The organism is Bacillus sp. ISL-35 (assembly GCF_018613355.1).
Taxonomy (GTDB): domain Bacteria; phylum Bacillota; class Bacilli; order Bacillales; family Cytobacillaceae; genus Mesobacillus.
On record NZ_JAGGQK010000002.1, the window covers coordinates 248,455 to 305,921 of the forward strand.

The window sequence follows — 57,467 nt, forward strand, 5'->3', positions numbered from 1 at the left end:
CCGGTTTTAATGGACATTTTTACGCAAGAGCACGGCCGAAATGTCTAAGAAACCTGTTTTAATGGACATTTTAATGTCCGAGCAAGGCTGAAATGTCTAAGAAACCTGTTTTAATGGACATTTTTACGCAAGAGCACGGCCAGAATGTCTAAGCAACCCATCTTAATGAACATTTCAACGCTCGAGCATGCTCAAAATGTCTAAGAAACCCGTTTTAATGGACGTTTTCAACTTTGAGGATGACTGAAATGTCTAAGAAACCGGATTTAATTTTAACCATGGGACATAATGACACAACATAAACGAAACAACGAAGACAGGAGCCGTTGATATGGCGAAAAACTTCACATTGGACTTTACTGCCGGGATTTCTGACGAGGGAAAGATGCTCAGGGATTTTCTCAAACAGATGGAAATCTCTAAATCGGCTCTGACTGATATTAAGTTTAAGGGCGGATTAATTTCCGTAAATGACCAGGAAGTGAATGTCAGGTACATAATGAAGGCTGATGATCGAGTCAGAATTGACTTCCCTCCTGAAATTCCGTCTGAGGGGATGAAGGGAGAAAAGATTTCTCTTTCAATTATCTATGAGGATGAATATTTACTGGTGGTCAATAAGCCTTCTGGCATGAATACGATCCCTTCAAGGGAGCATCCTTTTGGCAGTCTGGCGAACGGGCTGATCGGGTATTATGAAGATCACGAAATATCTGCGACTACCCATATTGTTACCAGGCTTGACAGGGATACTTCAGGGCTGGTCCTGATTGCAAAACATAGTCATGTCCATCATTTACTCAGCAAGCAGCAGCGTTCTGGCGGTGTTAATCGGAGCTATGAGGCATTTGCCGAAGGAATCGTCGAAAAGGATGAGGGAACAATTGAAGCCCCGATTGCTAGGAAACCCGACAGCATCATCGAACGAGAAGTGCATCCCAATGGTCAATACGCTTGTACTCTCTACAAGGTTGGAGAACGTTATCGTGCCTTCACTCATCTACACCTCAGGCTAAAGACCGGGAGAACCCATCAAATCCGAGTACACATGAGCTTTATTGGCCATCCGCTGCTCGGGGATACTTTATATGGGGGCAATAAAAGTAAAATAACGAGACAAGCATTGCACTGCCGGGAACTCCTTTTCACCCACCCTTTTTTACATAAAGAAATGCATTTTACCGCAAGTCTCCCCAAGGATATGCAGGAAGTGCTGAAAGAAGGCAAATCGTTATAAAAGCGATTTGCCTTTTTACATTTCTCTCAAATATTTCATCAGATAATTCCACGCAAAAAATCAAAGGATATAGAAGTAATAAATGAAAGATGAAGGAGGAAGCAGCACTTGAACATCTATAAACACGGAAAAATTATGGCAGTATCTGCTGTCATGGTATTAGGCCTTGCAGCATGCAACAATAACAATGAAGCGATGGATACGCGTGACAACAGGGTGACCACCCTGGGGAAAGACCAGGCAAGTTATTGGGATAATGATGCGAACAGAATGAAGCAGCAAAGAAGAAGAGCTGAAATAAATGCTGCTAAAGGAAATACAAAAGGACCTAAGATTAACCAAAATGGCATGAATGGAACAAGTGAAATCATGCAAATGCCTGATGGGTATATTACAGTCGACCCTAACTCATACAGTACTGGGATTCCAAGTTCAAAATATCCTCATACAGAAATGATGCAAGGTAGATTGACACTTACAGAAGGACAGCAGGCCGATCTGGATAAAATGCTTGCAGATCTGCAGCGCCGCACCGACGTTGAACTTCCTGATTTTCAAAGGGGAGGGATTCCTGCACCAACGGAAGGAACCGCTCCTGCGCCACAGCAAGAAGCACCAGCACCTGAACAGGGAGCACCAGCACCTCAGCAAGGAGCTGCACCTGCGCCAGCGCCTGTACCTGAGCAAGGAGCAGCCCCAGCACCAGCACCACAAGAACGACAGGCACCTGAACAGGAAGCTGCACCAGCACCACAAGAAAAACAGGCACCTGAACAGGAAGCTGCACCAGCACCACAAGAAAGACCAGCACCACAGCAGGAGGCTGCCCCAGCTCCAGAGCAAAAGGCAGCGCCAAGTGGGACCGAGATCAGTGATTTTGAATCAAAAGTCATTGACCTGACGAATGAACAGCGTCGTAAAAATGGTCTGCCAAACCTGCAGCCCGATACAGCTTTAAGTAATGTTGCACAGGAAAAATCAAATGATATGCAGGCGAAGAATTATTTCTCGCATACAAGCCCTACCTATGGATCACCATTCGATATGATGAGGGACTTCGGCGTTTCTTATAATTCAGCTGGAGAGAACATCGCAATGGGACAGCAAAGTGCTGAAGAAGTCGTCAATGCATGGATGAACAGCGAAGGACACCGAAAAAACATCTTAAGCCCGAATTACACCCATATCGGTGTAGGCCATACAACACAAGGTAATTATTGGACACAAATGTTTATTGGAAAATAAAGAACAAAGCTAACCACCATTCCCGTGGTTAGCTCGTTTTTTATTTGGGTAATTATTATATCTCCCTGAATTTTTCGGGTACAAAAGGCATGGTGGATGGAACGCACATTAATTCCATTTCAGGATAACGAAGAGCTGACAGTTTACCGCCAAAAACAGCGCCTGTATCTATATTATAGGTATTATTCAGGATTCTCGGCTCCTTTACAGGTGTATGGCCATAAACGATGACCGCCTTCCCTTGATAATTCTTCGCCCAATCACGCCGTACGGGAGTCCCGTCTTGATTGTTCTGGCCGGTGATATCACCATAAAGGACAAACGTTTTAACTTTTGAATTGTTTTTCCCTATGTAATCTTCGCGGATTCCTGCATGGGCGATGACAAGACGTCCTTCATTTAGTACATGGTACAAAGGCGCTGAGTCATATAAACTCAAAAATTTATCCCGGAATGAATTTTTCTGTCCAGTACTCAGTGACAGAAATTCAGCAACCGTAGTCTCAAGCCCGTGAGTAGTCTGTACTTTATTGCCCAAAAGATATCGATACAGCTTATTGCAATGGTTTCCAGGAACATAATAAGCGGCCTTTTTTTTCACGACAAGTTCCCAAACCAGCTCAGCGGTTTTCAGCGATTCCGGTCCCCGGTCTGTCAGGTCGCCGACAAAAGCAAGCTTCCGGCCATCGGGGTGGATCGGTAGACCAGAATCCCAGTCATATCCAAGCTGTTGGGTAAGCTTTTCAAATTCAGCATAACAGCCGTGAATATCGCCAATAATGTCTAGTTTCATGGAGCAATCCTCCTTTTATCTTTTATCATTCCCGCTGCCGAAAAAAAGACAAGTTTAAATTTAAAAAAGGGAATGTTATAGAAAAGGCAAATTTATATTACCCATTTTAATTTCACATGAAAAAGAGAAGATAAAAGACAAAGATTTCAATAAATGCTAGTATAATGAAATGTACTAAAGGAAAGGGGGTAAGGTGGATGTCTGAAGAACGTCAAGAATCAGCATCCAGGCAGCAAATTAATTCTGAATTGCTGTTGGAAGCACTTTACTCTGAAAAAATTGATGATTTTCGTGAGGAATTTTTAGACCTGCATCCATATGACCAGGCTGAATTTTTCAGTGAACTTGATGACGAAGATCGTGCGAAAGTTTATAATTTTCTCTCACCTGAAGAGATGGCTGATCTGTTCGAGAACCTGGAAGCGGATGAAGAGGATTTTAAGGATGTATTGGCGCAGATGAATCCGAATTACGCGGCCGACATGCTGTCAAATATGTATGCCGATGACGCGGTGGATGTCTTGAATGAGCTTGACAAAGACCAGGTTGCCAGTTATTTGACAATCATGGATGAGGAAGCAGCACAGGAAATCAAGGACTTGCTGCATTATGAAGAATACACAGCAGGAAGTATCATGACGACAGAATTCATTGCGATTTCTGCCAACCAGACGGTCAGATCGGCCATGTATATCCTGAAAAAAGAAGCACCCAGGGCTGAGACGATTTATTATATTTTTGTTGTCGATGAGGAGAAGAGACTGGCTGGGGTCATTTCCTTGAGAGATTTGATCGTGGCGGATGACGAGACGATGATCGGTGAAGTGATGAATGATCGGGTAGTCTCCGTTTCAGTAGGAGAGGACCAGGAAGAAGTAGCGCGGATGATGCGTGATTACAACTTCCTTGCCCTTCCTGTCATTGATTTTCAAAACCATCTCCTTGGAATCATAACGGTCGATGACATCATTGACGTTATGGAAGAAGAAGCGTCGGATGACTACTCTAAGCTGGCGGGTATTGCAGATCTTGACACGGTCGACCGAAATCCATTTACTGCCGCCAAGAAGCGGCTGCCTTGGCTGATCATTTTACTGTTTTTAGGGATGTTCACAGCGAGTCTGATTGGAAGGTTTGAGGATACATTGGATAAGGTTGCAATTTTGGCTGTATTTATTCCTTTGATTGCCGGGATGGCTGGCAACACCGGAACACAGGCCCTGGCAGTAGCAGTCAGGGGAATTGCTACTGGAGACCTTGAAAAAGAAAACAAATGGAGCATTATCATTAGGGAAGCTGGTACAGGTTTGATAACCGGTGCTGTATGCGGGATCCTGGTTGCATTTGTCGTTTATTTTTGGAAAGGCGAATTTTTTCTTGGGGTTTTAGTCGGCATATCGATCTTTGTTACACTGATTTTCGCGACACTGGCCGGTTCGCTTGTTCCGCTGCTGATGCACAGGTTGAAAATTGACCCTGCAGTTGCATCAGGCCCCTTTATCACAACCATCAATGATATTATTAGTATTTTGATTTATTTTGGAATTGCTACAGCTTTTATGAGTTATCTTACTTAGTGATTAGTCGAACTTTGTGTAATGCAAAAAATCTTTGTTTTACGTCATTCTTTTATAAAAAGGAGGGAGCGGATGGAACAGCATGCTTCGATTACATCACTGGTAATCGTCATTATTGTTGCATTTTTAACACCTATTATATTGCACCGCTTAAAATTGAGTTTCATACCCGTCGTTGTAGCTGAAATCATCATGGGTTTGCTTATCGGTAAAAGCGGCTTCAACATTGTCCATGAGGATGCATGGCTCAGCACACTTTCCACCCTGGGATTCTTGTTCCTGATGTTTTTGAGTGGGTTGGAGATTGACTTCACTGCATTCTCCAGCGGGAAAAATAAAGGCAGAGCAAAATCCAACAGCAAAAAAGAACCAAATACGTTTGTCGTCGCTTCTGTCATATTTGTCGGGATATTCATTGCCTCTCTTGGATTGTCGTATTTATTCGTGCTTGCAGGTTTCATTGAGAATGTATTTTTGATGACCTTGATCATCTCGACAATCTCTCTTGGAGTGGTAGTTCCTACTCTAAAGGACGCGCATTTAATGAAAACGAATATAGGGCAGATCATCTTATTGGTTGCTGTCATTGCAGACCTTGCCACCATGATCCTGCTTGCTGTCTTTGTATCCCTTTATGATACTGGCGGTGGCAATACATGGCTGCTGCTCGTGCTTTTTGCTGCTGGTGTAGCACTTTATTTCATCGGCAGATCCTTCAAAAATAGGACATTCATTAATGCATTGTCTACAGGTACCACACAAATTGGCACCCGTGCGGTTTTTGCCTTGATCATTTTACTGGTTGCCATCTCAGAAACGGTTGGCGCGGAAAATATCCTGGGAGCATTCCTTGCAGGTGTCCTTGTTTCCCTGCTGGCACCGGACCAGGAAATGGTCCATAAACTTGATTCATTTGGTTATGGCTTCCTGATTCCCATCTTTTTCGTAATGGTGGGTGTCGAACTCGATTTATGGTCCCTGTTCACTGAAAAAAAGCTCTTATTATTGATACCGCTATTACTTTTGGCTTTGTTTTTGTCAAAAATGGTTCCAGTATATCTTTTGAAAAAATGGTACGACACAAAGACGGTTCTCGCGGCTGGCTTCCTGTTGACCTCCACATTGTCACTCGTCATTGCTGCAGCAACGATTGGTGAAAGAATGGAAATGATCTCGCCTCAGATGAGCGGAACACTGATTCTGGTGGCAGTCATCTCCAGTGTTTTGACGCCAATTTTATTCAAAAAGTTGTTCCCTGAAGAAAAAGCAGAGGAAATTAAAGTAAAGGTGGCGTTTATTGGCGCCAACCAGATGACACTTCCCGTATCAAGAGCACTTCAATCTTCTTTATACGAACCGGTTATTTATCATACGAAACAGGATAAAGCGGAAAAATTAGCTGACACTGTTTTTGAAATCGTTGAAATTGAGAATTATGATATTGATACACTCGATAAGGTTGAAGTGTATGATGCGGATATCATTGTAATCTCTACGGGAGATCCCGATCTCAATGCGACCATCGCGGTCAGCGCAAAAGAACGTGGAGTTGAACGGGTCATCGCGAGGATTGAAAGTCCAGACCTTGCTGAGCAAGCCCAAGAAGAGGGAATTGAAGTATTCTCTGTCCTCCGTTCAACTGAGTCGCTGCTGCGTGCAATGATTGAATCACCAGGAGTCATGACCATTTTGACGCATCAGGAAAATTCCCTGCATGAAATCAGAATGCTCAATGATCACTTTGACGGTATGACACTAAGGCGTTTTCCATTCACCGGAGATGTCATCTTTGTCAGGATCCTTCGTGAAAATGAATCGATCGTGCCTCATGGAGATACCGAGCTGAGGCTGAATGACCGTTTGATTGTTACAGGATCAAAGGAATATGTCGATGAACTGAAAAGGGAACTCGAATTCTGTTTTTGGTGCTGATTTGAAACTAAACCCGCCTTCCCGGCGGGTTTTCCTTTTCAAATGAAAAAATATGGTGTAGAATTAGCACTAGGTACTAATAACTTGTATTAACAGGGGGATATTTTAAAAATGACTCTTTCATTGAACGGTAAAACATATGTAGTAATGGGTGTAGCCAATAAAAGGAGCATCGCCTGGGGTATTGCTCAATCTCTCCACAATGCCGGGGCGAATTTAATTTTCACTTATGCCGGTGAGCGTCTGGAGAAAAGTGTCCGCGAACTTGCCGAATCACTTGATCAAAACTATTTAGTTTTGCCATGTGACGTTACAAGTGACGAAGATGTAGCGAAATGCTTTAAAGAAATTAAGGAGGCAGCAGGTTCGATTTACGGTGTTGCCCACTGTATCGCATTCGCGAACAAGGAAGAACTGCAGGGGGACTATTTGAATGTAACACGCGATGGTTTCCTTCTGGCTCATAACATCAGTGCATACTCACTGACTGCTGTTGCCAAGGAAGCGAAGGAACTGATGGCAGAAGGCGGAAGCATCGTGACCTTGACTTATCTGGGCGGAGAGCGTGCGATCCAGAATTACAATGTCATGGGAGTGGCAAAAGCATCACTTGATGCAAGTGTCCGCTATCTTGCTGCCGATTTAGGAAAACACAATATCCGTGTTAACTCGATTTCAGCAGGCCCTATCCGCACACTATCTGCTAAAGGCGTAAGTGATTTCAACTCGATTTTGAAGGAAATTGAAGAGAAAGCTCCGCTTCGACGCAATACGACTCCAGAAGAAGTCGGCGATACAGCTGTATTCCTTTTCAGTGATATGTCCAGAGGAATCACTGGCGAAAACATCCACGTTGATTCTGGATTCCATATCTTATAGAAACATCTGGCCCGCCACATGAGCGGGCCTTATTTATTTTCTCGATTTATAATTTCTTTCAACCAATTCCATAGACGATTCCGGCACCTATCCTGGGCGGCCGCATACATATAGGGTGAGCGAAGTTATGGAGGTGCCGTAAATGGGAAGGAAGCGAAGTCGTAAGCAATCTCCTTTGTTTTACATCAATCAGCCTGTTATTGATCTGCCACAACCCGAAATGCAAAATAAATATAGTATTAAAAATGAACCCGATACGTCTGAAATTCTGGAAGACCACGATGATAGCCCAGTAACTGATGAAATAAATCTTGACGCAAAAGAATCATCTGAAGAGGAAGTCAATCACCAAGCAGAAGAGGAAGAAGACATCCAATCTGACCAGTCCAAGAACCGAGGGAAGAGAAGTTTCAATGATTATACACTAGAGGAAAAAATTAAACATTTAAAGCTTGTCCCCGCATCTGTAGCTAAGGTGAAATACGAATTCATTACCATGGGAAGGTCATATAAAGGTTATTTTATCGAATTGAAGGGGGAAGTATTGTTCATCCAATCTGTAACTCCGAGGAAGAAAAGTGTCAGCATCCCGAAAGAGGATTTAATCGATATCAAGAGGGTTGGGTTATAAAAATAGGCTTACCATTTAGGTAAGCCTGATTTTCCAGCCTTTGTTATTTTGTATTGCCAGGAAGGCTTGAAAGTGGTAAAGCTGCAACCGGGTCAAGGCATGTGACTGCACAGAAGCAATCCAAGTCTACAGTGAGGCAGATTCCTGTTCTGAAGAATTCATTTCTAGATCCGCCAGTTGTGATTTGCTCGCAAGGAGTGCTATCTTCAGGATTTCCTCCCCGTGTAGCCAGCAACTCAAGCTTTGCGCAGCAGTTATCATCCACGGAAGTTACACGGAAGAAGAAAGAGTTGAAGCAGTCAAGCATTTGTGGACCATTACCATTTGTTGTGCGGATGCGAGTTCCAAATCCTTCGAATGGTTGGCAGTCACCGCAATATAAAATTAACGGGATTGTATCCAAATCTGTCGTAGGAGTTTGTGCACCTGCAAGCAATTCCTGGATAGATTTATGACAGCTTACATCACAATCATTGTCTACATCCACTTCGTCCTGTGCATCTGCTACTGCTCTGAGGACTTCGCATACACAGCTATCGCCATCATGTTTCTTATTTCTGCAACCCATAATAAGTTCATCTCCTTTTTGTTGATATGACCTATTGTCCTTAATAGAATATGAATCGCCCTCCTAATGGTGTGGGTGTTTGTCTAATTTTCAACACGTTGCAACAAAAATTTATGACAGAAGCGGACAGGCTCGTGCCTATCCATAGGAAATTGCCCAGCATAAGCTGTATTGAATCCAATAATACAGGTGGGTGAGAATATGGGTAATTGGCTGGATTTATTTCTTCTGGGGATGGCGAGCTTTCGCCTGACGAGACTCATTGTATACGACGTGATTACTGAATTTCTCCGTCAGCCATTCCACGAAACAGTGGTGGAAACGCTTGAGGATGGTAGCACGGAAACCTATATAGAAATTAAAGGTGCAGGTTTGAGGTATTGGATCGGTGAGCTGTTAAGCTGCCATTGGTGCACCGGCATTTGGGCAGCAGCATTTTTGTATTTTGGATATTTGTTGTATCCTCTGCTTGCGATGCCGGTTATCACCATACTGGCTATTGCCGGGATGGCCTCCATTATACAACATGTCCTGATTAAGGATTAACCAGCAGGAATTAGTGAGACCGTCCAGAACCCCTGATGAGACTTGTTCATAGACTATCATATGGACTCTTAATGAAGGGGTTGTCATCATGGAGGAAAAGCAAAAACCAAATAGCAGCAATCCAAACGAAGAAAGCACTAAAAGCAAAACAGCCTCAACCCGCCGCCGGGTACGCAGAAAAGGCGGATGTGGCTGCGGCAAAAAGAGAAAGAAAGCATAAATTCATCGTCTGCCAAACAACTGGCAGGCGATTTTTGTATTCAGGGTGTGAAAGCTGGGGGATATTAAACTTGTCCTTACAATGATATGGAAATAAAACCCGCAATAAAAAATTCATAAATTAGGTTTTGGACGTGGAAAATAATTTTAACCAATCAGATGAATCATAGAAGGGGATTAAGGATGAATATAAAACAGACAATCAAAATTATCGCAGTACTGACGATGCTTGTAACCGGTATTGCTGGATGTTCCTTCGGAAAGACATCCCCGGAGAGCAGGGCGTCCATGATCCAGTCGGTCAATCCTGATCCGGGAGCGACAAATGATCTTGAGGAAAAGGATCTCGAGCTTGCTGCGAGGGTGAAAAAAGATATTGCTGGACTTGATGAGATTTTCGATGTCGCCGTTATCGCTGGTAAAAAAGATACGCTGGTTGCATACAAAGTAAAGCATATGAAGCGGTTTAACATGAAAGCGATCGAAAAGGAAATTAATAAGAAGCTGGAAAAAAATTATCCTGGCGAGAATTTCATTGTTTCTAGTGATTTCAAGATCTTTATTGAAGCGGTCGAGCTGCGTGAAAGAATGAAAGATCCGGCCTATCCTGATAAGAAAGCAGAAAAAGAATTGCAGCGGATTATTTCATTGAAAAAAGAAATGACTTAAGAAAGGATGGGTGAGATGGGGGATAAAAAGAAGCAAAAGATGACTCCAGAACAGCAGCAGTATCAGCAGCTTGAACAAAAGCACGAACTCAAGCGGCCTGTATTGAAAAATTGTATAAAGGCATTTTTGGTTGGCGGACTGATTTGCACAATTGGACAAGCGATCACTTATTTTTATATATACTTCTTTGATTTTACCGAACAGACAGCCGGGAACCCGACTGTAGCGACGATGATTTTCCTTTCAATGCTGTTGACAGGTTTCGGAGTGTATGACCATATCGGCCAATTTGCCGGGGCAGGCAGTGCTGTGCCGGTGACTGGATTCGGGAATTCGGTCATCTCGGCAGCGATTGAACACAGGACGGAAGGCTTTGTCCTCGGAGTTGGGGGAAATATGTTCAAGCTGGCCGGGAGCGTCATATTGTTTGGCGTCTTTGCAGCTTTTGTCGTTGCGCTGATTAAGACTTTATTGACAATGATGGGGGTGCTTTAAATGTTGACTGGAAAGCAGTCATGGCAATTCAACAATAGCCCGGTCATTGAATCCTGGGGTTCATCTGGAGGTCCCTTTGAGGCGGAAGGGAAGCTTGCGGCAGATTTCGATGTCCTCCATGACGATCTTTGGATGGGGGAAGAATCGTATGAGAAAGCTCATCGAGTCTTGCTTGAAGAGGCAATCAATTCGGCATTGCAAAAAGGGGAATTCCAAAAGGAAGATATGCAATTCATGCTGGCTGGCGATCTGATTAATCAAATCACACCTACCAGCTTTACTGCAAGGACAATGGCAATTCCTTATTTCGGACTTTTTGGCGCATGCTCCACATCAATGGAGGGACTTGCGCTTGCATCCTTTATCATCAACTATCAAGGAGCAAAAAAGGTGGTAACGGGCGCATCCAGCCACAACTCTGCAGCGGAAAAACAGTTCAGATACCCGACAGAATATGGCGGGCAAAAGCCTCCGACGGCACAATGGACAGTGACAGGAGCAGGGGCGGCAGTGCTGACAGATAACTCGGATAAGCGGGGGAAGATCGTCACGACATCGGCTACCATTGGGAAGGTGGTCGATATGGGGATATCGGATCCGTTTAATATGGGGGGAGCGATGGCTCCAGCAGCAGCTGATACAATCATCGCCCACTTTAAAGATTTAAATCGTCAGCCGTCCTATTATGATTTAATAGTTACGGGAGACCTCGGAAGGATTGGCCAGGCTACTACATACGACCTACTGCAGCAGGCTGGACTTGAAATTGCGAGAGAGAAGTTTCAGGATTGCGGACTGTTGATCTATAAGGAGGATCAGCCGGTTCAGTCTGGCGGCAGCGGTGCCGGCTGTTCGGCTTCTGTCTTGTATGGCCACTTATTGAACCAAATGAAAAATGGCATTTATAGGAAGATACTTGTTGTCGCAACAGGAGCATTGCTTTCACCGCTTTCATTCCAGCAGAAGGAAACCATACCTTGTATTGCGCATGCTGTTGCGATTGAAATGAAATAGAAAGGAGGAAACGAAATGCTGCCAATGTTTTTCTGGGCCTTTGTTGTCGGAGGTTTGATTTGTGTATTTGGCCAGCTGCTGTTCGATATCGCAAAATTGACACCTGGCCATACGATGAGCTTGCTTGTAGTAATCGGAGCAATCCTTGATGGCTTTGGACTTTATGAGCCTTTAATTGACTTTGCAGGAGCCGGTGCAACTATTCCAATTACCAGCTTTGGAAACTCGCTGGTCCACGGTGCGTTACAGGAAGCCGAGCAGCATGGGCTGGTAGGCGTCTTGACTGGGATGTTCGAAATTACAAGTTCTGGTATATCGGCTGCTGTCATTTTCGGTTTTATCGGGGCACTGATTTTTAAACCTAAAGGCTAATTCTATAAGGGATGATCCAATGTCGGATATCTTTAGAACTATCATAAGGTCCATCTTATTGATTATTGGTTTATTCGTCATTACAAAGCTTCTTGGCAAAAAGCAGTTATCAAGCCTGTCATTTTTTGAATATATCGTTGGAATCACTGTCGGTGATATTGCTGGAACATTGTCAATGGATCCAGACTTGAGTCTTGGGGACGGAATTGCCAGCTTGATTATCTGGTCATTCGTCCCGTTCGCCATTTCATTAATTTCATTAAAAAACAGGGCCTTTCGGACGATCGTTGAAGGAAAGTCCACAACCTTTATTGAACACGGCAATATCATTGAAAAAAATATGCGCAACGAAAAATATAGTCTTGATGAACTCCTTGAGCAGCTCCGCAAAAAAAGTGTTTTCAAGGTAGCAGATGTAGAATTTGCATCGCTTGATTCGAACGGAGAACTGAGTGTTCTTTTAAAAAAGGAAAAACAGCCAGTAAAGTATGAGGACATCAGTCACATTACAGTGGATAACAATGTTCCGGTCACCTTGATTATGGACGGGGAATTGGTCGAGGAGAATCTACAAAAGGCAAAAATGGATAAAGTACAGTTTTTAAAACTTATTAAAGATAAAGGCTATGAACAAGATAATGTTTTTTATGCAGAAATCGACAAAAACGGGGATATAAGCATCGATCTATATGATGAGTATTTAAGGTCCCATTTTCCGGACTTTGACGAAATTTAATCCTGTTCTTCAAATTGGGTAGGGGCTCGCCCATACAAATCCCAAACACCTCTCATATATTGTTAATGAGTAATCAAAAGTGAGGTGAAGAAGAATGGGCTACGGTTGGTGTGGCGGCGGCTACGGCTACGGTGGTGGCGGATATTACGGCTCCACTTTCGTATTGATCGTCGTATTGTTCATTTTGTTGATTATTGTAGGAGCAAGTTTCTACAACTAATTGAAAACACTGGCGAAAGCTGTTCCGCGTCCGGAGCAGCTTTTGCTGCGTCACGAGTGAATAATAAATCATCCAGGCACTGTCTTTCACCATTTTCGTCTTCCTTCATACTATAGAGTAGTTAAAGAAGGAGGCGTGATTTATATGGATAATAATTTTTTCAAGAATATAGAGAAAAAGACTGGCGTCAATATGAAAGATGTATTTGAGCTGGCTAATTCATTACAAAATGCGAACTTTAAAGATGAGAAAACTGTAAGAGGGGTAATCCGCCGTGTTTCCCAATTGGCCAACAAGCCGGTGAACAAAGAAATGGAAGACAAGATTGTCGAATCCATCGTAAAGGATGGAAAGCAGCTTGATTTCGGCCAGATTTCCAAAATGATCAACAAGAAATAATCACATTCTTGAATGCCAAATCAGGACCCGAGTTTCGGTACCCGGGTCCTGATTTGGCATTTTTATTTGACTATGTGTACAAAGCTGTTGTTCTCATGTTCCAGTTGCCTGGTTGAAATAGTCCAAGTTCAAATTCTTCCTAGGAAACGGGAAGGGTTGGCTTTCCGACCTCTTCTCCGTTGCGGGACGGAAATGAACAGCCTTTTTTCTGCCCTTGTTACCGCTACATAAAGCAGTCGCCGTTCTTCTTCAAGTGGCTGGCGGTCGCCATTCCGGTAGGCATCCAAAGCATAGTCATGCGGAATGCTTCCATCCACTGTTCCGATTATATAGACATTCCCGAATTCAAGACCCTTGGATCGGTGGATGGTACTCAGTGTTATGGCATCAGAAATTGTTTTACTTGTCCGCTTGATTTCGGAGTTCATTGCAATCATATGGTCAACATGCTCAATGAATTCTGCAACCGATTTAAAGTTTCGGGCTGCCACTTTCAGGTCACGGACATCATCAGAGCCTTTTTCCAGCTGATTGCCTTCATTGCCGCGTTTTTTAATGAAATCCTGATAGCCCAGGTCTTTTTCCACAATGTCAATGGCAGCGACAGGGGACAGGGATGACAGGGACCTGACTATTGGGATTAGCCTCTTCAATTTTTGTTCCTGGAAGGCGAAGCCTGTTTTAACGTAAGTAAGTGCTTCAAGCATGGAACAATCATTCAGGATACTGTTCGCTTGTAAATCCCTGAAGGCCGACTGTTTCAAGAACAGCGATGGCAGGATATTCCTGATCGCATCTGAATCATCAGGATTTAAACTAAGCCGCAAGAAGGAGAGCATTCCTTTTACCATGAATCGTTCATAGAAGGATTCGATGTCCTGGTCAAGCCGGAATGGAAGGCTTGAATTCGCCAGCCTCTCGAATACCGCCCGGCTTGCTGCGTTGGTCCTGAACAAAATAGCAAAATCACCGGGACGTTCTCCTTGTTCAATCCGCTCTTTGATGTCTGTCAGGATCATCGTCGCTTCCTCTTCTTCATCATAAGGGTGGAAGATGACTGGCGGGCACTCACCTGAATACTGGGCGCGCATTTCTTTTTCATGGCGAATCTGATTAGCTGAAATCAAAGTGTTAGCCGTTTCAACAATTTCATGAGGCGATCGATAATTTTGGTTAAGAATGATCACTTCGGTATTTTTAAAATCCGCTTTGAAGTTGAACAGGTAGGCAGGGTCGCTTCCCCGGAAAGAGTAGATTGACTGATCATCATCGCCCACTGCGCAAACATTTCCGTGTTTTCTTGAAAGCATCTTCACGAGTTCATACTGCACTTTATTAATATCCTGAAACTCATCGATCAATAGATATTGAAAACGGTTCTGGTAGATTTCCAGTATAGAAGGCTGATCTATAAAAAGCTTAAAACATCCAATGAGCATATCATCAAAATCAAATAATCCCTGTCTGTCCTTAGCAGACTCATAGTCTTTGTAAAGCAATGCAACCTTCTCTTCCCATGGTGATTCAGGCTTAACCTCATGGGGCATGATCAATGTATTCTTCCATAAACCGATCTGCTGGAGAGCGAGATCATAGGCAAACTCTTTTTCGTCCAGCTGAAGCTTTCTCCCGGCTTCCTTCAGAATCTGTTCCCGTTGCCATTCTTTTTTCATCAGCTTGTCCGATGTCCATTTTTCACGTTCGTGAAAACAAAGAATCCGGTAGAAAATGCTGTGGAACGTACCGGAAATCAGCCTGTTGACTTTAGAAGGCGACATGTTTGGATAATGGGAAATCCTTTTTTTCATCTCAGCGGCAGCCTTTGCCGTAAAGGTAACAAGCATGATTGAACCTGGATCTATTTTCTGTTCTTCAAGCATGAACGCAGTCCTCGCGGTAAGAACCCTTGTCTTCCCGCTTCCCGCTCCTGCTAAAATCAATAACGGGCCGTCGGTCGACACAACCGCTTTTTCCTGGTTTCCGTCAAAATGGATGCCGGCCTGCTTAAGCTGTTTTATGTAATCCAACTTGACTCCCGGCGTAACCGGAGGATGCGAAGTGAAGGGGGAGGGGACCTTAACTTCCCGCGGAAATATGAATGTATCTTCTTTTACTGCCTCAGCTGTGATCGAACGCGATTTGGGGATTTTGAACCCATTTCGCTCAATATATTCCGTTTTTTCAGAAGGCGGAGACGATGGCGTTGGCAAACTCTCTTCCTGACAATCTTCTTTTCCGGAAAGATGATGATAGAAATGCGGCTGTTCCTGTATGCCAAGGTAAAGACGAACAGGATTTCCGCATACTGTACAGGCAAGCATTCCTTTCTTCCCGTCATCATAAAGCTTTTGATAGTCACTGCGATCATATTGGTCAAGGTTTATTATCTGCTGGTTATACTTAGCTGTTTTCATGTTTTCCCTCATCTCCGGCCAAAAAATAGCACAATCTTTATCATACCAGAATAGAATTTCTAACAAAAGATGTTTTCAGATAAGGAAAGGCAGCTGATACAGTTTTATTCATGGTTTCCGCAGCAGATAAAATTTTAAAAATAGCAGTTTACTACGGTCATAAACAGGGAAGAAGAATAGAAGATTATAGTGAGAAATTCACTAAACGTGAATTGGGGGATATCAAAAATGGGATACATTCTTCCAGTGACAAATTATCAATATATACAATATGCTGAGCGGGAAATCGGATTGGATTATGACCCGTTTATGATTAATAGCGTGAATAGGATTCGAAAAGAAGACCCGGTGCTGAAGGGACACGAACAACAAGAGCAAGCAACAGCGCCTATGCAGAAGCAGAAGGAGCATCAGCCTCTGTCACGCATGCAGCTCGCAGCATCAGAATCAAGTTTTCCTGGAATGGATCGGGTTTATAAGAAAAAGGTAAATCCATCGGTTGTCAGCCAGGCGTATGCTGAAATCACGGGTAAGGGAAGGCACTACAGCGAGTCAATTTAAACTAGCTGCAGTGCTTTTTTCTTTGCTGTTATTCGCAGGGGATGTTGCTATACGAACACTTACATTAATGAAAAAAACAGAGTCAATAGGGTGTGAAAACATCGTTAACGGAAAGAGTCTTACATACAAAACCCCCCATTCAACTTAGAATGGGGGGTTTGAGCTTCATATTGATTTTTTCATTGTCTTATGTGGGATACCGGCATCCATGAATTCCTCTGAAACTGTTTCATATCCTAGCCTGCTGTAAAAGGGGATGGCGTGTGTCTGTGCATTCAATTTCAAGGTTGAGATGCCCTGGGACTTTGCATATTCCTCGATTTTATTCATGACGGCGACACCCGCTCCGGTTTTGCGGTTTTCTTTTAGTACACAAATCCGCTCAACCTTGCCGACACTTTCCAGGACACGGAACCTGCCGGCACCTGCTGCTTTTTTGTGGTCATCATATAATACGAAGTGAACAGAGTCTGATTCGTATTGGTCAATTTCTTCTTCTTCCGGAACGTTTTGTTCATGAATGAAAACGGTCTTACGTACTTCAAATGCGTCTGCTAATTCTTGTTCGCTATTTACAATTTTTACTTCCACGATTATTTATTCCTTTCCAAGCCTGAATGTTTCATATACAGTCCATGAACCGTTGTCCAGCTGGTACAGCAAATGAATGCGGTCGGCAGTATCTTCGAATTCAACTTTTGTCATCCCTAATGAACCATAGACATCCGAGTGCTCATCGTCGGACATTTTTTGCCCAATAGTGATATGCGGTACAAAGTTATATTCCTGATTTCCATCGAATGCTGAATTTAGTTCATTATGGAGTGAGCCTAAATCTTCAGGTGATTCAACCTTCAGGTATATGACATTATTTACGGGTTTAAAAGAACCAATCTTCTTGATGTTCAGTTTGACTGGTTTGAAATTCCTGGCAATCGAATCGATCTTATTGGCGATATCCTTAATCTCCTCTTCTGTCGCTTCAAATGGAGATTTTAAAGTGATGTGTGGCGGGATTAATGCATAATGTGGGTCATAGCGCCTTCTCATCGAATTAGCATAATCCTGGATCTTCTTTGATGGAAAAATGACAATACCGAATTTCATCTAAATACCCCCGTTTCATTATAGTGTTGCTTCTCGTTCAGTTAAGAAAACTGAAAATTATGATTTACCATTCATTATAACAAATTTTTGAAATATATAATATAAAGAAGCATTCATTAGGAAAACATTCTTTTCATTGCCCGCTTAAGGTTGGGCTGCCAATGAGTCCATGTATGGTCTCCACTAAATTCTTCATAAAAATAGCCAAAGCTTTTTTCCTTGAACATCTTTGAAAGCTCCCTGTTTGGTGTAAGGAAATCTTTGTTTTTGGATGATGTCGTCTTAACAACTGTCTCCTGTTCGCCGACACTGTGGTATATATTCAGCAACTCAGGTTGATTGAAGTTCTTAACCGCCGAAAATACTTCCTCATTCACATAAGGTGATTGAAGCAGAACTTTTCCAAAAGTATGAGGATACTGGATAGCTGCAAGCAGTGAAACGGTTGCTGCAAGCGAATCACCGACCAAAGCGCGTCCCATCCCCATTTGGTAGGTTGGATAGCGTTCATCGAGATAAGGGACAAGCTCATGGGCCAAAAAGCGAATATAGGCTTGGTGCTGCTCTCCTTTCGGATGGTATTTTTGGCGTCGGTCTTCGACAGAATCATATGGGATTCCAACGATGATGACGTTTTCAATTTCTTTTTTTGCAAGGAATTCATCCGCAACCCTGCCTATCCGCCCCAATTGGAAATAATCGCGTCCATCCTGTGCGATCAGCAAGGAGTATTTATACAATGGGGAATAATTGGCAGGCAGGTATACCAGCATCGTTATTTCTTCGCCCAGCTCCTTGCTTTGGAGTGTGATTTCTTCAATTTTGCCCATTGGAAAATCCATTTATTTACCTCCAAAACCTTAGATTTGCTATTTTACATTTTTGCCGTCAAGACGATTTTAGCATATGTATTTTCAAAAAGCTTTTCAGGTAATGTATTATAAGCCGGCATGAAATTAGTAAGCAAGTAACATGTTTGACAATTGTGTGAAGTCTTATGGTAGAATTATGGTGAACAATTATATATCAAAGGGGGAAATCTGATGAAAAAAAGAAAGTTTCTTTTGTTCACTGCACTTGTGCTAGTACTTTCGATGGTGCTATCAGCTTGTGGCAGCAGCTCTGACGAAAAGGGCGGAGAAGGAAAATCACAAGAAAAACCTAAATTCATGAGCATCCTTACTGGCGGTACGGGTGGTACATACTTCCCGCTTGGCGGAGCTTTTGCCAAGATTGTGTCTGATGCAACAGGTATCGATACAAATGCGGAAACAACAGGAGCATCTGCTGAAAACATGCAGAGCATTAAAGATGGTAAAGGTGAAATCGCCTTCACTCAAACAGATATCGCTTCTTATGCAACTGAAGGAAAGCTGATGTTTGATGGAAACAAAATCGATAATATTAAAGCGATTGGTACGCTTTATCCTGAAACAATCCAAATCGTTACAACTGAAAAATCAGGTATCAAGTCTGTCGATGACCTTAAAGGCAAAAAGGTATCGATAGGTGCACCAGGATCTGGTACTGCAGCGAATGCAGAGCAAATACTTGAAGCTTATGGAATGTCAATTGATGATATCAAAAAGCAGGATCTAAGCTTTGATGAATCGGTAAATGGCATTAAAGACGGCAATATTGATGCTGCATTCGTAACAGCCGGACATCCAACTGCGGCTGTTGAAGAACTTTCAGCAACAGAAAAAGTTGTGATTGTTCCTATAGATGCTGATAAGGCTGATAAACTAATTGAAAAATATCCATACTACGCAAAAGAAGTGGTGCCAACAGGAACTTACAAATTGGGTTCTGATGTGCCAACAGTTGCTGTTCTGGCAATGCTGGTAGTAAAGGCGGATCTTTCAGATGAAGTTGTTTACGATATCACTAAATCAATTTTTGAAAACCTTGACCAGGTACAACATGCAAAAGCTAAGCAGATCAAGCCTGAAAATGCTTTGAATGGTGTAGGAATTGATGTACACCCAGGAGCACAGAAGTATTTTGATGAAAAAGGAATCAAAGCTGCTGAGTAATATTCAAACTCTGGCCGGACAAAATCCATCATTGGATTTTGCCCGGTCAATTAATATTTCTGGAGTGCATTTGTTACTTCGGCGGTTCCACGACAGAACAGACCGAACCCTATTCCGGTCTTTTTTTACTGAATATTAATCAAACCTCTTTGAACGTTATAGGACAGGCGAGGCATGGGTTATATGAACTTAATTAATTTTAATAAAAAGATCTTCGTTCTGTTGCTCCTCATTATGTTCATTTTATTAATCTCAATCAATATTCCTTATAAACAAGCTCTTGTTTTTCTTCAACCTGAAGAAGAAGATGTACTATGCTATGTACCTATTGCACAAGGGGACAAGTTTAAGATAAAGTATACACATTCCATCCATTTGTCCGACGTAATTGAAAGCTATAAAATTACCGAACAAAATGAGATTCAGCAATATGAATTGGAGTATGAAGATTTTGCGATTGGTATGCCATCAGAAATTGCGGAAGGTGAACATTTTGAGATGCAGGATGGCAAGTACCTTATTAAGAATATGGATAGAAGATTTAAGCACTTTGACCTCCGCGTCGGCAAAGTGAGGGCAAATCACACGTTTTTGCAAGGTAAGATCTCCTTTCCGCTTGCTCAGGCAATAAAACCTGGAACGAGAGTAAGGATAAAAGTAATGAAAATTAATGTTATTCAGCAAATGAAAGGAGTGAATATCCTTGAGCATGAAGAATGAAACATTAACAGAACAGGAACAGCAGGAGCTGTTGGAAAAATACGATCCTGAAGCTGCATCAAGGAAATTAAAAGGGATAATGGGCATGATTGCATTCATCTTGCTGCTGTCATTCTCACTATTCCAGTTATACACATCAATTTTTGGAGTATTGACTGCACAGTTGCAAAGATCCATCCATCTGGGCTTTGCGCTTGCACTGATTTTTATTTTATTTCCTGCCCGAAAAAAAGACCGTGTTCATCATAAAGTCGCCTGGTACGATATCCTATTAGCGATTATTGCGATTGCTGTTGGTGCTTATTGGCCGCTGATGATTGATGAACTAGTCAACAGGGTTGGCCGTCTGACCCCGGTTGATTTTTACATTGGGCTTGCTGCTGTTTTACTCGTCCTCGAAGCGACAAGGAGAACGGTAGGTCTGCCGATTACGATTATTGCGGTTCTGTTTTTGGGTTATGCATTGTATGGTCCATATATGCCGGGTTTCCTCGCACACAGAGGACTTGAACTTGACAGCTTGATCCAGACAATGTTTTTCACAACTGAAGGGATCCTAGGAACACCATTGGGGGTTTCTTCTACGTTTATCTTCTTATTCTTGTTATTTGGCGCGTTTCTAGTGAAAACAGGCGTTGGCCAATATTTTAACGATCTTGCTGTTTCCATTGCCGGAAAAAGAGTCGGCGGTCCTGCTAAAGTTGCGATTTTTTCTAGTGCCCTGCAAGGAACAATCAGCGGCAGTTCTGTAGCTAACGTTGTTACATCTGGCTCATTCACGATTCCGATGATGAAAAAGCTCGGATATCGTAAAGAATTTGCAGGTGCAGTAGAAGCAGCTGCTTCTACCGGTGGCCAGCTTATGCCGCCTATCATGGGTGCAGCTGCCTTCTTGATGGTAGAATTCATTGGCGGTGGCATCACTTACTGGGATATCGCTAAGGCTGCAGCAATTCCAGCGCTGCTTTATTTTACCGGGATTTGGATCATGACACATTTTGAAGCAAAAAGGGTCGGCCTGCGGGGATTGAAGGTTGAAGAAATGCCTGACCGCAAAGAAGTTATGGCTAAAATCTATTTGCTATTGCCAATATTGGCTGTCATTGTCCTGATGGTAAGCGGAATGAGTGTTATGAGAGCCGCTCTATGGAGTATTGTTATTACCGTTGTGGTTAGTGCGATAAAGAAAGAAACCCGGATTGGTTTCAGAGATGTAATTGATGCGCTTGTCGATGGGGCACGCACGGCGTTAGGTGTTGCGGCTGCAACTGCTGCTGCAGGGATCATTGTAGGGGTAGTGACGAAAACCGGCCTTGGCCTGAAGCTCGCCAATGGATTGTTGGATCTTGCCGGAGGACATTTACTCCTGACCCTGGCGTTTACAATGGTTGCATCCCTGGTGTTAGGAATGGGGTCACCGACAACAGCAAACTATGTCATTACGTCAACCATTGCAGCACCGGCCATCATTTTGCTGGGAGTACCTGATTTATCTGCACATTTATTTGTATTCTATTTCGGGATCATCGCTGATATTACACCTCCAGTAGCGCTGGCGGCTTTTGCGGCAGCTGGTGTGTCAGGCGGTGAACCAATAAAAACAGGGGTTAACTCAGCAAAGCTGGCAATAGCGGCGTTCATCATCCCTTATATGTTCGTATTGTCTCCAGAATTGTTAATGATTGATACAACATGGTATTACTTAATCTGGGTGGTGTTTACAGCACTTGCCGGCATGATGCTTATTGGTGCAGGTATTATTGGTTTCTGGCTGAGGAAATTGTTCTGGTACGAGAGAATAATTGGAGTTGTAAGCGGCTTAATGCTGATTTATCCTGAGAAAATTACGGATATAATCGGACTTGGTTCCTTTGTTCTACTCATTGCTTTGCAAATACTGATCAAGAGAAACAATACACCTGAGCCAAGTACAGTTAGTTAATTTTAAGAAGTCCTCATTCCGGGGGCTTCTTTTTTAACTGATTTTAAGGAAGTGCCGTTTTTCTGGCATGATGGATAGGATGTTTTCAACCTTGAATAAACGTTCCTCGTTTCTAAGAAAACAAAATGCTTTAAAGTAATTCCCCCTGATCTCTTTTACAATGATCCTTCGCTGTGTGATCTGGTTATCGACTGCAAAATAAATCATTTCAACAGGCTGGTTTTCTTTTAGTGATTTTTCCAAAAGAAAATTCATGTGTATTCACTCCTTATCTTTTAATAATTATATTATACCCGAACATTTGTTCTCTATTCAATTTTTTTGGAACGTTTGTTCGTTATTTTTTTTGAAAGGTAAATGGTGGTATAATTTGGAATGGAGGTGTGAAGGATGGAGAGTGAAATGCTTAGAATTTTTGATCAACATGGGACTTGCCTGGGAACAGCACCGAGGTCCGATGTCCATAAAGCTGGCCACTGGCATGAGACATTCCATTGCTGGTTTACAGAGCGGATAAACGGGGAGGACTTTCTTTATTTTCAAGTTCGGAGTTCCGCCAAGAAGGATTATTCCGGTTTGCTGGATATCACCGCAGCAGGGCATATTCTGGCGCATGAAACTCCTCTTGATGGCTTGAGGGAAGTAAAGGAAGAACTCGGAATCGACGTGACTGTTGAAGATTTACAATCTTTAGGTACCATCAAAGATTCACTAATCAGCCCAGAATTCATTGACCGAGAGCTATGCCATGTTTTCTTGTACAAGAAACATCAGCCTATTGAAAAATTCCAGCTTCAAAAGGATGAGGTCTCAGGGATCATGGTGGCAAGCATGACCGATTTTGAAGATCTATGGTTTGCCAAATCCAATGAAATAAGGCTCAAAGGTTTCATGGTAAGTGAGGAAGGCGAAAAGAAACCAAAAGAGATGCTGGTCTCCAAAAAGGATTTTGTACCTCATGAAGATGAGTATATTAATAGGATCATCCAAAGTATAAGAAATTCATAATCCAGAAAACTTTATGGGGAAAAATTATTGACTTTATACTGAATCCAGTATATATTAATTTATGTCCTCATTAAATAGGACAACTTAGAACGATTCCTTAGCTCAGCTGGGAGAGCGCTACCTTGACAGGGTAGAGGTCGCTGGTTCGAACCCAGTAGGAATCATACTTTTGAAAAAGCCTCCATCCCTTATATAACAGGGGATGGAGGCTTTTTTTGTTTTTTTTGCTAACATTTTTTGCTCATTTAACAGACAAGTAGGCGTAATTCAATCAGCCGCTACCTTATTAAAACTTATTGCCGTTTCCGTTCAAAAATGTTCAGTTAAGAACAATACTTAACAGAGCTTTTTTATTATTAGCTACTGATATTATACCTTCTTGCTGCTTCCCGTTAATTTAGAGTGATAATTTAATTTAACTTTGAAAAAAATAAGGATTAGGAAAGGAGGGATAGCAAATGCCTGTGAAAAAGTGGGTTACAGGATTGATTTTGTTTGTAGCTATGTTCACGGTTGTGACAACTATAGGGTTACATAGTGGTTTTGCCGAATCCGTTGCTGCAACTAAACCTATGGAGAATGCTAAAATGATTGAGGTAGAGTTGAATGATGATTATTTTAATCCTAAAGTTATCAACATTCCAAACGGAATCACTACAACCTTGATATTGAGAAACAAAGGGAAGAAAGAGCATACCTTTACAGTGGAAAAGCTGGGGATTGACATCGAGCTCCAGCCAGGAAAAGAAAAAAACATTTCTGTGAAACCAGAACAGAAGGGTACTTATGAATTGATATGCCGGTATCACTTCCAGGAAGGTATGGTTGGGAAAGTAAATGTTAATTAAAAAGCAGGGACAATAATGTACTGAGTACCCAAAAAGTTAGAGTGAAATCTAACTTTTTGGGTGTCCCATCCATGCTCCTTTTTTGTTTAAAATAGTAAGAGTAGTTCCACTTCTAATAATGATAAATATAATGTACGGTAAGCCATATATCATTTAAGATGAGGTGGAAAGTTGTATTTTTTTAAGCCTATTTCTAATGAAGTGCGTTTATCTAAACTGATATTCAAAAAACGCAAAAAAACGATGAAGCTCATTTTGGGGTCTTTTTTGGCCTGTATATCAGTTATGCTACAGGCAGCTGGAGGCTTTTTGCCAGGTATAGGATTATTTTTTAGTCCGCTCGCCACTGCACCTATTTTGTTATGTTCAATGTTTTCCATTCCACTTGGAGTAATGTCTTACTTGCTGACCATTATCTTGTTATTTATTCTGCAGCCAAGTGAATTAATTGTATTCGCCTTTACAACAGGACTGTTGGGACTGGGGATAGGAGCAGCATTTTGCTTATTTAGGAAGAGATTAAGCATTATTGCGGCAGGTACAATTTTTTTAATGCTGGGAATTATCATTCTGCTATTTATCTTCGACTTTCCCGTTTTAGGACCAGTTGTTTCAGATTCCTTTTCATTTCTTACAACCGCAGGGATCTTTTTATTTGCTTTCCTTTATAGCTGGTTATGGGTTGAAATTGCATTAAACATTTTTAAAAGATTAAAAAGGTTAATAATTTAGTGTCTGCCAAATCTCTCACTATTGCCTGGCAGATAAAGCCCTCAGAAATCAGAAAGGGTTCAAGATTCAAGGAATGATTTCAAAAATTGTACCCTGGTTAAAGTCAGTCACTTTCATCGAGCCATAAACCCCCAAAAATAATCTGGTTTGGTCCAGATTCGCTCCCAAACTAACATAATAGGCAGATTCAGTTCTAAAATTGTAGTCAGTTTCAATAATACTATAATCATTTAGTTTACAGTCTGGCCTTACCCTAGTATAAGCTAATACTCCTTTAACTGAAGTGGCCGATTCATCCTTGCGGGCTAAATCCGTAAACAAAACGCTTCCCGTTAAAGCCGGTATCCCTTTTCCCATATATGGATGGACTCCTGTAAGGGCAGTGCCGCCAAACTTATCTGGTCGTGGATCTTTATGATAATAACTAGTTAATGGCTGGATCCGCCTAACTGATGTTTCAATTGCTTCATCGTAATAAACAATGGTTTTCTTATCCGAATTCGAATTAGCAGAGCAGACATTCATAATCGAAGTAGGAAAAGCACCTTCCCAGCCACGCCAGCCAAAGTTAATATACATTTCCTGAGTGGTCCTGGAGTTCATTACAAGTTCAGGGACCGGTATCGGTCTATAATGAATGAATGAAAAAATCGATTCTGCCAAATCCTGTCCGACATTACCCACATATTTAATATAATGATTGTAATTCCTTTGAAATGATATCCCTGGTATATTGCGAACTCCTTTGGCAATCACCGTTAGTATTTCCTGGATTGGTGCAGGCAGTTCAGGAAAACGAGTAACTACGAGTAGATTATTGAAAGATGTATTTTTAACTACATCAATTTCAATTATTTTACCGGCGATTTCCATATCATCCTGACTCAAATTAAATGGATCATATCCTAAACCGCCATCTCCTGTTGTTAAAACCAGTTTTCCTGTTTCAGGTGAAAAGTTTAAGCTATTGACACCATTATGATTAAAAAAGGGCCTTCTTAAGTTCAGCAATGTTCGTCTTTTTTGAGGCTGTCCATTCGTTTGAAGAATCCATTCTTCTACTGTATCTATATGATCAAATTGAACTTCTCTATTAACCCATTTTCGATTTAGGGTGTTTGGGTCACAAGGGTCAGGCATAGAAGTATCAGGAAGTGCACCTTGCCCTTGTGACCCAGCTACTGAATAATGAAGATAGAATAGACCGTTGTAATAAAACTGGGGATGAAATGCAAGCCCTAATAATCCCCGTTCATCGTATCCACCACCTTGATCACCAAGTTTAAGGACTTGCGGTCGAATATCTAAAAAAGTTTTAATGTCTCCGTTACCTATATAAAAAATTTCTCCTATTTGGGTTGCAATAAATAATCTTTCAATTGAGTCTCCCGGTAAAAGGGCTGTTTTCATAACGGTGGGTAAATTGATCTTGCTTACAACTGGACGTAAACTTACCTTAACTTTTTCCAAGTAAATATTCACCTCAGCTTATTGTTTTCTTTTATAAGAATATGGTCAGGAATCCTCTAACAGTACCAGAATAGGGTCATGGATTAGGTTAAGGCTTTTCTCAGCTATAAAGCAGCAGAACCAGGTAAGTTAAGCGCATATGAGAAATTTGTTTGGCTGGGGCTTTTCCTCATTCCATTTCATTATTTTATAAATGCAGGTGGCCTATATAAGCTTTTCTGTGAGTGAATTGAGTGTGAACCATTATGAACGAGAAATCAGAAAAAATTCATCAGCATTTTCGGTTTTCTCCGCAAAGCTGTGATGAATGACTTATATACTGCTTTTTAGTTTTTGAAAATTTATCATTTCCCCTGAATGAATCAGTTATCAAAGGAAACCATTAAATTAGTACATTTTTTTGGAGGGAAATGATGAAAACTTCTGATTTGCTTGTTCAATGTTTAGAAACAGAAGGAGTAAGGTACGTATTTGGGATATTCGGCAAGGAAGTATTAGATCTAGCAGACTCGTTGTCCAGATCAACAGAAATCCAATATGTTCCTGTTCGCCACGAGCAAGGCGCAGCATTTATGGCAGATGTATATGGAAGGGTAGCGGGGAAACCTGGAGTTTGCCTGGCTACCCTGGGCCCTGGTGCCACAAATTTATTAACAGGAGTTGCAAGTGCCACATTGGATGGGTCACCTGTTGTAGCGATAACTGGACAAGCCGGAATGGAAAGACAGCATAAACAGTCTCATCAATTTATTGATATAGTAAAAATCTTTGAACCAGCAACGAAATGGTCCGTTCAAATTAAACAATCAGACACGGTCCCAGAAATTATCCATAACGCTTTTCGAAGAGCAGCAAGTGAAAAGCCTGGAGCAGTGCTGGTAGAGTTACCAGAGAACCTGGCTTCAGAGACAATTTCCAGAAAAGCTATGCCTAAAAGAACTGCACCAAGTGTCGTCCCATCGATGGAGGAAATTAATGAAACAGAAGCAGTTCTTAAAAAGTGTCAAAAACCTTTTATCCTGATTGGAAACGGCGTAATTAGGCAAGGAGCTAGCGAAGCATTCCAAAGCTTTGCTGAACTGCTTAAAGTACCAGTGGCAAACAGCTTTATGTCCAAAGGGGTCTTACCAAAAAATCATCCTCTTAACTACTTTACCTTTGGATTCAAAGACCATGATTTAGTACCAGAGGGAATAGCGGAGGCAGACTTACTGATTGTGATAGGTTTCGATCTGATTGAAAGCCTCCCGAAAAACTGGAATAAAAACAAAGTTCCGGTTGTGCATATTCATTCTCAAGAAGCAGAGTATGATGAATATTATCCAGTTCGCAGTCAATTAACCGGTGAGTTGAATCAAATCTTTAAGCTATTAAAAAATCGGGAAATTGTTTCTAAAGAATGGGTCCCCGCCAATAGTCTTAAAGAGAGGATTTTGCAAGAAAGTCAAGTCTCCTGGAATGAAGAAACGATAAGTAAACAGCCACTAACGACCAGAAATATTCTCCATATAATCGAAAAGCACACTGACGAAAACACCATCATATTATCTGATGTTGGCGAACACAAAATGAAAATAGCACGTCACTTCCAACCTGATAGGCCAGGGCAATTAATCATTTCAAATGGACTTGCATCCATGGGAATCGCGTTGCCAGGATCAATAGGGGCAAAATTGGCTGCGCCAAATAAAAATGTAATATGTATAACAGGAGACGGAGGACTCCTGATGAACGTGGCGGAAATCGAAACAGCAAAAAGATTAGGGTTAGCTTTTGTGATCATTTGTCTGAATGATTCGATGCTGAAGATTGAAAAACAGATGATGGAAAAGCAGTTTGGCCACAGTTATGGTGTGAATTTCAGCAATCCAAATTTTGTTCAACTGGCAGGTAGCTTTGGGGTCAAGGGTGTTAGGGTGAATAACCTTATTGAGCTTGACAATCTTCTTGCACATGAAATTTCTTCCCAGGAAGGAATTGTATTAATTGATGTACCAATCAGTGAGTAAGGCATTAAGGGTTATTAAGGATACGGACCGGGCTTATTGAATAGGATTAAGTCAAGCTCTAGAACTGCTGGATCGGCTGCTTTTGCGAAAAATATTCTTTCAATATTGATTAGGTCATGAATAAATAAGCGCTTGGGTGGTCCCTGAGCGCACTTTCTTATATATAAAATGCTGAGATTAACGGGCGACAATCTTAGTATCCGTTTTGCAGGGTTTTGTGAATCAATATCTATGTAATGGAAAACTAACTGGCTTGGCGTTTTAGTTTCATTTCACGGATGCTTCATGTGATGAGGTGGATCCTGTGCAGGCTGAAGATCGGCAACCCATTGGAATCCTAATAGACTGCCTGATAACAGATAAACTGCGAGCAAAACAAAAAAGATTGCTGGTTTGATAATATCCTTTAATGAATTAATCGTTGAGGAATTAGCTAGCAGGATTTTAAAAAGGAATAAAGCAGAAAGTGTAATCGTTAAAAAAATATTAATCATGATATGTGACTTTTCAGGTAAAAGCATTTCACCTAGCATAGCCCCCATCATGCCGCCCATAATACCGGACATAAGTCCCTCGATTGAGGAGATAGTATTGAAAAAAACTCCTAAAATGCACCCACTGGCAGCTCCAATCAACATTGAAAGTACAGTGGAAATAAAAAGGTCGCCACGATAAACAGTTCCAAGCAGAATGCCGGATGTTAACCCTATATTCATTCCTATGTACATTGAGATAATCATCCCGCTCATGCCAGACAACCTCACCCTGTTGCGGCGAATCAATATAATGGATACAAGTAAAGCAGCTGAAAGAGTGAAAAATACAAAAGCATTGAAAATGAACATGGACTGTCCTCCTTTTCACCATCATATGAGATAGGAGGTAAGACCATGCAGATTTATCGACAGTCTTAAAGGAAAATCATTGAGATTGATCTAAGTACATAAAGCTAATCGAAATAAAGCTGAACAAGCCTTTAGTTTATATCCTTGAACTAACTGTAGGAAAATCGACCACTCAAGAAGATGAGGCATCCCTGTAGTCAGGAATGCCTCTTGTTTTATTGGTTAAAAAAGCACCTGCAATGATCATAGTTGCTTAATTTTAACTTACCCGGTTAATTTTGGCCATTTTTTATGACGAATGACCTGATAAATGGACAGTCCATCACTGTAATTTTCGTTTCCATAATCAACTGGCACCAATGAAAAAGTCGCAAGCCAGACAGAGAAATAGGAATAGCGGACAAAAATCGTGTGAGGTTCAAGTATGTTTTGTGAAATGAGCAGGTTTAATACTAGTACGGATCCGAGATTAAAAATAACTCCTCCGGCATGTACAAGAAAGTGGGTGAGCCGGTTATTCCATTTTAATTGTTCATATTCACAAAAGGCATCTAAAAAATACATGCTATTTAAGATGAATGGGCCTTTTTTAAAAATTTGTCTTCCTCTTCCAAGTGAAAAACTGAATTTGCCGCCAAACAGCCATGCGAAGAAGGAATGGCCTAATTCATGGACGAGTGAAACGATAGGATATATCAATAGAAGGGCAAATAGAAAACCTATAAAATCTGAAAAGCCGAACATGAAGTCAGAACCTCCTTCTTTGTATTTTGAATTGTCGATGTACAAGTTATACCCGGGCGATATGATCATAAACGAACCTGGAAACTGAAAAATATGACATATCATCCTTATTATTGTCAGTGAATGGAAATATAAAACAATTCCGCCTATACCCCTTTCTGGGAGTAAGAATAGGATAATACTGAACAAAAATACAGGAGGCGAAATTATGTCCGGAAAAAAAGCAGGCAAGGAGATCCACGTCGATCATCTCACCATCCATGCCAAAGATGTAAAAATCGTTCACGATAGGTCAAGAGAACACCATGAGGAAAGGAGACACCCTTTAGATTTTTTTGGTCCTAGAAGAAGGATAGAACGGAAAATGGATGATGAGCATCATAGGAAAGATGAAAGCAGTTCTGAAGGGGGACATGAAGAAAGGCGCAGAGGTTTTAGGTGGTTTTAGGAGGTTGAATTTGGCCTTCAATGAAGCATGATTGTGTCCTTTAGTGGGGACCCTTGGTAGAGTAAGCTGATAAAATGTAAAATAACTTTCTTCAATATAAAACAGCCTGCAAGCTTTGATCGCTGCAGGCTGTTATCTTTTTTAAGCCGTTTTAAGCTGGTGCATCAAGTTCGTCTTCTTCAACCCGCTTCTCATAGTGTTCCACATCTTTGCGAGCGTTGAAGCGGTCAGCTTTTTCCAGTGTGACTGTAATATTGTAGTCTGGAATGCCGGCATACTTCTCATAACGGCCTCTTGGCAGCAGGAAGTTTCCTTCCGGGAAGTGGACTTGGACATTACCACGGGAAATGTCAACGAATTTCGCCCTTCCCTGGAAAACACCAAAGCCATTATACAGAACTATTCCTTCACCTTCAGCGATGCTAAGGTCCTGTGCATCCTCAGCATTCATAAGGACATCATAGCGCCCAGCACCGTTAAGAGGATCGACTTCATTATAGACCATTGAATTGAACTGTTTTCCCCGGCGGGAGGTGACGATGAATTGTCCTTCCTTTTTGCCTAGTTCTGGGATGTCAACTGAGATCAGGTTCCCTCTGCCATCCGAAGTAGGGCAGATGCCATCCTCACATAACCAGGCGCCGCCCCATTGGAAAACGTCTCCCGCTTTTTTCAGGTGTTGGATTCCGTCATAATTAGGATTCGCCAGGGCGATTTCATTCCGGATTTCCTGAGCATCTTTGAAGTCCACCAGGTGGGCTGTCTCAGGCTTGACTCGCTTTGCTAAATCAATGTAAATTTTCCATTCTGCACGAGCTTCTTCAACCTGGTTTTTGTTGCCCTCAATTTCGGGACTGAAGTAAACCATTCGTTCAGTAGAAGTGGACGTTCCGCCTCCTTCCTGCTCATAACGTGTTTTGGCAGGTAGGACTAGGACGGCTTCTTTCGCATCTACAAGAGTAGAAGTATTTAAGATGATATCCTGGTGGACACGGATTTCCAAATCGGATAATGCTTTTTCCACAAAATTCGGGTCTGGCATCGTTTCAAGGAAATTGCCGCCCGATAAGTAGTACATCTTGATTTTTCGTTCGTGGTCCTCAGGGAGCAGGATGTTTTCAAGAGTAACTCCGACAATGTCACCTTGCCATTCAGGAAGGTCAAATCCCCATAGTTTTTCGATGCGCTTAATATTGTCGCCGTAGAAATCCCCGCCTGGCAGAACAAAAGGATCCGCTCCCATTTCGCCGCTCCCCTGGACTGATGAGTGTCCGCGGAAAGGCATCAGCCCTGCATGCTTTCGGCCAAGGTGACCGCGGAGCAGGGCAAGGTTAGCCACTTGTGAAATGTTGTCAGTAGCGAATGAATGCATCGTTAAGCCTAAAGCCCATGCATACACGGCGTTCTTGCTGTTAGCGAGCAGTTCTGCCAATTCGATGATGCGTTCTTTGGAGATGCCTGAAGATGCAACAATATCTTCCCATTCTTGTTCCTGAACCTTTGATTTTAATTCTTCATAGCCATTTACATGAGCATTCACAAATTCATGATTGATCGCTGAGCCGTACTTATTTGACTCCATCTCAAACCAGTGCTTGATGATTCCATGCATGAAGGCGATGTCTCCGCCGATATTTACCTGGTAGAAATCATCTGCGATTTTTGTGCCAAATAGTGCGGATTCAGGATTAGATGGAATCCAGTACTTGTCCATTGCAGGTTCTTTATATGGGTTGACGACGATGATTTTCGTTCCCTTTTTCTTTGCCTCGAGCATGTACTTCGATGAAACAGGGGAGCTGTTCGAAGCGACGCTTCCCCAGAATAATAAAACATCAGTGCCAATCCAATCCTGGTAATTTGAAGTCGAAGCTCCTACACCAATTGAACGTTTCAATGCTGTTTTCGAAGGGGAGTGGCAAATCCTGCTGGCATTGTCGATATTATTCGTTCCAAGAAAACGGGAAACTTTTCCCGCGACATAGTAGGATTCATTTGTGATTCCCCGGCTTGTCAGGTAAAAAGCATACTGTTTCGGGTCAAGCTTTTTCATTTTCTCTGCGATCATGTCCATGGCTTCATCCCAGGTGATGCGTGAAAACTTACGCTCTCCTTTTCTGCGGATCATTGGATATGGGATCCGTCCCAGCTTTCGCAGCTGAGTGCTGTCATATTTTCTGAGTTCGTCAATGTCTGCGTGAAGGATTTCCGGCTTGATGGCACCGGCAGTATTCAGCCTTAAAACATTCAATCTTGTCGTACAAATATGCGGGCCAGTCAATGTCTGGTCCTGAAGGCCGGACACACCAAGTGCGCACCCATCGCATACACCTTTAGTCAGGATATTTGTGGCATATCCGAAGTTATCCCTATTGTCCCAAAGGGTTTTCATCGTATCTCTAATATGTTTAGGCTTCACCTTGCCAAGCCCAAAAGGTATAGGGCTTACCCAATGCTCTGGTGCAGGCATTGCCGCTTTTTTCTGTGGTCCTGGATGTTTAGTTTTTCCCAATTTGAAACACTCCCATTTTAAATCTTTAAGTCAAAAAAAAACCACCGTTTTCCGAAACAATGCTTCGGAAATAAACGGTGGTTAGTCTTTAGCAGGGTCGCTGCCAAGTGCCATACCTAATCAGTTGTTGAACTTCGCTTGAATATCATCCTCAAAAACAAAGATGGACATTCCGAAATCACGGTCGATATCTATGTCTACAAAAAGTTCGACAAGCTTGCAGCCAAGGAATTCTTCCATTTCCAGCGGAGGATTCTTCCGGTACATTTCTTTTACCATTTCCGTCCTGGCTGCCCGCAGTGCCTGCTTGCCTTCATTGGCTGAAGCAATGAACTTCTCAACAGGCGATAGATTCCCTTCCATTTCGCATATCGCCCACTTTTTGCAGAATGTAGTGGTTATTTTACTGGGGCCTTTACCCATATGCTTTTTACGGAAGGAACGGACCAAATTGCTGAACTCTGCCTCGTATTTATTCATGTTATCCTCCTGTCATCCATACAGGTTATAAGATGATTGGTATTTTACCATACTGTGAGGCAATTGGAAAAGCGCAAGCGCCTTGCTCAGCCCCGACAAGCGCTGAAATGTCGCCCAGCTAAGTCTTTCTTTGACTTCTCCGGGCGGACAGAAGCGGCTAGGAGTGGGCAGGCGCTCGAGTTAGACATTTCTAGAAATGTCTAATACTTGTAAAAGAATTAACCAGCCATTCTTTCATTTGCTTCATTTTGGTTGCGAAGCTTTTGGATATCACGGCGAATCAAGATAGAAACCACAAGAGCAACGACGAACAGTCCACTGAAGAATGTCAGGCTTGAAGCATAGCTTCCTGTAGTGTCCTTCATCCATGCTGCAAACATTGGGCCAGCCAGGCCGGCCGCTGCCCATGCTGTCAGGATATATCCATGAATCGCACCAAGCTGCTTTGTTCCAAAAATGTCGCCGATAAAGGCAGGGATTGCTGAAAAACCTCCGCCATACATCGTATAGACGACTGCCAGCATTACTTGGAAAAGGAAAGCTTCCTTTGTATGCGGAAGCAGCATGAATAGTACAATTTGAGTCGCAAAGAAAATGGTATACGTATTCGGACGTCCGATATAGTCAGAAATCGAAGCCCAGGCAATACGGCCGAAGCCATTGAAAAGCCCCATGATGCCAACGAGTGCTGCAGCTTCAGCGGTCGTCAGGCCAATACTTTCTTCTGCTAATGGTTTCGCAGCCGAAAGGATGGCAATCCCGCAAGTAACGTTGATGAAAAGCATGATCCATAGGTAATAAAAGCGTGAAGTCTTGATGGCTTCATTCGCTGTCAGCTGTGAAAGGTCCTTTTTAACCTTTACTTTGCCAGCTTTAGCTTTTTCCTTGAAACCTTCAGGAACCCAATCAACAGGCGGCTTTTCAAGATACAAAGATGATAATGACATGATAATAAAATAAGCTGCGCCTAAAATGTAAAAAGTATTGGCAGTTCCAACAGACTTAATCAATGAATCCATGATTGGGCTGCTGATGGCGGCCGCGAATCCAAAACCCATGATCGCAAGTCCAGTGGCAAGCCCGCGTCTGTCAGGAAACCATTTAACCAATGTGGAGACAGGAGCAATATAACCTACTCCAAGTCCAATGCCGCCTAATACACCATATGTAATATACAATAATGGCAAGGATCCAAGGTTAACAGCAAGCCCTGAACCTAAGATGCCTGCTCCAAAAAAGCCTGCCGCCAGCAGTCCGGCTTTTCTTGGACCATGCTTCTCAACGAAATGCCCCAGGAAGGCAGCAGATAATCCTAAGAACAGGATTGCCAGGCTGAAGGTGAATTGCACTTGCTTTGAAGTCCACCCGAACTCCTCAATCAATGGATTAGTAAAGTTACTCCAGGCATATACTGAGCCAATGGAAATATGGATGCCCACTGCAGATGCTGCAATCAGCCACCGATTTTTCGTCTTCTTCATACTTTTTCCCCTTTACTTTGTTAATTTTTCAGTCTGCCTCATGGCAAAGTGAAACTTTCGGAATCTCGAAAACTATGATTCCCGGTCGTTATGTACATGGTCTGTCCACAAGTGCGTTAATTTCTTAACCAACAGAAAACCGCCAATCTTTCCGGCCCAGCGCTAAATAGCACAGGACCTCGTGAGAAAGATTGACGGTTAGAATCAAGCAGGTATCGCTACTCAATGGCCAACAGTTAATCGCTTACATCTCTGTGACACCTTAACCGATGACAGGGCCGCTATCTCGAATCAAAATGTTACAGATTTGTGAACTTCGAAAAAATTTTATCACTTCTCAAATGCAGATGCAACACCTTTTAGGCCTGCTAAATCAATTTTACACTATAGTTGTGTTGTAAATTTTTCTTGAGAAATCGAAAATACTGTGTTTAGATTTTAAGTATTCTCAAATTCTCAAGATTCAGGTGAAGACTATGTTGGAAAATATGAGTGATAAATATACGATTACGAAATATCATGATGGACAATTCCAGGATGTAGAGGATGTCATTGTGAATGAATTCCCTTTGACGATTTATGTGAATGATATGGAGTTCGCAACAATGGTTTGCACTCCGACTCATTTTGAGGAAATGGTTGTCGGCTTCCTGGCATCCGAAGGGGTGATCCGATCCTATAATGACATCCATTCACTCAGTATCGACGAGAGCAGGGGTTATGCTTACGTCATGCTGAAAGTGAATATGACGACAAACCAGGAATATTATTCAAAGCGTTTTATAGGCTCATGCTGCGGGAAAAGCCGGCAGTTTTATTTTCACAATGATGCGAGGACAGCAAAGACGTCCATGTCCAAAACAAGAATCACCGCTGGCCAGAGTATCGAACTTATGAACCAGATGCAGAACAATTCACAGGTTTTCCTTGAAACCGGCGGCGTGCATAATGCAGCCCTCTGTTCTCCTGAGGAAATGATTGCGGTCAGAACGGATATTGGCCGCCATAATGCACTTGATAAGTTATATGGATATAGTATTTTAAACAGGGTGCCAGTCAGGAATAAAATCATCGTTTTCAGCGGCCGTATTTCCTCGGAAGTTTTGTTGAAGGCTGCGAAGATTGGCGTCGGGATCGTGCTCTCCAAATCAGCACCAACAGATTTGGCAATCAAACTGGCTAAGGATTTAAATATCACGGCAGTTGGTTTTATCAGAGGGAAATCGTTCAATGTCTATTCTTGTCCAGAAAGAATTGTAGATTAATAGCTTTAGTCCTTTTGTCATGTAAGCAAATAATTATATAAAAATATTTAGAGTGAAGCCAGGCCCTTTCAAAGGGTTCTGGCTTTTTCCAGTATAATGTAATATTTTCGCGCACCTTGTCGGACGAGGAAGAATCGAGAGCATAGAAGAGTATATGGCGGGAAAAGGGAGGCTCACCAAGCTGAGTGCATGAGAAGGTGGATTATCCTGTGATTTCAAGAATTATCAGATAATTTGAATTTTGAAAGCATATTACACGATTGTTACAATTATATTCATAAACATATTTTTGGATGTTTAGATTTTCATTGCCCAAAAGTACGAAAGAACTGTTTTTTAAAATAATAGTTTACTGTATGAAACAAGCGGGTATATGAATTTATGGGTGAATGTTGCGGTTTTTCATACATAGTTTTTGAAGACCGATTAACAGAATAAATATTTAAAGAAATTAATGATTATGAGGGGGAGTTTTAAACAGTGAAGAAAATTTTAACATTATTCATTCTAATGGTGACCATGATCGGTCTCCTGGCTGCTTGTGGCAGTGATGAAAAAACTTCAGGCGAAGGCGGCATGGACCTGGCTGAGAAGGGGAAATTCACTTTTGCATCATCTGGTGAGTTTAAGCCGTTCAGCGTAACGGATGGAAGCGGCAAGATGACCGGTTTTGACATCGATGTTGCAGAAGCAGTCGCAAAGGAACTCGGTCTTGAACCAAACCAAAAGAAGTTCAAGTTTGCCAGTATCGTTGAAGGGGTTAAGTCAGGACGCTTTGATGCTGCTGTTGCCAGCCATACCATCAATGAGGATCGTTTGAAGGCTGTTGATTTTTCAACACCATATTACTATTCTGGTCCGCAGATTTTTGTCAGACCCGACAGCGATGTTGAGAAGCTTTCAGATTTAAAAGGATTGGAAATTGCAGTTTCGAAAGGTTCCACATATGCAAAGACAGCTGAAGAAGTGACAGATAATATTGTGCTTTATGACAGTGACGTAACTGCTTTAGAAGCGTTGGCCAATAATAGGCACGACGCTGTTATAACGGACTTTATTACAGGTAAAGAAGCAATGGGTGCCGGCCTTAAAATTGAGGGCAAGGAGCTTCTTGGCCGAAGCGAACAGGCAATTGCCATAGCCAAAGACAACGATGAATTACTGGAAAAAGTCAACGAAGCATTGGAAACATTAAGAGAAAATGGAACGTTGAAAGAAATCAGTGAAAAATATTTCGGTGAAGACATCACGGCTAAACCGGAGTAATAGGTTGTCAACCTGGGGCGAATGTGCGGTATAACTGCACATTCGTTTCTGCTTAAAAATGCTGTTTGCCAACATGAGCAAACAAATGAAGAACGATAATGAGCCCATAGGGAGTTGAATGAATTTTGCCAAGTCTATCGCATGTTATAGAAGTATTTTTTGACACGTACGACATATTCCTCAAAGGCATGCTGCTCACATTGCAAGTTACAGCAATCTCCATTTTCATTGCTATTTTCATAGGATTATTTTTTGCCTTCTTAAAAATATCAGGAGTTAAAGTGCTCGAATGGATTGCAGATGTCTATATTTATCTGGTCAGGGGAACTCCGTTGATTGTCCAGATTTTCATCTTCTATTTTGGTATGACCAATCTGAATATTTCTGCATTCTGGTCAGTAGCCCTCGGTCTTGCGTTCCACAATGGTGCCTATATCGCCGAGATTTTCAGGGGAACCATCCAGTCCATTGACAAAGGACAGATGGAAGCCGGCCGCTCACTTGGGATGAGCAGGACGCTTACTATGAGAAGAATCATCCTTCCGCAGGCTTTCCGTCGTGCCTTGCCTCCACTTGGGAATCAATTCATCATTGGCCTCAAGGATTCATCACTAGCAGCTTTCATAGGAATGTACGAATTATTCAATGTAGCGACAACAAAAGGTGCAAATGACTTTGACAATATGACCTATCTGCTCATTGTTGCCGTTTACTATCTATTCCTGGTTTACTTGATTTCTGTTCTGGTTGGATTGCTTGAGAAAAAACTATCCGTAAGTGATTAAGGGGGAAACTATTTTGGACGGACGAGATATGATCAATGTTAAGAAATTGAATAAATCATTTGGCGACCTTCATGTTTTGAAGGATGTCGATATAACTGTAAAAGAAAGCGACGTAGTCTGCCTGATCGGTGCAAGCGGATCTGGAAAAAGTACCTTGCTTCGCTGCCTGAATTTCCTGGAAATCAAAGATAATGGCCAAATTATCATTGAAGGCGAGGAAATAAATGCTGATAGCCATGATTTGAATAAAGTGCGCCAGAAAATCGGCATGGTATTTCAGCACTTTAACCTGTTTCCTCACAAAAACGTGATTGAAAACATTATAGAGGCACCAGTCCATGTGAAGGGTGTCAATAAGGACCAGGCGATCAAGGAAGCAAAGGAACTGCTTGCAAAGGTCGGACTGGCTGATAAAGAGAAGGTTTATCCATCAAAGCTGTCGGGCGGACAGAAGCAAAGGGTAGCAATCGCGAGGGCCCTTGCGATGAAACCAGACATCATGTTGTTTGATGAACCAACATCGGCACTTGACCCTGAATTGGTCGGAGAAGTTTTGGCAACCATGAAAGAGCTTGCAGAAGAAGGGATGACCATGGTTGTCGTGACACATGAAATGGGTTTTGCCAGAGAAGTGGCTGATTGGGTCGTCTACATGCATGGAGGCCGGATCGTCGAAGTCGGTCACCCTGAAGAATTTTTTGAAAACCCAACTGAAGAACGTACACGTGAGTTTTTAAGCAATACATTTTAAAGGATGAACGCTTAGGTCTCTAAGCGTTCGTTTTTTGGCTTTGAATAAGTGTGAAAAAATAGTTTCTCTTTGGATATTTAAGGGGAAAAGATTGCAGAATAATTACATGGCAGCAGGCTAAATAAGTGTTTCCCTTTTATGAATTTAATAATTTCATATTACATAACTGAAAAATCATAGATCTTTTGGAGGCTGACATGCTCAAGAATATTTTATCGAACTTTGTTTTTACAGTGTCAGCTGCGGTGATTTTATTGTTCGTCGTAGTTGGGGCTGTCATGCCAAAAAAGTTTGGCTCAGTAGCCGGTGAGTTATTTGGTTTTACCACGATTAATTTCGGCTGGTTCTATTTGCTGGCCGTGTTCATTATTGTTTTATTCCTGATTGGACTGGCTGTTAGTAAGTATGGAGCCATTCGGCTTGGCGGGGAAGGGGAGAAACCTGAATTTTCCTTTTTCACCTGGATCGGCATGCTTTTTTCAGCTGGATTCGGGGCAGGACTTGTGTTCTGGGGAATCGCAGAACCTATGAGCCATTTCTTTAATACGCCGTTTGCAAACATTGAAGGAGAATCCCGCAGTGCAGCAAGAGTTGCTATGGGTTATTCCTTTTTCCACTGGGGGCTTAGTCAGTGGTCCGTTTTTGCGATTGTGGGATTGGTAATTGGTTTCCTTCAATTCAGGAAACAAAAAGATGGCTTGGTCTCGACGGCTCTTGAGCCGATTACAGGCACAAAGCCTGCAGTGAAAAACACTATTGATACGCTTGCAGTTGTCGCAACTGTCATGGGGATTGCTACCTCTGTCGGGCTTGGTGTCCTGCAAATGAATGGCGGATTGAACGCTGTATTTGATACGGAGAATTCTATCGGAATCCAGATGATCATTATTTTAGTCATTTTCATTGCCTATATGATTTCTTCTTCCACAGGGCTTGATAAAGGAATTGCGATGTTGAGTAATCTTAATCTGGGAATTGCCCTGGTTCTCTTATTGTTCGTTCTGATTGCCGGACCTACTGTTTTCATTATGGAAAGCTTCACGCTCGCAATCGGGGATTATTTTGCCAACTTCATTCAGTACAGCCTCAGGCTGCAGCCTTACCAGGAAGGAACTTGGACAAGGGACTGGACAATCTTCTACTGGGCATGGGCCATTGCCTGGTCGCCATTTGTCGGGGCATTCGTAGCCCGGGTTTCAAAGGGGAGAACAATACGGGAATACATCTTTGGTGTAATGGTGATTCCACCTTTGATTGCCTGCCTTTGGATTGCGGCATTCGGCGGGACGGCTTTATGGAATGACCTCAATAACAACACAGGTATTGCTGCGGCAGTAGATGCGGATTTAACCTCTGCTTTATTCAAGACATTTGAAGTCTTGCCTATGTCGACTGTTCTGTCCATATTATCGATTATCTTGATTTTCACATTCCTGGTAACATCCGCGGACTCTGCAACCTATATACTTGCAAGCATGACGACCTCGGGAAGTCTGAACCCGCCAATATTCGCAAAAATCGTCTGGGGTTCACTAATGGCGGCGATCTCTGCAGTCCTCTTGTATGCAGGCGGACTGGAAGCATTACAGACCGCTTCCTTGATTGCCGCACTTCCATTCACAGTCTTGCTCCTGCTGTTGATGTTGGCGATCCTTAAGCTCCTGAAAAAAGAACCATTGCCAATCAGGCCAGCAGATTTAAGGAGATTCAGGAGACTTGAGAAAGCGGCAAGCAAGGAACAGGAAAAAAAGAAAAACTGATGCAAGAATAGGAACAAAAAGCAGATTCAGACTGCAGAGAGATCGATTTTCATCGAGTCTCTTTGCGGTCTTTTTTGTTTGAAGAGATTTCAAAAAAATTAGTCATTTAAAGGTAAGGAAGATTATCCGATATAATAGTCATGTAACCAATATGAAAACCTAACAAAGTGTGTTTGCAGCGATGATTTTAGGGACGCATTGAATGTTTCATAAAATATTCAATGTATTTGTTGATCATATTTTAAATATACATGGTGTATCTTCGTATTGCCGGTACAAACAACTATAGGAGGAAAGAAAATGAGTTTATCGATTTCACAAATTAAAAAGAAGTCTCTGGCGTCATTGAAAGGAAAGTGGGGAATTGGAGTCGCCTTAACGTTCATTATCTTTTTGATCACAGCAATCGTTCCGAGTATTGTTGAGGTTATATTGAGTGGCGGTTTCTCAGATTGGGCGAATCAGACGGAAACCCCTCTCATTGCAGATATGCTTAATCTTCTTGTCTCATTTTTGTTTATCCCGCTGACAGTTGCCAGTTACTGGTTCTTTCTGGTCATTGCCAGGTGGAATGATCCGAAAATCTCCGATATCTTTACCGTTTATAAAAAATGGGAGCTATCACTGAAGCTCATCGGAACATCGATCCTCGTCGGATTTTTTACCATCCTGTGGTCTTTATTATTGATTATCCCTGGCATTATCAAAGGAATTTCCTATTCTCAAGTGTTTTTCCTGCTTAAAGATAACCCGCAGCTCTCGGCACTAGAAGCGATCACAGAAAGTAAAATCAGGATGAAGGGGTATAAATGGAAATATTTCCTGCTGAATCTTAGCTTTATAGGATGGGCATTCATTGCGATTTTTACTTTCGGAATTGGGTTCTTGTGGCTCGCTCCGTACATTAGCACGGCAAATGCCACTTTTTATAATGAATTGATCGCTCCCCAGGACCATGAAGATGCAAACTCTCCGGACTTGGCGATCTAACTTTTCAGCCTCAGCTAATTTTTTAGCTGGGTTTTTTTTATGGAATAGAAACGTTCTTCAGTGCCTTGGCCGGGCTTCTAATCCTGATAGGAGCTCAATCGCTCCGTTACAATTGAATAAAATCCAAAGAGATTAAAGGATAATCATGGAAAAGGGCGAATAGTATTAATCTCAGAACGTTTCAGAAACGGAGGAAAAACGATTGTTTGATATGTCTACGATTTTTCTGGTTGATCAGAAAGAAGGATTCACTCCTACACTCGGCCATTTGGTGTCGATGATGAACTACACCCGGAAAACCACTCTGGAGGAAGTTGAGGGGCTATCAATCGAGGAGTTGGATTACCTCATTCATGATGATGCAAATTCCATCGGCATGCTGCTTGGCCACATGGCTGCCGTCGAACGTATCTATCAAATTATTACCTTTGAAAAGCGTGACCCTACCAAAGAAGAAGAGCAAACTTTATCTGCCGGACTTGAACTGGGCGAGAAAGGAAAAGCAGCTTTTAAAGGATTTCCGCTAGAGCATTATCTTGAAGAACTCCAGACTGTCCGAAGTGAAACATATGATAAATTCCAGACACTTTCAGATGAATGGTTGTTTGAGCAGACCAATTGGTGGTGGAACCAGCCCGGCAACAATTACTTCAAATGGTTTCATGTGTTTGAAGATGAAATCAACCACCGCGGCCAGATCAGAATGATCAAGAAAATTTACAGTAAAGAACTAGTTAAATAACATGATTGACGCCTGCGGAGAGTGATTCGCAGGTTGTTTTTATATTGATTGAATAATCAGATAATATTATAATGGTTTAAACGGTAAAAAAGGGGCGGTGTTATGAAGAAGCTATATAAGGACTTTTTGTTTTTTCCCGATATTAGTATCTTGATTGTTTTAATATTTACTGGCATCGGGATGTCCATATGGAAAGGCCTGACATGGTACATGGTATTATTTTTCATCATAGGAATGATTACATTCGCTTTTAGCGAATATTTTACCCATCGCTTCTTCTTTCATATCAAAGCACCGAAGAACCCATTATTCCTAAGGTTCATGAAAAGGATCCACTATGACCATCACACCGATCCGAATAACCTCAAGCTGCTATTTCTGCCATTATGGTATAGCTTGCCCGGCTTTTTGGTCCTGTCATTTCTTTTTTATCTAGTTTCCCATAACGTGAGTCGGACTATTGCGTTCGGAACCGGGCTGATGGCGATGCTGCTGGTCTATGAGTGGAAGCATTATGTTGCCCACCGGCCGATCAAGCCAAAGACCAGATTCGGACGTTGGGTAAAAAAGGTCCATATTCTCCATCACTTTAAGAATGAAAACTTCTGGTACGGTGTCAGCACACCTTTTGCCGATTACTTATTTGGAACTTTCCGGGACGAAAAGAAAGTGGAAACAAGCAAAACAGCGAAGGATTTAGAAAAACGAGCCTTATAATTGTAAGCCTGTGCCCATTAATAGGGAACAGGCTTTTTATAGGTTTCAGGGAAGATTTAGCTATTATTCTACAAATTTTTAAAAGTTTTGAAACCTATTTCCAGTCCAATCGTATTACATATCAAGAAATAAATGGAATAAGGGAGGGTGCCAATTTCAATTTTAGCAAGGGGTGAGAATTATGGAGATGTTTGGCATGCCATTAGAAACGATTTATTTATACGGATTGGTAATTTCAGGTGTGGTCACGATTCTTTATCTATTTTTCGGTGACGCCCTTGAAGGACTGACAGAAGGAATTCCTTTTGTGAATCCGACCGTGATTTTTTCATTCGTGACGATTTTTTCTGCAGGTGGATATTTAGGAGAAATCTTCACAGGTCTTCACAGCATGTTGATTGCTGGAGCTTCAGCCATTATTGCTCTTATTCTTGTCACTTTATTGAATGTGTTTGTATTGATTCCTTTATCGAATGCCGAGGAGTCACTTGTCTACAAAGAGAGTGACTTGCGGGGAAGAATCGGAACCGTCATTACCGGGATCCCGGCAGATGGATATGGTGAAGTCCTGATTGAGAATATTAGCGGCCGCATCTCCAAACCGGCAGTCAGCTTCACGAACACCAACATTTCTTATGGAAAAAAAGTCCTCGTCATCGACATCGAAAACGGGGTGCTGCAAGTGAAATTATATGAAGACTTAGAGACTTATATTTAGGAGGAGAAGGTATGGATCTAATGTTTATTGTTATTGGTTTTGTTGTCTTTTTAATCATCGCGTTGGTCGCCGTTTTCATCACAAAGTATAAAACGGCTGGACCGGATGAAGCACTGATTGTAACAGGAAGCTTCCTCGGAAGCCGCAATGTGCACACAGATGAATCGAGTAACAAGATAAAAATCATCAGGGGTGGCGGTACGTTCATCTTCCCGGTGTTCCAGCAGTCACGTCCGCTCAGCCTGCTGTCCAGCAAGCTTGAGGTAACAACTCCGGAGGTTTACACAGAACAGGGTGTACCGGTTATGGCTGACGGTACCGCGATTATCAAAATCGGAGGATCCATCAGTGAAATCGCCACAGCTGCCGAACAGTTCCTTGGCAAGACGAAAGAAGACAGGGAAAATGAAGCGAAGGAAGTATTAGAAGGGCATCTCCGGTCGATTTTAGGATCGATGACTGTAGAAGAAATCTATAAAAACCGTGATAAATTCTCCCAGGAAGTCCAGCGTGTTGCTTCCCAGGACCTTGCAAAAATGGGGTTAGTGATTGTTTCGTTTACGATTAAAGATGTCCGGGATAAAAATGGATACCTTGATTCTCTTGGTAAACCTCGAATTGCCCAGGTAAAACGTGATGCAGATATCGCAACTGCTGATGCGGAAAAAGAAACACGCATCAAAAAAGCGGAAGCAGATAAAGAAGCCAAGAAAGCAGAATTTGAACGTGCGACTGAAATCGCCGAAGCTGAAAAAATCAATGGATTGAAAATGGCTGAATTCCGACGTGAGCAAGACATTGCCAAGGCACGTGCCGACCAGGCATATGACCTCGAAAATGCCCGTGCCCAGCAGGAAGTAACAGAGCAGGAAATGCAAGTCAAGATCATCGAGCGCCAAAAGCAAATCGAGCTCGAGGAAAAAGAAATCCTGCGCCGTGAACGCCAGTATGATTCCGAGGTCAAGAAAAAAGCCGATGCAGACCGCTATTCTGTTGAACAATCTGCAGCAGCTGACAAAGCAAGGCAAATCGCTGAGGCTGATGCAAATAAATATCGTATCGAAGCAATGGCCCGTGCCGAAGCAGAAAAAGTCCGCATGGATGGTCTTGCAAAAGCTGAAGCTGAGCGGGCACAGGGTGAAACTGAGGCTGAAATCATCCGCCTGAAAGGTCTTGCAGAAGCAGAAGCGAAAGAAAAAATTGCAGAAGCATTCGAACAATTCGGCCAGGCCGCAATCCTCGACATGATTGTGAAAATGCTTCCTGAATACGCGAAGCAAGTGGCAGCACCACTTGGCAATATTGACAAGATCACCGTTGTCGATACAGGCGGCAGTGAGGCCAATGGCGGAGCAAACAAAGTAACAGGCTATGCCACAAACCTGATGTCGACACTCCAGGAATCACTAAAAGCATCATCAGGTATCGACGTAAAAGAACTAATCGAGAACTTCTCAGGAAAAGCCAATGTCAGACACAGCATCGATGCACTGGCAGACGAGATTCGCGAAAACAAGACCGAAAACAGGATCGAAGCAGCAATTAAGCAGGAAGAATAAGAAGGGAAACCCGTCTGGAGGAATGATTCCAGGCGGTTTTTTTTAATACCTACGAAAAAATTAACGAAACATTCACAAAAACAAATGGCAGTTTAGATTAAAATAAGCTTAAAGAAAGGAAGTGGAGTATGTTACTTAAAAAAAGAAGTGAATCTAAGGAATTAGTAGTTATGCGCTATCTGAATACGCGAATGGAGTTGACTGCCGGGGATAAATTTCATTATGCGAATTTGGAAAAAGGGTATAGAGGGGAGCTTGAATTTGATGTGTTAACTGAACAGCTCTCTGAGGAAAGGTATATAATAGATGACCTTCTGCTACAGGTGAACAATTCTTATTTTCAAATTGATAAGGTAATAATCTCTGGGGGATTGATACATCTATTGGATGTGAAATATCACGAAGGTGATTTTTATCTGGAATCAGACAAATTTTACTCATTGAAAAGTGGCAAAGAATACAGAAATCCAGTCATACAATTAAAGCGAAGCGAGACACTCTTTCGCCAACTCCTTCAGAACCTCAAATTAAATTAACTCGTCCAGGCCTCTGTGGTTTTCAACAATCCCGAATTCACACTTTACCAAGCCCCAATGGACCAACCAATCATCCTACCAACCCAGATCAACCGCTTTTTAAAAGAACTAAATGATACACCTTCTAAGTTAGACGAAAACTATAAATTACTCGCCCAAAAATTGCTCTCATTGCACCAGGATAAAAATCCGTTTACCACTCTGCCCGAATATGATTATGATCGGTTGGAAAAGGGGATGCATTGCAGGGCTTGTGGGTCTTTTAATACAGTGATTAAAAACTATGACTTAGTCTGCGGTAAATGTAGTGAACAGGAAAGGATTGATCAAGCCGTTCTGCGATATATCCAGGAATTAAAAGTGCTTTTTCCTGAAATTAAAATTACTACGCAGATAATCTATGAATGGTGCAAAGAAAAAGTTAGCAAGAAGACAATAACTAGAATTCTAAAGAAGAATTATGTATCAACTGGTAGGACTTGTGATACTTATTATGAATAATGTAAAAAAATCATCTCTGATCATAAAAGGTTTTTTATTATTAATTGACGGAGCATAAGGGTTCGGACAGGTTTCAGGGTAAACAAGCAAAAGCTGTCCGAAGTAGCCCTGAGTTCGGACAGGTTTCAGGTTAAACAAGCAAAAGCTGTCCGAAGTAGCCCTGAGTTCGGACAGGTTTCAGGTTAAACAAGCAAAAGCTGTCCGAAGTAGCCCTGAGTTCGGACAGGTTTCAGTGTAAACAAGCAAAAGCTGTCCGAAGTAACCCTGAGTTCGGACAGGATTCAGGTTAAACAAGCAAAAGCTGTCCGAAGTGGGCCAAAGTCCTCAGACTAACTGTAGTTTCTGTGTAAATCAATCTGTACAATCGTTTCCTTTGCCAATGAAAAACGCCTGAGCAAACTCCAACAGCTCAGGCGAAAACTAAAATACTATTCTTTTCCCTCAGGCTTTAGCCAACTATCAAAATATCCTTTTGCCTGTGGATGGCCTGCTTTTTCAAAGTGGGTAATCACATCATGTCCAGATGCATTTTTATTTGTATACTCGTTTACATATTGTTTCAAGGCTTTATCAACTTTTCCGGCTTTGACCAGGTAATCCAGTTCTGCATACAAATTGAAACCTTGGATTCCCATCATAACGGAGTAATCATTCAAATTTTTAAAGTCGCTCAATGGGCTGCTTAAGTATTGGCCTTCTTTCTGGATTCTCGCAATCTCTTCCTGCTGCTTAATTTGTTCTTCCGCAGAACTGCTGGCCTGGTAGCCTCTTGCACCCATATAAGATTTCAAGGAATAGCTAACGAGAGTTTCATTAACCCAGGGTTCTTTATATCCATTGCTTCCGACCAATCCTGACAGCCATTGTCGGATGACTCCATCTGTCATGCCCAGAGAAGTAAAACTATTGTCGGCGAAATTGTAACCAGGTGAAAAAATCATTCCCTGGTAAGCCATTTGTGGGTTACTTTCCCCAGTTCGGATAATATCCAGTTCTTTATAAGGCAAGAGCGAATCGTAAAATTCCTCGAAAAAATCGATGGATTGGCCGGCACCCATTGCATTCCTGTTTGCAGTCTCCTGTTTGTCGATGGAAGGGCGGTACCATACGTTCACAAGTGTATCGTTGCGAGTCATGAACCGTTCAGTTTGATAGTACTGTTTATCCAGGAGGACGACAGAAAAGTCACGGACATTCTCTAAGTTGACGTGATATTTCTGATTATCACCTGCGTTTTCAATTTTAGCATTCGCTTCTTCGGCATTCGATAGAATTTCGTATTTGGCAGCCGCGTTTATGGTCACATCATAGTTGGCAGTTTCGCTATAGAAAGGGGAACCGAGTGGTGAATAAGGATCCAGGTTCCAGCCGTTTTTATCATATACAGCCTGAGTTGGCAGGAAGCTGCCGAGCCATACTGCTGCATAATCATAGCTTGCATTGCTATAATTCACGGGGAGCTGGAAATTGAATTGAATGTCCAGCTCGGCTGTTGCCTTGTCAGCCCAATCGCCCAACTTAATTTCTAATATCGTTCCATCGACACTGTAATCTGCCTTTTGCTCATTCACTTTGATTTCCTCAATCTCAATCCAGCCAGGCGTTGGTGATGGCCCTCGGATGAATTCCCATTCAGGTCCATCAATCGGATCTTTAAACTGGTTAGGATACAGGTGAAAATAAATTTTATCCTGGTCAGCACCGGTTGTATTTGTTGTGGAAACATGCATGCTTCCTTTTAATGTTGCGTCAGCATCCTGGTAAGTCAGTTCAGCTTTATATTCGACAGGCTCATGCTCCTTATTGGTATAGCTGTAGCTAAATAGGTCTTTAGCTTTTTCCGGTTCAGCTGATGCACCCACGCTGCTTTCTTCTTTCTTTGCCTTTTCATTCCCGATCAACTCAGCGTACGAAAATAAACCCGCCCAAAGTACGAGCGATGCGGTCAACAATGTGGTGAAGACAGGCTTAGGGTATTCTGATATATAACCTGCAGCCTTTACGAAAAACTTATCCGTAATGCGGTAAACCTTGTATCGATTCAGATAACTCCGTGCAATTCTGAGCTTTTCACGAATTACATCACTAATATATTTCTTCTCTCTAAATTCCTCTTCAGGCTCCTCTGGGACGCCAACCAATACGAATTTCTTAGAAAGGCCGGTATCATCTGATTTAACAACATCAACTGCATTCGATCCAGCCCTTTGTGTGGCAGGCACTACCCCCGCAATATGGTCCTCAATCCCTTTTTTCATCCAGTTCACGGTGATTGCGATGAATGCGATGATCAGGACCGGACTGTAAAACATCCATGGCGCTCTCCTGATCAACCAGAAGTTTTGGCCCGCCATACCTGCAAGTTCATTCGATATTGTTCGATAAATCAGCCGTGGTTCATTCGTCAGTGCTGTCGGGTGAGGCCCGCCAAGGTAAAGCGAAAAAATTCCCATGAATGTTAAAAGCTGAAGAACGGATATAATTTGCTGGGTGAATAACAACAATAAATGGGTCTTGATATTCGGCCAGACATGCCTGACCAAAGTATGGAATTTACTTGCGCCCATCAGTGTGGAGCTCAATACATAAGGCTGTTTTTCGATTTCAGCCATCATATCCAGGATAAAGTAATAGACTCCAGGAAGACCAACCATCATCAAAACCAGTATTTGATATTCTAATATTATTTTTGCAGAAATTCCCAATGGCATCGCGGCCACAGGGATGATCAGAATGATTCCGACCAGCAATGGCGGTATATACCGAAATGGCCAAAAGAAGGCACTGAAATACCGTTTTAAGCCCGGGTACCATAACGCCGTCAACAGCGCCAGCAGGATTCCTGCAAGGAGCCGAGCGAGAGTGATGCCGATTACGGCTCCAAGTGTGTATTTAACCCCTACAAGTACCAGGTTCACCATGCTCCTTGCACCTAGATCGGTTCCAAGCGGGAACGTTAGGGAAGGGGGAGCTGGAGGTGCTGCGACAAATTTGCCGTTCTCATCAAAAATTAATGGTTCGTTGCTTTCAGGCATTGGTTCAGTGAACCAGCTGACCGCGAACAATAGAATAAGGATTGCAACACCAATTTTAAAGTTCCTGTGTTTCAGGTTATTGAGATGGTGAAGGAGTGCTATGAATCTATAAAATAAGTATTTTATTCCGGCTCCCAGCCCTTTTATTGCTTTGTTCATATTCAAGGTTTTAATTTCCCTTAATAGCCTGGCTAAGCCGTTTTTCTTATTCTGGGGATTGCCTTTCATCTTCACGAGCTTAAGGATCCTGTTCATATATTCAACCCCCGTGCTTTCCCGGCATTTTTACCGAAAAAAGTAACTAGTCGCTCCACAATGAACACTGGAAGCATAAATACACCTACATAAAACAATATGCTGGCCGGTGAAGCTCCTTGTTCGATCATAAGGTTATACAGTTCTTGTATGTATCCATCAAGGACAAACATGTGTTCAACGAGCACCATGTTGGTTAACACAAGGTAGATGATTGTTTTGAAGTGGATGGACACAACCGGCACTATATTACGGGTCAGATGGAAAAACAGGAGCTGCATTTTCGATAAACCTTTCGCCTGGCCCAGCAGTATATAGTGTTTTTCGAATTCTTCCTCCATTATTTTTATCAGGAATTGAGCGAGAAACAATGATGGGAGAATGGAGTTGATGATCATCGGAAAAATGAGCGGTTCCTTCCCGGCCAGCCCATACATCGTAACCAGGCGGATGTGAAATTCTCGGTATAGCGTGAACAAGACCATCTGAATCATGAAAATAACGAGTAAATCAGGCAATCCCTCAAAAAAATTCAGGAAATGTTTGACCCTGGAGCGATGAGAATAAGAAAGGTGCATAAATGCATAAGCGATCAAACTTCCTATGAAAATAGTGAATAGCAGACTTACAAAAATGATTTCTATGGAATATGTATACCTGTCGATCACTGTTTCGCGGAACCATCCTTCGAAAAATTGCCAGCTGGATGGCTTGATTAACTGTGCAGATGTTTCTGCCAACCCTTTTAAAAAAGCGGACAGTTTAATGCCAAGGTGCTCACTATCGCCTCCTCTGAATGTAAAAAGCGCAGGAAATGACATAAAAAAGAGCAGACCTGCTATTGAGGTCAGTGATAATAGGATGTAATGAAAGAATTTATGCATAAGTCCTCCTTTGGAAAAAATTTCATTATATTTTTATTCGACGTAGTAAAATTATGAAAGGTTGCAAGAATTTAGAAATATTTATTAATAATTTTGTGATAATTGAAAAAACAATGTAATATAGATTATAATAAACCGACTGGATAGTTTATTTAAAAGTAGGGGGAGATATCATGGAACAAAAAGTGATGAATCAACCAATCATTTCAGCATTGGAAAAATTCACGGAGCTGGATGAAAAAATATCACATTTTAATAGTATTTCAGGATTGCTTAGCTGGGACCAGAAAGTGATCGCTCCCAAGAAGGGGCGGTCTATTTTCGCTAAAGCCAGCAGTACATTAAGGACAGAAGCGTTCAAACTGACCGTATCAGAGGAAATGGGAGAACTGTTAAACGCACTTTCTTCACCAGAAGCAGAAGCTTATCTTGATGAAGCGGCAAAAGCGAAGGTTCGTGAAAGACTGAATTTCTATAACCGTTCCAAGAGTATTCCCGCAGAAATGATCAAGGATTTTTCCGTGCTGACATCACGGGCTAATGATGCCTGGGAAGAGGCAAGGGAGAATAATGACTTTGAGAAATATTTGCCATTCCTTGAAAAAATCGTTGATTTTAAAAGAAAAGCCGTTGAAATCTATGGCTATGAAAATCATCCCTACGATGCGCTGCTGGATGAGTATGAACCTGGCTTGACTGTTGAAAAGCTGGATCCTTTATTTGATAAATTAAGAAAATCAAGCACTGATTTGCTAAAGCGGATCCAACAGGCGGCGTATAAACCGCGAGTAGAAATTTTTGACCAGCCGTATTCAGTAGCAAAACAAAAAGAGTTCAATCAATATATTTTGCCGCTGATTGGCTTTGATCTGAATGCTGGCAGATTGGATGAGACCGTTCACCCATTTGCGCAGACGGTTAATACTGGAGATGTACGGATTACCACAAGATATTTAGAACATAATGTTCGTTCGGCCATTTTTGGCACGATCCATGAAGCCGGTCATGGTATTTATGAGCAAAACATTGACCAGCAATTCGAAGATTCAGTCCTGCAGGAAGGGGCTTCTTTTGGCATCCATGAGTCTCAGTCACGCTTCCTTGAAAACATGGTAGGCCGAAGCGAGGAATTCTGGAAACACTTTTATCCGAAGCTGCAGGAACATTTTCCTGAGCAGCTTGGGGATGTCGAACTGGATGATTTCTACCGTGCCGTCAATGCCGTTCAGCCATCATTCATCCGGGTCGAAGCTGATGAGCTGACATATAATCTGCATATCATGGTCCGTTACGAAATTGAAAAGGCATTGATTGCGGGGGAAGTAGAAGCGAAGGATCTTCCGGCAATATGGAACGCGAAGATGAATGAATATTTAGGAGTTGTCCCTTCCAATGACAGCGAGGGAGTACTTCAGGACATTCACTGGTCGTTTGGGGGCTTTGGGTATTTCCCATCCTATTCATTAGGAAATTTGTATGCAGCACAGATCCTTAACAAGATTAGAGAGGATGTGCCTGAGTTTTACGGAAGCATCGAAAAAGGTGACTTTGCCGTGATCCAAAAATGGTTGAAGGAAAACATTCATCAATATGGAATGCTTTATACACCAAACGAGCTGATTGTTAAAGCTACCGGTGAAGAACTGAATGCGGATTATTTGGTGGAATATCTCGAAGACAAGTACAGCAAAGTATACAAATTATCATATTAGCTGGAAATAGAGGTTAAAAAAATGGCGCCAATTGTTTCAGAGGAGTATAAGGAAAGGAAGCGGCAGGAGATTTTGCAAAGTGCCCATGCTTGTTTTGCCAAGAAGGGGTTTGAATCTTCAACTGTGGATGACATTGTCGCACAATCTGGCCTGAGCAAAGGGGCGATCTACAATTATTTCAAAAGCAAGGATGAAATATACCTTGCCCTAATGGAAGGCCAGACCAGTGAGTCAGGCACGAAATTCGCGAAGGCGATCGCAGAAAGGCATACTGCTTTGGAGAAGCTTGACTTTCTGGTCGATGCCTATTTGGCTAATGACCCGAACGATGCAGAGAACAAGGATCAGGCACTTGTACATTTCGAGTTCAGGCTTTATTCGACACGAAATCCTGAATTAAAGAAATCTTTGACAGAGAGATATAAAGATTTCTTTATATCATTGTTAGCGGGCATCATTAAGGAAGGGCAGGTATCCGGGGAATTCAACAGTCAGCTAGATCCAGCCACTTATGCTGATATTTTCTGGGCGATGGTAAATGGGGTCACATTGCAGGCGACAATCCTAGAAGACTTTGATTACAAAAGTACTTTAAAAGAGATGCAAATTATGTTCGTGGAAAAAATAAAGACATAAGCCTGAAAAACCAGTGAGGAATCGATCCTCACTGTTTTTTTTGGTTTCGGGGCTCATAAAGAAAATGTTTCCGGATCAGATTCCGGAAAGGACGCATAAACTTTGTCTTGAAAAGAGCCTCATTATATTTTTAGGGTATTTTGCTTATAAGCTAATTTTTCCTTTAGAAGCTTTTTCAGCAGAGGTTTATTTTTCCTGGCAGATAAAATGTAAAGGAAGTCTCCTGCCATGATCACTGTATTGCCTGTCGGGGCGATCAGTTTGCCATTACGGATAATCGCGTTGACAAGTGTGCCTTCTGGCAAAGAAATTTCCAAAAGTGTTTTGCCGACGATTGCATGATCGCTTTCCATTTCATATTCAATCATCTCAGCATCCGCTTTTCCGAGGGAAACCAGTTCAAGCGATTGCATTGGTGTTGTTTTCTTTGGTCCGTTCAATCCAAGTTTATTCGCTAACTTGGGTATGGTGGCTCCCTGAATCAGGGCGCTTGTCAATACAACGAAGAAAACAACATTGAAGATCTGATGGCTATCCTCGATTCCTGCCAGTAATGGAAAGGTGGCCAGGATGATTGGGACTGCGCCTTTCAGTCCAGCCCAGGAGAGGAAAATCCGCTCTTTTTGAGAGTAACCCATTTTTATGGTCGAGATAAATACGGCTACAGGCCTTGCTACGACCATCAGGATTATTGAAAGTAAAACTCCCTTAATTAAAATACCCGGTTTGAATAATTCAGAGGGGAATACGAGCAATCCAAGAATGACAAACATAAGGATTTGCATCATCCAGGCAAAGCCTTCTGAAAAACGGAAAATGGAATGGCGATAAGCAATCTCAGCGTTTCCGATGATGATCGCTGCAATATATACAGCCAATAGGCCGCTGCCATTCAAGAACGCGGTTATTCCATAAGTCAGCAAGGCAAAAGCCGTGGCAAAAACCGGGTACAGGCCGCTTGAATCAAGATTAATGGAGTTTAAGGCTTTAACTGCGACACGGCCAAATAGGATGCCCAAAATCAGGCCGAGTCCCATCTGTAAAAAGAAATCCCCGATCAGTTTCAGGATACTCGCATCAGGCATCGTAATAAGCTCGATCATTGCAACAGTTAGAAATACAGCCATCGGATCATTTGAACCAGATTCTGCTTCGAGGGTAGAACCTAATTTTGAAGAAATATTGTGGCCTTTGAGGACTGCGAATACTGCCGCAGCATCGGTTGAACCAACGATTGCACCAAATAATATCGCTTCCAGCCAATCGACGTCCAGAATCAGTTTTGCAGCGACGGCAACAATTCCAGAGGTAAGTAACACTCCTGCTGTCGCGAGAGACAATGATGGAACGATCACTGGCCTGACGTCTTTCCAATTTGTTTGCAATCCACCTTCAAACAGGATGATAACAAGAGCAATGACTCCGATCATTTGCGCCAATGCTGCATTATCAAAATAAATGATGCCAAGGACATCGCTGCCCATGACCATCCCGACCATGATAAAGAAAATCAGCGAGGGAACCCCCAGTCTGGTCGAAAATCTAGTCGTAATTACACCGACAATGAATAAGAAAGCCAAAAGTAATATAAATGAATCTGTGCTTAAAACCTGTTCGTTCAATGAAATCCTCCTCACTATAAGTTGATATTTATGTTGACTGTTACTGAATACTGGTCCAATCCGATGAAATGCATCGTTTCGGAGGGAGATGAGTGCTGCAGTCTTTTCTGGATAAGAGAAATGGCTATCCCCTGTGAATAGGCATGATATCCAAATGTTTTTCTGAGTGTGGTCATCCCTACCGGTTCCGTGACACCGGCCTCTTTTGCGGCTGCATTGATGATTCGGTATGCCTGTTGTCGCGTGATTGGTGCAGAAGTTTTTCGCGACTTAAAAAGATAGTCTGTTTCAATGAAAGGATCTTCATTTAAGTATCCTGAAAGAATCTCCCTAATGGATGGATTCAAGTAGATGGGAGGGTTGCTGTATTGAGGGCTTGAAAGGAATTCTGTGATATTTCCTTCATCATCACGGATATCGCGTACCCGGAGGTTCAATAATTCCTGCAGCTTGATGCCGGTGTTGATTCCCAGCAAAAAAAGACTGTAATCTCTGGTGGAGTGTGCTTCTAGATATTCCTTCATAAGTTCAATTTGAGATCTGGATCTAATCGGGCTTACTGTTTGCATCGATGCCCCTCCTTATGTAACTTAATTATAACTTATTTTAGTTTTTGTAACATATATAATGCTTGAAAAGAATTTTTTAGTTAAGTCTTTGCCAAATGTTATAATGAACAGAATCATAAAATCTGTCATTAATCTGGAGGCAATTATGCTGACTTTTGAACAAAAACTTTCAATCATTGAATCTTTCCAGGAGCTGGAACGAAAAAATGTTTCTATGAACCGTGTTAACTTCCATTATGCAGATAGCATCTATGACAAGAAAAATGTGGTCTATCACTTACATCCAAATGGGAATGGGTTTGTCTATGGAGAATTTTTAGAAGGATATGAGTCGGATTCGAAGGGGATGGTGAATATTCGCGATTTTACTGCGAAAGAGCTTAGATCAATCATTGAACTTTCGATTAAGTCCCTTTCTGGTAACAATACAATTGAATCAGCCATCATAGAGGACAATGAAGAAGAACGCTGGGTCAATACAGAAAACCACACACTAATTCTGGTCCATGAAGATGATATGTGGAATGTGTATGCAGGACTGAATCTGGATGGTACATTTCTTTCTTACAATGAAGCCAAACAATATTTAGAAGAAGAAGGCTTTAGGAGGAGATAAAAAGGATGCCCGCAGGCATCCTTTTTATGTTTTATGCTGTTATGGACTTTTTTTGTCATTACAACAGAAGCTTATAATTTAAATCTGCCAGTCAACTTTTCCAACTCTAATGCTGTTTGTTGGAGGATTTTAGTTGTTTCATTCACATTTTCAGCGATTCTCAACTGGTCCTGTGTTGATTGGTCTGTCTGGCTTGTACCTGCGGCAATTTGCTGGGATGCCTGTGAGACCGTATCGAGTGAGTTTGTGATTTGTTCGATTGCAATGACCTGCTGTTCAATTGCAGAAGCAATATTGCTCGAGTTATCCTCGATCTCCAATGTTGTTTCATATATTTCTTTCAGTGTATCCTTGGCGTGAACGGATAAGTTTTTATTGTATTGTACTGCTTCTCTCGTCTTGACAATGTAATCTACTGCATTACGTGTATTTTGGACATTTTCATTTACAATGGAAATAATCGTTGCAGCAGACTTCGCACTTTCTTCAGCAAGTTTCCTGACCTCATTTGCGACCACTGCAAAACCTTTTCCATGTTCACCAGCCCTTGCAGCTTCTATGGCTGCGTTCAATGCCAGCAGGTTTGTCTGGTCTGAGATCGTATTGATGATCTTAACAAACTGGGTGATTTTATCAGACTGTTTTTCAAGTTCCGTGATGATATCAGCCAGTTGATTTGTATTCTCGTCAACTGCTTCCAGTCCCTCCAGCATTTCATCGATTCTTTTCGTGCCTTCCCTGGAAGTGGCAGTTGAATTTTTAGCGATATAGCTTGCTTGTTGTGCGGAAGCGTTGATTTCTTCAATTCCTGCATTGATTTCTTCCAAAGTTGCCTGCATTTCCTCTATATTGGCATTCTGCTCCTGTGTGCTTGCAGCAGCCTGCTGGTTCGCTGCAGTCAATTCCCTGATGGCATCAACAGAGCTGGAAGCAACACTTGACAACCCCATTGTTTCATTGGTAACTTCCTTTGTGCTTGCCTGAACCTGTGAAACCAATGTACGGAGTGAAGCAGTCATCGTATTGATGCTTTCAGCCAGTGCACCGATCTCATCTTTTGAACGGACCTTGATGTCATCCTGTGACAAATCGCCATTTGCGATATTTGAGGTCAGGTTTTTGATTTTATTCAATGGTGTAATCAGTCTTGAAACCAGGAAATACATTGCTGCGCTTGAAAGGAGCAGGATAATGATGGACAGGACCCAAATTCCGGCAACTTCACCATTGATCTTTTTATTTATTTGAGATACATCAAACTCAACCCCGTATAAGGCGATTGTTTTTCCGCCCATGTCGTTGATTGGGGCAAATCCGGTCATTTTTTCCCCAGTATCCGATTTGTAAATTTCAGTTGTCGTTCTCTTGTTTTCCTTAAAAGCCTCCAGTGCGGCCCGGTCGAATGCTTTGCCGCCTGAATATTGTGAACCGTATGTGAGCTCATCCGTCATCATGGCAGAACTCATTGTAGGGACTATGAATTTTTCTCCATCCAAGGTGATCAAATAGAGATTATGTATTAACGGGTTTTCCTTAAGAATTTGGTCCATTTGTTTTTGCAGCGAGGTGACACCCGGATTGTTCTTGGATGGATTGCTAATGATGGTCTGTGCTTTTCCTACTGAAACCTGATCCGACAACAAGCTTGAAATCGTAGTG

At 42.1% G+C, this 57,467-nt stretch carries 57 protein-coding genes and 1 tRNA gene (1 of these 58 running past the window's edge); 40 read left to right on the top strand and 18 right to left on the bottom strand.

Annotation, left to right across the window (positions count from 1 at the left end):
• Window positions 1-331 precede the first annotated feature (331 nt).
• Window positions 332-1,237, top strand: a complete 906-nt coding sequence (locus J7E38_RS04435; protein ID WP_214704867.1) for an RluA family pseudouridine synthase — start codon at window positions 332-334, stop codon at window positions 1,235-1,237.
• Between the two features lie 108 nt (window positions 1,238-1,345).
• Window positions 1,346-2,482, top strand: a complete 1,137-nt coding sequence (locus tag J7E38_RS24275) for a CAP domain-containing protein (RefSeq protein WP_214704866.1) — start codon at window positions 1,346-1,348, stop codon at window positions 2,480-2,482.
• A 55-nt stretch (window positions 2,483-2,537) separates the two neighbouring features.
• Here the strand turns inward: J7E38_RS24275 and prpE are convergent, their stop codons facing one another.
• Window positions 2,538-3,275 (bottom strand): bis(5'-nucleosyl)-tetraphosphatase PrpE, encoded by a 738-nt coding sequence (gene prpE / locus J7E38_RS04445; RefSeq protein WP_214704865.1) that lies wholly within the window; start codon window positions 3,273-3,275, stop codon window positions 2,538-2,540.
• A 197-nt stretch (window positions 3,276-3,472) separates the two neighbouring features.
• Between prpE and mgtE the strand changes: the two genes are divergently transcribed.
• From mgtE to J7E38_RS04465, 4 genes are all read left to right on the top strand, one after another.
• Window positions 3,473-4,852 (top strand): magnesium transporter, encoded by a 1,380-nt coding sequence (gene mgtE, locus J7E38_RS04450; protein WP_214704864.1) that lies wholly within the window; start codon window positions 3,473-3,475, stop codon window positions 4,850-4,852.
• Between the two features lie 72 nt (window positions 4,853-4,924).
• Complete coding sequence (locus J7E38_RS04455; protein WP_214704863.1) at window positions 4,925-6,784, top strand: monovalent cation:proton antiporter family protein; 1,860 nt, start codon at window positions 4,925-4,927, stop codon at window positions 6,782-6,784.
• Between the two features lie 111 nt (window positions 6,785-6,895).
• Window positions 6,896-7,663 carry an enoyl-ACP reductase FabI gene (gene fabI, locus J7E38_RS04460; protein ID WP_214704862.1) on the top strand — a complete coding sequence of 256 codons (768 nt, stop codon included), beginning with the start codon at window positions 6,896-6,898 and terminating at the stop codon, window positions 7,661-7,663.
• A 142-nt stretch (window positions 7,664-7,805) separates the two neighbouring features.
• A complete protein-coding gene (locus tag J7E38_RS04465) occupies window positions 7,806-8,294 on the top strand; it encodes a CotO family spore coat protein (protein ID WP_214704861.1) in 489 nt (162 codons plus the stop codon).
• Window positions 8,295-8,337: 43 nt separating this feature from the next.
• Here J7E38_RS04465 and J7E38_RS04470 read toward each other — a convergent pair whose 3' ends face one another.
• The gene (locus tag J7E38_RS04470; protein ID WP_214704860.1) at window positions 8,338-8,862 is read right to left on the bottom strand and encodes a CotY/CotZ family spore coat protein; all 525 of its coding nucleotides are present in this window, start codon (window positions 8,860-8,862) and stop codon (window positions 8,338-8,340) included.
• A 201-nt stretch (window positions 8,863-9,063) separates the two neighbouring features.
• Between J7E38_RS04470 and J7E38_RS04475 the strand changes: the two genes are divergently transcribed.
• The 9 genes from J7E38_RS04475 (at window position 9,064) to spoVIF (ending at window position 13,532) form a co-directional block, all read left to right on the top strand.
• The gene (locus J7E38_RS04475) at window positions 9,064-9,408 is read left to right on the top strand and encodes a DUF1360 domain-containing protein (RefSeq protein ID WP_214704859.1); all 345 of its coding nucleotides are present in this window, start codon (window positions 9,064-9,066) and stop codon (window positions 9,406-9,408) included.
• A gap of 88 nt (window positions 9,409-9,496) precedes the next feature.
• Entirely contained in the window at window positions 9,497-9,628 is a 132-nt protein-coding gene (locus J7E38_RS24040; RefSeq protein WP_285291705.1) for a hypothetical protein, read from the top strand.
• Between the two features lie 182 nt (window positions 9,629-9,810).
• Window positions 9,811-10,296: a YhcN/YlaJ family sporulation lipoprotein gene (locus J7E38_RS04480; protein WP_214704858.1), complete on the top strand. Its 486-nt coding sequence runs from the start codon at window positions 9,811-9,813 to the stop codon at window positions 10,294-10,296.
• Window positions 10,297-10,311: 15 nt separating this feature from the next.
• Window positions 10,312-10,791 (top strand): stage V sporulation protein AC, encoded by a 480-nt coding sequence (spoVAC, locus tag J7E38_RS04485; protein ID WP_144474585.1) that lies wholly within the window; start codon window positions 10,312-10,314, stop codon window positions 10,789-10,791.
• Complete coding sequence (gene spoVAD / locus J7E38_RS04490) at window positions 10,792-11,805, top strand: stage V sporulation protein AD (RefSeq protein WP_214704857.1); 1,014 nt, start codon at window positions 10,792-10,794, stop codon at window positions 11,803-11,805.
• Window positions 11,806-11,820: 15 nt separating this feature from the next.
• Window positions 11,821-12,177: a stage V sporulation protein AE gene (spoVAE, locus tag J7E38_RS04495; protein WP_144474587.1), complete on the top strand. Its 357-nt coding sequence runs from the start codon at window positions 11,821-11,823 to the stop codon at window positions 12,175-12,177.
• 19 nt (window positions 12,178-12,196) lie between these two features.
• Window positions 12,197-12,913, top strand: coding sequence for a DUF421 domain-containing protein (locus J7E38_RS04500; RefSeq protein WP_214704856.1), 717 nt, complete (start codon window positions 12,197-12,199; stop codon window positions 12,911-12,913).
• 94 nt (window positions 12,914-13,007) lie between these two features.
• Complete coding sequence (locus J7E38_RS04505) at window positions 13,008-13,133, top strand: YjcZ family sporulation protein (RefSeq protein ID WP_102261904.1); 126 nt, start codon at window positions 13,008-13,010, stop codon at window positions 13,131-13,133.
• 144 nt (window positions 13,134-13,277) lie between these two features.
• The gene (gene spoVIF / locus J7E38_RS04510; protein WP_079508135.1) at window positions 13,278-13,532 is read left to right on the top strand and encodes a sporulation-specific transcription regulator SpoVIF; all 255 of its coding nucleotides are present in this window, start codon (window positions 13,278-13,280) and stop codon (window positions 13,530-13,532) included.
• Window positions 13,533-13,660: 128 nt separating this feature from the next.
• On the opposite strand, the gene J7E38_RS04515 is transcribed toward spoVIF, so the two are convergent.
• Window positions 13,661-15,946, bottom strand: a complete 2,286-nt coding sequence (locus J7E38_RS04515; protein WP_214704855.1) for an ATP-dependent helicase — start codon at window positions 15,944-15,946, stop codon at window positions 13,661-13,663.
• Between the two features lie 228 nt (window positions 15,947-16,174).
• Between J7E38_RS04515 and J7E38_RS04520 the strand changes: the two genes are divergently transcribed.
• Window positions 16,175-16,507, top strand: coding sequence for a hypothetical protein (locus tag J7E38_RS04520; protein ID WP_214704854.1), 333 nt, complete (start codon window positions 16,175-16,177; stop codon window positions 16,505-16,507).
• A 165-nt stretch (window positions 16,508-16,672) separates the two neighbouring features.
• Here the strand turns inward: J7E38_RS04520 and J7E38_RS04525 are convergent, their stop codons facing one another.
• The 3 genes from J7E38_RS04525 to J7E38_RS04535 form a co-directional block, all read right to left on the bottom strand.
• Window positions 16,673-17,098 (bottom strand): GNAT family N-acetyltransferase, encoded by a 426-nt coding sequence (locus J7E38_RS04525; RefSeq protein ID WP_214704853.1) that lies wholly within the window; start codon window positions 17,096-17,098, stop codon window positions 16,673-16,675.
• 6 nt (window positions 17,099-17,104) lie between these two features.
• A complete protein-coding gene (locus J7E38_RS04530) occupies window positions 17,105-17,614 on the bottom strand; it encodes a YjcG family protein (RefSeq protein WP_214704852.1) in 510 nt (169 codons plus the stop codon).
• A 116-nt stretch (window positions 17,615-17,730) separates the two neighbouring features.
• Complete coding sequence (locus tag J7E38_RS04535) at window positions 17,731-18,456, bottom strand: alpha/beta hydrolase (RefSeq protein WP_214704851.1); 726 nt, start codon at window positions 18,454-18,456, stop codon at window positions 17,731-17,733.
• 201 nt (window positions 18,457-18,657) lie between these two features.
• Here J7E38_RS04535 and J7E38_RS04540 point away from each other — a divergent pair, with 201 nt between their 5' ends.
• The 3 genes from J7E38_RS04540 to J7E38_RS04550 all read left to right on the top strand — a co-directional run bounded on the left by J7E38_RS04540 (window position 18,658) and on the right by J7E38_RS04550 (window position 22,312).
• Window positions 18,658-19,650, top strand: coding sequence for a TAXI family TRAP transporter solute-binding subunit (locus J7E38_RS04540; protein ID WP_214704850.1), 993 nt, complete (start codon window positions 18,658-18,660; stop codon window positions 19,648-19,650).
• Window positions 19,651-19,824: 174 nt separating this feature from the next.
• Complete coding sequence (locus J7E38_RS04545; protein WP_214704849.1) at window positions 19,825-20,370, top strand: DUF1850 domain-containing protein; 546 nt, start codon at window positions 19,825-19,827, stop codon at window positions 20,368-20,370.
• Entirely contained in the window at window positions 20,360-22,312 is a 1,953-nt protein-coding gene (locus tag J7E38_RS04550) for a TRAP transporter permease (protein ID WP_215038227.1), read from the top strand. The genes J7E38_RS04545 and J7E38_RS04550 overlap by 11 nt, the downstream gene beginning before the upstream one ends.
• A gap of 33 nt (window positions 22,313-22,345) precedes the next feature.
• Here the strand turns inward: J7E38_RS04550 and J7E38_RS04555 are convergent, their stop codons facing one another.
• Window positions 22,346-22,567, bottom strand: coding sequence for a WYL domain-containing protein (locus tag J7E38_RS04555; RefSeq protein ID WP_214704847.1), 222 nt, complete (start codon window positions 22,565-22,567; stop codon window positions 22,346-22,348).
• Window positions 22,568-22,702: 135 nt separating this feature from the next.
• Between J7E38_RS04555 and J7E38_RS04560 the strand changes: the two genes are divergently transcribed.
• The 4 genes from J7E38_RS04560 (at window position 22,703) to J7E38_RS04575 (ending at window position 24,900) form a co-directional block, all read left to right on the top strand.
• Entirely contained in the window at window positions 22,703-23,320 is a 618-nt protein-coding gene (locus J7E38_RS04560) for an NUDIX hydrolase (RefSeq protein ID WP_214704846.1), read from the top strand.
• A gap of 91 nt (window positions 23,321-23,411) precedes the next feature.
• Window positions 23,412-23,484, top strand: a tRNA-Val gene (locus J7E38_RS04565).
• Window positions 23,485-23,778: 294 nt separating this feature from the next.
• Complete coding sequence (locus J7E38_RS04570; RefSeq protein ID WP_214704845.1) at window positions 23,779-24,168, top strand: cupredoxin domain-containing protein; 390 nt, start codon at window positions 23,779-23,781, stop codon at window positions 24,166-24,168.
• 171 nt (window positions 24,169-24,339) lie between these two features.
• On the top strand, window positions 24,340-24,900 hold the full coding sequence (locus J7E38_RS04575) for a hypothetical protein (RefSeq protein ID WP_214704844.1): 561 nt from the start codon (window positions 24,340-24,342) through the stop codon (window positions 24,898-24,900).
• A gap of 66 nt (window positions 24,901-24,966) precedes the next feature.
• Here J7E38_RS04575 and J7E38_RS04580 read toward each other — a convergent pair whose 3' ends face one another.
• Complete coding sequence (locus J7E38_RS04580; protein WP_214704843.1) at window positions 24,967-26,370, bottom strand: PQQ-dependent sugar dehydrogenase; 1,404 nt, start codon at window positions 26,368-26,370, stop codon at window positions 24,967-24,969.
• A gap of 413 nt (window positions 26,371-26,783) precedes the next feature.
• Here J7E38_RS04580 and J7E38_RS04585 point away from each other — a divergent pair, with 413 nt between their 5' ends.
• A complete protein-coding gene (locus tag J7E38_RS04585; protein WP_214704842.1) occupies window positions 26,784-28,379 on the top strand; it encodes an acetolactate synthase large subunit in 1,596 nt (531 codons plus the stop codon).
• A gap of 272 nt (window positions 28,380-28,651) precedes the next feature.
• On the opposite strand, the gene J7E38_RS04590 is transcribed toward J7E38_RS04585, so the two are convergent.
• Window positions 28,652-29,224: a hypothetical protein gene (locus J7E38_RS04590; protein ID WP_214704841.1), complete on the bottom strand. Its 573-nt coding sequence runs from the start codon at window positions 29,222-29,224 to the stop codon at window positions 28,652-28,654.
• 264 nt (window positions 29,225-29,488) lie between these two features.
• Entirely contained in the window at window positions 29,489-29,968 is a 480-nt protein-coding gene (locus J7E38_RS04595) for a hypothetical protein (protein ID WP_214704840.1), read from the bottom strand.
• 208 nt (window positions 29,969-30,176) lie between these two features.
• Here J7E38_RS04595 and J7E38_RS04600 point away from each other — a divergent pair, with 208 nt between their 5' ends.
• Window positions 30,177-30,416 (top strand): hypothetical protein, encoded by a 240-nt coding sequence (locus J7E38_RS04600; protein ID WP_214704839.1) that lies wholly within the window; start codon window positions 30,177-30,179, stop codon window positions 30,414-30,416.
• A 151-nt stretch (window positions 30,417-30,567) separates the two neighbouring features.
• Here J7E38_RS04600 and J7E38_RS04605 read toward each other — a convergent pair whose 3' ends face one another.
• The 3 genes from J7E38_RS04605 to J7E38_RS04615 all read right to left on the bottom strand — a co-directional run bounded on the left by J7E38_RS04605 (window position 30,568) and on the right by J7E38_RS04615 (window position 34,889).
• Window positions 30,568-32,928, bottom strand: a complete 2,361-nt coding sequence (locus J7E38_RS04605; protein ID WP_214704838.1) for an FdhF/YdeP family oxidoreductase — start codon at window positions 32,926-32,928, stop codon at window positions 30,568-30,570.
• Window positions 32,929-33,048: 120 nt separating this feature from the next.
• On the bottom strand, window positions 33,049-33,408 hold the full coding sequence (locus tag J7E38_RS04610) for a Na-translocating system protein MpsC family protein (protein ID WP_214704837.1): 360 nt from the start codon (window positions 33,406-33,408) through the stop codon (window positions 33,049-33,051).
• A 218-nt stretch (window positions 33,409-33,626) separates the two neighbouring features.
• Complete coding sequence (locus tag J7E38_RS04615; protein WP_214704836.1) at window positions 33,627-34,889, bottom strand: L-lactate MFS transporter; 1,263 nt, start codon at window positions 34,887-34,889, stop codon at window positions 33,627-33,629.
• A 476-nt stretch (window positions 34,890-35,365) separates the two neighbouring features.
• Here J7E38_RS04615 and fdhD point away from each other — a divergent pair, with 476 nt between their 5' ends.
• The 12 genes from fdhD (at window position 35,366) to J7E38_RS24285 (ending at window position 46,479) form a co-directional block, all read left to right on the top strand.
• The gene (gene fdhD, locus J7E38_RS04620; RefSeq protein ID WP_214704835.1) at window positions 35,366-36,154 is read left to right on the top strand and encodes a formate dehydrogenase accessory sulfurtransferase FdhD; all 789 of its coding nucleotides are present in this window, start codon (window positions 35,366-35,368) and stop codon (window positions 36,152-36,154) included.
• Window positions 36,155-36,664: 510 nt separating this feature from the next.
• Complete coding sequence (locus J7E38_RS04625) at window positions 36,665-37,420, top strand: transporter substrate-binding domain-containing protein (protein WP_251030217.1); 756 nt, start codon at window positions 36,665-36,667, stop codon at window positions 37,418-37,420.
• A gap of 125 nt (window positions 37,421-37,545) precedes the next feature.
• Window positions 37,546-38,205, top strand: a complete 660-nt coding sequence (locus J7E38_RS04630) for an amino acid ABC transporter permease (RefSeq protein ID WP_214704833.1) — start codon at window positions 37,546-37,548, stop codon at window positions 38,203-38,205.
• Window positions 38,206-38,233: 28 nt separating this feature from the next.
• On the top strand, window positions 38,234-38,956 hold the full coding sequence (locus J7E38_RS04635) for an amino acid ABC transporter ATP-binding protein (protein WP_214705015.1): 723 nt from the start codon (window positions 38,234-38,236) through the stop codon (window positions 38,954-38,956).
• Between the two features lie 197 nt (window positions 38,957-39,153).
• Window positions 39,154-40,716 (top strand): BCCT family transporter, encoded by a 1,563-nt coding sequence (locus J7E38_RS04640; RefSeq protein ID WP_214704832.1) that lies wholly within the window; start codon window positions 39,154-39,156, stop codon window positions 40,714-40,716.
• A gap of 300 nt (window positions 40,717-41,016) precedes the next feature.
• A complete protein-coding gene (locus J7E38_RS04645) occupies window positions 41,017-41,706 on the top strand; it encodes a DUF975 family protein (protein ID WP_214704831.1) in 690 nt (229 codons plus the stop codon).
• A 211-nt stretch (window positions 41,707-41,917) separates the two neighbouring features.
• Window positions 41,918-42,448, top strand: coding sequence for a DinB family protein (locus tag J7E38_RS04650; RefSeq protein ID WP_251030218.1), 531 nt, complete (start codon window positions 41,918-41,920; stop codon window positions 42,446-42,448).
• Between the two features lie 102 nt (window positions 42,449-42,550).
• Complete coding sequence (locus J7E38_RS04655; RefSeq protein WP_214704829.1) at window positions 42,551-43,165, top strand: sterol desaturase family protein; 615 nt, start codon at window positions 42,551-42,553, stop codon at window positions 43,163-43,165.
• A gap of 181 nt (window positions 43,166-43,346) precedes the next feature.
• Window positions 43,347-43,883 carry an NfeD family membrane protein gene (locus J7E38_RS04660; protein WP_214704828.1) on the top strand — a complete coding sequence of 179 codons (537 nt, stop codon included), beginning with the start codon at window positions 43,347-43,349 and terminating at the stop codon, window positions 43,881-43,883.
• A gap of 11 nt (window positions 43,884-43,894) precedes the next feature.
• Window positions 43,895-45,442, top strand: a complete 1,548-nt coding sequence (locus tag J7E38_RS04665; RefSeq protein ID WP_214704827.1) for a flotillin lipid rafts scaffold protein FloT — start codon at window positions 43,895-43,897, stop codon at window positions 45,440-45,442.
• A 128-nt stretch (window positions 45,443-45,570) separates the two neighbouring features.
• Window positions 45,571-45,978, top strand: coding sequence for a nuclease-related domain-containing protein (locus tag J7E38_RS24280; RefSeq protein WP_214704826.1), 408 nt, complete (start codon window positions 45,571-45,573; stop codon window positions 45,976-45,978).
• A gap of 57 nt (window positions 45,979-46,035) precedes the next feature.
• On the top strand, window positions 46,036-46,479 hold the full coding sequence (locus J7E38_RS24285) for a hypothetical protein (RefSeq protein WP_214704825.1): 444 nt from the start codon (window positions 46,036-46,038) through the stop codon (window positions 46,477-46,479).
• Between the two features lie 428 nt (window positions 46,480-46,907).
• Here the strand turns inward: J7E38_RS24285 and J7E38_RS04675 are convergent, their stop codons facing one another.
• Complete coding sequence (locus tag J7E38_RS04675) at window positions 46,908-49,769, bottom strand: ABC transporter permease subunit (RefSeq protein ID WP_214709964.1); 2,862 nt, start codon at window positions 49,767-49,769, stop codon at window positions 46,908-46,910.
• Complete coding sequence (locus J7E38_RS04680; protein WP_214709962.1) at window positions 49,766-50,653, bottom strand: ABC transporter permease subunit; 888 nt, start codon at window positions 50,651-50,653, stop codon at window positions 49,766-49,768. Before J7E38_RS04680 ends, J7E38_RS04675 begins: the two co-directional genes overlap by 4 nt.
• A 173-nt stretch (window positions 50,654-50,826) precedes the next feature.
• Between J7E38_RS04680 and J7E38_RS04685 the strand changes: the two genes are divergently transcribed.
• Together J7E38_RS04685 and J7E38_RS04690 are read left to right on the top strand one after the other, a co-directional pair.
• The gene (locus J7E38_RS04685) at window positions 50,827-52,365 is read left to right on the top strand and encodes a carboxypeptidase M32 (protein ID WP_214709960.1); all 1,539 of its coding nucleotides are present in this window, start codon (window positions 50,827-50,829) and stop codon (window positions 52,363-52,365) included.
• A 21-nt stretch (window positions 52,366-52,386) separates the two neighbouring features.
• On the top strand, window positions 52,387-53,001 hold the full coding sequence (locus J7E38_RS04690) for a TetR/AcrR family transcriptional regulator (RefSeq protein WP_214709958.1): 615 nt from the start codon (window positions 52,387-52,389) through the stop codon (window positions 52,999-53,001).
• 122 nt (window positions 53,002-53,123) lie between these two features.
• Here J7E38_RS04690 and J7E38_RS04695 read toward each other — a convergent pair whose 3' ends face one another.
• Window positions 53,124-54,623, bottom strand: a complete 1,500-nt coding sequence (locus tag J7E38_RS04695) for a potassium/proton antiporter (protein WP_214709955.1) — start codon at window positions 54,621-54,623, stop codon at window positions 53,124-53,126.
• A gap of 14 nt (window positions 54,624-54,637) precedes the next feature.
• Window positions 54,638-55,192 carry a tyrosine-type recombinase/integrase gene (locus tag J7E38_RS04700; RefSeq protein WP_214709953.1) on the bottom strand — a complete coding sequence of 185 codons (555 nt, stop codon included), beginning with the start codon at window positions 55,190-55,192 and terminating at the stop codon, window positions 54,638-54,640.
• Between the two features lie 145 nt (window positions 55,193-55,337).
• On the opposite strand from J7E38_RS04700, the gene J7E38_RS04705 reads away from it, so the two are divergent.
• Window positions 55,338-55,808, top strand: a complete 471-nt coding sequence (locus tag J7E38_RS04705; protein ID WP_214709952.1) for a hypothetical protein — start codon at window positions 55,338-55,340, stop codon at window positions 55,806-55,808.
• A 71-nt stretch (window positions 55,809-55,879) separates the two neighbouring features.
• On the opposite strand, the gene J7E38_RS04710 is transcribed toward J7E38_RS04705, so the two are convergent.
• Window positions 55,880-57,467: the 3' portion of a methyl-accepting chemotaxis protein gene (locus J7E38_RS04710; protein WP_483297157.1), read on the bottom strand. It continues 125 nt past the right edge of the window; only the last 1,588 of its 1,713 coding nucleotides appear in the window; its start codon lies beyond the right edge, outside the window; its stop codon occupies window positions 55,880-55,882.

What these genes read in the sequence shown, in the direction of transcription:
- J7E38_RS04675 (WP_214709964.1), bottom strand. Translation starts at nt 49,769, where the DNA reads ATGAACAGGATCCTTAAGCTCGTGAAGATGAAAGGCAATCCCCAGAAT.
- spoVIF (WP_079508135.1), top strand. Translation starts at nt 13,278, where the DNA reads ATGGATAATAATTTTTTCAAGAATATAGAGAAAAAGACTGGCGTCAAT.
- J7E38_RS04665 (WP_214704827.1), top strand. Translation starts at nt 43,895, where the DNA reads ATGGATCTAATGTTTATTGTTATTGGTTTTGTTGTCTTTTTAATCATC.
- spoVAE (WP_144474587.1), top strand. Translation starts at nt 11,821, where the DNA reads ATGCTGCCAATGTTTTTCTGGGCCTTTGTTGTCGGAGGTTTGATTTGT.
- J7E38_RS04645 (WP_214704831.1), top strand. Translation starts at nt 41,017, where the DNA reads ATGAGTTTATCGATTTCACAAATTAAAAAGAAGTCTCTGGCGTCATTG.
- J7E38_RS04435 (WP_214704867.1), top strand. Translation starts at nt 332, where the DNA reads ATGGCGAAAAACTTCACATTGGACTTTACTGCCGGGATTTCTGACGAG.
- J7E38_RS04475 (WP_214704859.1), top strand. Translation starts at nt 9,064, where the DNA reads ATGGGTAATTGGCTGGATTTATTTCTTCTGGGGATGGCGAGCTTTCGC.
- J7E38_RS04635 (WP_214705015.1), top strand. Translation starts at nt 38,234, where the DNA reads ATGATCAATGTTAAGAAATTGAATAAATCATTTGGCGACCTTCATGTT.
- J7E38_RS04555 (WP_214704847.1), bottom strand. Translation starts at nt 22,567, where the DNA reads ATGAATTTTCTTTTGGAAAAATCACTAAAAGAAAACCAGCCTGTTGAA.
- J7E38_RS04570 (WP_214704845.1), top strand. Translation starts at nt 23,779, where the DNA reads ATGCCTGTGAAAAAGTGGGTTACAGGATTGATTTTGTTTGTAGCTATG.
- J7E38_RS04455 (WP_214704863.1), top strand. Translation starts at nt 4,925, where the DNA reads ATGGAACAGCATGCTTCGATTACATCACTGGTAATCGTCATTATTGTT.
- J7E38_RS04660 (WP_214704828.1), top strand. Translation starts at nt 43,347, where the DNA reads ATGGAGATGTTTGGCATGCCATTAGAAACGATTTATTTATACGGATTG.
- J7E38_RS04560 (WP_214704846.1), top strand. Translation starts at nt 22,703, where the DNA reads ATGGAGAGTGAAATGCTTAGAATTTTTGATCAACATGGGACTTGCCTG.
- J7E38_RS04465 (WP_214704861.1), top strand. Translation starts at nt 7,806, where the DNA reads ATGGGAAGGAAGCGAAGTCGTAAGCAATCTCCTTTGTTTTACATCAAT.
- J7E38_RS04655 (WP_214704829.1), top strand. Translation starts at nt 42,551, where the DNA reads ATGAAGAAGCTATATAAGGACTTTTTGTTTTTTCCCGATATTAGTATC.
- J7E38_RS04610 (WP_214704837.1), bottom strand. Translation starts at nt 33,408, where the DNA reads ATGAATAAATACGAGGCAGAGTTCAGCAATTTGGTCCGTTCCTTCCGT.
- J7E38_RS04685 (WP_214709960.1), top strand. Translation starts at nt 50,827, where the DNA reads ATGGAACAAAAAGTGATGAATCAACCAATCATTTCAGCATTGGAAAAA.
- J7E38_RS04585 (WP_214704842.1), top strand. Translation starts at nt 26,784, where the DNA reads ATGAAAACTTCTGATTTGCTTGTTCAATGTTTAGAAACAGAAGGAGTA.
- J7E38_RS24040 (WP_285291705.1), top strand. Translation starts at nt 9,497, where the DNA reads ATGGAGGAAAAGCAAAAACCAAATAGCAGCAATCCAAACGAAGAAAGC.
- J7E38_RS04705 (WP_214709952.1), top strand. Translation starts at nt 55,338, where the DNA reads ATGCTGACTTTTGAACAAAAACTTTCAATCATTGAATCTTTCCAGGAG.
- J7E38_RS04515 (WP_214704855.1), bottom strand. Translation starts at nt 15,946, where the DNA reads ATGAAAACAGCTAAGTATAACCAGCAGATAATAAACCTTGACCAATAT.
- J7E38_RS04505 (WP_102261904.1), top strand. Translation starts at nt 13,008, where the DNA reads ATGGGCTACGGTTGGTGTGGCGGCGGCTACGGCTACGGTGGTGGCGGA.
- J7E38_RS04700 (WP_214709953.1), bottom strand. Translation starts at nt 55,192, where the DNA reads ATGCAAACAGTAAGCCCGATTAGATCCAGATCTCAAATTGAACTTATG.
- J7E38_RS04530 (WP_214704852.1), bottom strand. Translation starts at nt 17,614, where the DNA reads ATGAAATTCGGTATTGTCATTTTTCCATCAAAGAAGATCCAGGATTAT.
- J7E38_RS04595 (WP_214704840.1), bottom strand. Translation starts at nt 29,968, where the DNA reads ATGTTCGGCTTTTCAGATTTTATAGGTTTTCTATTTGCCCTTCTATTG.
- spoVAC (WP_144474585.1), top strand. Translation starts at nt 10,312, where the DNA reads ATGGGGGATAAAAAGAAGCAAAAGATGACTCCAGAACAGCAGCAGTAT.
- J7E38_RS04590 (WP_214704841.1), bottom strand. Translation starts at nt 29,224, where the DNA reads ATGTTCATTTTCAATGCTTTTGTATTTTTCACTCTTTCAGCTGCTTTA.
- J7E38_RS04640 (WP_214704832.1), top strand. Translation starts at nt 39,154, where the DNA reads ATGCTCAAGAATATTTTATCGAACTTTGTTTTTACAGTGTCAGCTGCG.
- J7E38_RS04615 (WP_214704836.1), bottom strand. Translation starts at nt 34,889, where the DNA reads ATGAAGAAGACGAAAAATCGGTGGCTGATTGCAGCATCTGCAGTGGGC.
- J7E38_RS04545 (WP_214704849.1), top strand. Translation starts at nt 19,825, where the DNA reads ATGGGTTATATGAACTTAATTAATTTTAATAAAAAGATCTTCGTTCTG.
- spoVAD (WP_214704857.1), top strand. Translation starts at nt 10,792, where the DNA reads ATGTTGACTGGAAAGCAGTCATGGCAATTCAACAATAGCCCGGTCATT.
- J7E38_RS04480 (WP_214704858.1), top strand. Translation starts at nt 9,811, where the DNA reads ATGAATATAAAACAGACAATCAAAATTATCGCAGTACTGACGATGCTT.
- J7E38_RS04690 (WP_214709958.1), top strand. Translation starts at nt 52,387, where the DNA reads ATGGCGCCAATTGTTTCAGAGGAGTATAAGGAAAGGAAGCGGCAGGAG.
- J7E38_RS04625 (WP_251030217.1), top strand. Translation starts at nt 36,665, where the DNA reads ATGGTGACCATGATCGGTCTCCTGGCTGCTTGTGGCAGTGATGAAAAA.
- fdhD (WP_214704835.1), top strand. Translation starts at nt 35,366, where the DNA reads ATGTTGGAAAATATGAGTGATAAATATACGATTACGAAATATCATGAT.
- J7E38_RS04680 (WP_214709962.1), bottom strand. Translation starts at nt 50,653, where the DNA reads ATGCATAAATTCTTTCATTACATCCTATTATCACTGACCTCAATAGCA.
- fabI (WP_214704862.1), top strand. Translation starts at nt 6,896, where the DNA reads ATGACTCTTTCATTGAACGGTAAAACATATGTAGTAATGGGTGTAGCC.
- mgtE (WP_214704864.1), top strand. Translation starts at nt 3,473, where the DNA reads ATGTCTGAAGAACGTCAAGAATCAGCATCCAGGCAGCAAATTAATTCT.
- J7E38_RS04500 (WP_214704856.1), top strand. Translation starts at nt 12,197, where the DNA reads ATGTCGGATATCTTTAGAACTATCATAAGGTCCATCTTATTGATTATT.
- J7E38_RS04470 (WP_214704860.1), bottom strand. Translation starts at nt 8,862, where the DNA reads ATGGGTTGCAGAAATAAGAAACATGATGGCGATAGCTGTGTATGCGAA.
- J7E38_RS04540 (WP_214704850.1), top strand. Translation starts at nt 18,658, where the DNA reads ATGAAAAAAAGAAAGTTTCTTTTGTTCACTGCACTTGTGCTAGTACTT.
- J7E38_RS04520 (WP_214704854.1), top strand. Translation starts at nt 16,175, where the DNA reads ATGGGATACATTCTTCCAGTGACAAATTATCAATATATACAATATGCT.
- J7E38_RS04600 (WP_214704839.1), top strand. Translation starts at nt 30,177, where the DNA reads ATGTCCGGAAAAAAAGCAGGCAAGGAGATCCACGTCGATCATCTCACC.
- J7E38_RS04650 (WP_251030218.1), top strand. Translation starts at nt 41,918, where the DNA reads ATGTCTACGATTTTTCTGGTTGATCAGAAAGAAGGATTCACTCCTACA.
- prpE (WP_214704865.1), bottom strand. Translation starts at nt 3,275, where the DNA reads ATGAAACTAGACATTATTGGCGATATTCACGGCTGTTATGCTGAATTT.
- J7E38_RS04535 (WP_214704851.1), bottom strand. Translation starts at nt 18,456, where the DNA reads ATGGATTTTCCAATGGGCAAAATTGAAGAAATCACACTCCAAAGCAAG.
- J7E38_RS04550 (WP_215038227.1), top strand. Translation starts at nt 20,360, where the DNA reads ATGAAGAATGAAACATTAACAGAACAGGAACAGCAGGAGCTGTTGGAA.
- J7E38_RS24285 (WP_214704825.1), top strand. Translation starts at nt 46,036, where the DNA reads ATGGACCAACCAATCATCCTACCAACCCAGATCAACCGCTTTTTAAAA.
- J7E38_RS24280 (WP_214704826.1), top strand. Translation starts at nt 45,571, where the DNA reads ATGTTACTTAAAAAAAGAAGTGAATCTAAGGAATTAGTAGTTATGCGC.